The sequence below is a fragment of the Bartonella sp. MM73XJBT genome, assembly GCF_028618465.1.
In the GTDB taxonomy this organism is placed as follows: Bacteria; Pseudomonadota; Alphaproteobacteria; order Rhizobiales; family Rhizobiaceae; genus Bartonella.
The window spans coordinates 115,343-158,791 of record NZ_JAQISY010000002.1 but is presented as its reverse complement, the minus strand read 5'-3'; the positions used below and the strand labels follow the sequence as shown (position 1 = coordinate 158,791).

41 protein-coding genes, 1 tRNA gene and 2 pseudogenes (1 of these 44 running past the window's edge) are annotated in these 43,449 nt (G+C 35.8%); 20 read left to right on the top strand and 24 right to left on the bottom strand.

The window, feature by feature from the left end; all coding sequences use genetic code 11:
• From PVV69_RS01440 to PVV69_RS01430, 3 genes and pseudogenes are all read left to right on the top strand, one after another.
• Positions 1–212 (top strand): annotated as a pseudogene (locus PVV69_RS01440) (hypothetical protein); the annotation flags it as partial.
• Complete coding sequence (locus PVV69_RS01435; RefSeq protein ID WP_273756174.1) at positions 199–2,958, top strand: DEAD/DEAH box helicase; 2,760 nt, start codon at positions 199–201, stop codon at positions 2,956–2,958. The pseudogene PVV69_RS01440 and the gene PVV69_RS01435, both read left to right, overlap by 14 nt.
• Positions 2,959–3,210: 252 nt before the next feature.
• Entirely contained in the window at positions 3,211–4,143 is a 933-nt protein-coding gene (locus PVV69_RS01430; protein ID WP_273756173.1) for a COG2958 family protein, read from the top strand.
• A gap of 285 nt (positions 4,144–4,428) precedes the next feature.
• On the opposite strand, the gene sodC is transcribed toward PVV69_RS01430, so the two are convergent.
• From sodC to PVV69_RS01410, 4 genes are all read right to left on the bottom strand, one after another.
• Complete coding sequence (gene sodC / locus PVV69_RS01425; RefSeq protein ID WP_273756172.1) at positions 4,429–4,953, bottom strand: superoxide dismutase [Cu-Zn] SodC; 525 nt, start codon at positions 4,951–4,953, stop codon at positions 4,429–4,431.
• A 392-nt stretch (positions 4,954–5,345) separates the two neighbouring features.
• The gene (locus tag PVV69_RS01420; RefSeq protein WP_273756171.1) at positions 5,346–5,657 is read right to left on the bottom strand and encodes a hypothetical protein; all 312 of its coding nucleotides are present in this window, start codon (positions 5,655–5,657) and stop codon (positions 5,346–5,348) included.
• Positions 5,644–5,994, bottom strand: a complete 351-nt coding sequence (locus tag PVV69_RS01415; protein WP_273756170.1) for a hypothetical protein — start codon at positions 5,992–5,994, stop codon at positions 5,644–5,646. Before PVV69_RS01415 ends, PVV69_RS01420 begins: the two co-directional genes overlap by 14 nt.
• Before the next feature lie 408 nt (positions 5,995–6,402).
• On the bottom strand, positions 6,403–7,629 hold the full coding sequence (locus PVV69_RS01410) for a UbiH/UbiF family hydroxylase (protein WP_273756169.1): 1,227 nt from the start codon (positions 7,627–7,629) through the stop codon (positions 6,403–6,405).
• A gap of 179 nt (positions 7,630–7,808) precedes the next feature.
• Here PVV69_RS01410 and pcsA point away from each other — a divergent pair, with 179 nt between their 5' ends.
• Genes pcsA through PVV69_RS01395 form a run of 3 tightly spaced genes read left to right on the top strand, consistent with a single transcriptional unit; the run spans position 7,809 to position 10,098 of the window.
• Entirely contained in the window at positions 7,809–8,621 is an 813-nt protein-coding gene (pcsA, locus tag PVV69_RS01405; RefSeq protein ID WP_273756168.1) for a phosphatidylcholine synthase, read from the top strand.
• Positions 8,622–8,647: 26 nt separating this feature from the next.
• A complete protein-coding gene (locus PVV69_RS01400) occupies positions 8,648–9,694 on the top strand; it encodes an enoyl-CoA hydratase/isomerase family protein (RefSeq protein WP_273756167.1) in 1,047 nt (348 codons plus the stop codon).
• On the top strand, positions 9,691–10,098 hold the full coding sequence (locus PVV69_RS01395; RefSeq protein ID WP_273756166.1) for a DUF6163 family protein: 408 nt from the start codon (positions 9,691–9,693) through the stop codon (positions 10,096–10,098). The genes PVV69_RS01400 and PVV69_RS01395 overlap by 4 nt, the downstream gene beginning before the upstream one ends.
• Positions 10,099–10,558: 460 nt before the next feature.
• On the opposite strand, the gene PVV69_RS01390 is transcribed toward PVV69_RS01395, so the two are convergent.
• From PVV69_RS01390 to PVV69_RS01355, 8 genes are all read right to left on the bottom strand, one after another.
• Complete coding sequence (locus PVV69_RS01390) at positions 10,559–10,918, bottom strand: hypothetical protein (protein ID WP_273720442.1); 360 nt, start codon at positions 10,916–10,918, stop codon at positions 10,559–10,561.
• Between the two features lie 113 nt (positions 10,919–11,031).
• Positions 11,032–11,841 (bottom strand): MBL fold metallo-hydrolase, encoded by an 810-nt coding sequence (locus PVV69_RS01385; protein ID WP_273756165.1) that lies wholly within the window; start codon positions 11,839–11,841, stop codon positions 11,032–11,034.
• A gap of 10 nt (positions 11,842–11,851) precedes the next feature.
• Positions 11,852–12,625: a TatD family hydrolase gene (locus PVV69_RS01380; RefSeq protein WP_273720439.1), complete on the bottom strand. Its 774-nt coding sequence runs from the start codon at positions 12,623–12,625 to the stop codon at positions 11,852–11,854.
• On the bottom strand, positions 12,615–14,174 hold the full coding sequence (gene metG / locus PVV69_RS01375; protein ID WP_273756164.1) for a methionine--tRNA ligase: 1,560 nt from the start codon (positions 14,172–14,174) through the stop codon (positions 12,615–12,617). Before metG ends, PVV69_RS01380 begins: the two co-directional genes overlap by 11 nt.
• A gap of 63 nt (positions 14,175–14,237) precedes the next feature.
• Positions 14,238–15,293, bottom strand: a complete 1,056-nt coding sequence (locus PVV69_RS01370) for a DNA polymerase III subunit delta' (protein ID WP_273756163.1) — start codon at positions 15,291–15,293, stop codon at positions 14,238–14,240.
• The gene (gene tmk, locus PVV69_RS01365; RefSeq protein ID WP_273756162.1) at positions 15,290–15,934 is read right to left on the bottom strand and encodes a dTMP kinase; all 645 of its coding nucleotides are present in this window, start codon (positions 15,932–15,934) and stop codon (positions 15,290–15,292) included. Before tmk ends, PVV69_RS01370 begins: the two co-directional genes overlap by 4 nt.
• A 29-nt stretch (positions 15,935–15,963) precedes the next feature.
• Entirely contained in the window at positions 15,964–17,127 is a 1,164-nt protein-coding gene (locus PVV69_RS01360; protein ID WP_273756161.1) for a D-alanyl-D-alanine carboxypeptidase family protein, read from the bottom strand.
• A gap of 341 nt (positions 17,128–17,468) precedes the next feature.
• Positions 17,469–18,353 carry a septal ring lytic transglycosylase RlpA family protein gene (locus tag PVV69_RS01355; protein WP_273756160.1) on the bottom strand — a complete coding sequence of 295 codons (885 nt, stop codon included), beginning with the start codon at positions 18,351–18,353 and terminating at the stop codon, positions 17,469–17,471.
• A gap of 292 nt (positions 18,354–18,645) precedes the next feature.
• Here PVV69_RS01355 and PVV69_RS10020 point away from each other — a divergent pair.
• Positions 18,646–19,236: pseudogene (locus PVV69_RS10020) on the top strand (integrase); the annotation flags it as partial.
• 318 nt (positions 19,237–19,554) lie between these two features.
• Here the strand turns inward: PVV69_RS10020 and PVV69_RS01350 are convergent.
• Positions 19,555–19,630, bottom strand: a tRNA-Lys gene (locus PVV69_RS01350).
• A 783-nt stretch (positions 19,631–20,413) separates the two neighbouring features.
• Here PVV69_RS01350 and lexA point away from each other — a divergent pair.
• Positions 20,414–21,127, top strand: a complete 714-nt coding sequence (gene lexA, locus PVV69_RS01345; protein WP_273756159.1) for a transcriptional repressor LexA — start codon at positions 20,414–20,416, stop codon at positions 21,125–21,127.
• Positions 21,128–21,366: 239 nt separating this feature from the next.
• On the top strand, positions 21,367–22,680 hold the full coding sequence (rimO, locus tag PVV69_RS01340; RefSeq protein WP_273756158.1) for a 30S ribosomal protein S12 methylthiotransferase RimO: 1,314 nt from the start codon (positions 21,367–21,369) through the stop codon (positions 22,678–22,680).
• Between the two features lie 37 nt (positions 22,681–22,717).
• Here rimO and ttcA read toward each other — a convergent pair whose 3' ends face one another.
• From ttcA to PVV69_RS01320, 4 genes are all read right to left on the bottom strand, one after another.
• Entirely contained in the window at positions 22,718–23,611 is an 894-nt protein-coding gene (gene ttcA, locus PVV69_RS01335) for a tRNA 2-thiocytidine(32) synthetase TtcA (protein WP_273756157.1), read from the bottom strand.
• A 258-nt stretch (positions 23,612–23,869) separates the two neighbouring features.
• The gene (gene rpsD / locus PVV69_RS01330; protein ID WP_273756156.1) at positions 23,870–24,487 is read right to left on the bottom strand and encodes a 30S ribosomal protein S4; all 618 of its coding nucleotides are present in this window, start codon (positions 24,485–24,487) and stop codon (positions 23,870–23,872) included.
• Positions 24,488–24,670: 183 nt separating this feature from the next.
• Positions 24,671–25,483: a glutamate racemase gene (murI, locus tag PVV69_RS01325; RefSeq protein ID WP_273756155.1), complete on the bottom strand. Its 813-nt coding sequence runs from the start codon at positions 25,481–25,483 to the stop codon at positions 24,671–24,673.
• Positions 25,476–26,312 (bottom strand): RNA methyltransferase, encoded by an 837-nt coding sequence (locus PVV69_RS01320; RefSeq protein ID WP_273720426.1) that lies wholly within the window; start codon positions 26,310–26,312, stop codon positions 25,476–25,478. Before PVV69_RS01320 ends, murI begins: the two co-directional genes overlap by 8 nt.
• 316 nt (positions 26,313–26,628) lie before the next feature.
• Between PVV69_RS01320 and sfsA the strand changes: the two genes are divergently transcribed.
• Genes sfsA through radC form a run of 3 tightly spaced genes read left to right on the top strand, consistent with a single transcriptional unit; the run spans position 26,629 to position 28,980 of the window.
• The gene (gene sfsA / locus PVV69_RS01315) at positions 26,629–27,345 is read left to right on the top strand and encodes a DNA/RNA nuclease SfsA (protein ID WP_273756154.1); all 717 of its coding nucleotides are present in this window, start codon (positions 26,629–26,631) and stop codon (positions 27,343–27,345) included.
• Positions 27,338–28,168 (top strand): type I methionyl aminopeptidase, encoded by an 831-nt coding sequence (map, locus tag PVV69_RS01310; protein WP_273756153.1) that lies wholly within the window; start codon positions 27,338–27,340, stop codon positions 28,166–28,168. Before sfsA ends, map begins: the two co-directional genes overlap by 8 nt.
• Positions 28,169–28,185: 17 nt before the next feature.
• Positions 28,186–28,980 carry a DNA repair protein RadC gene (gene radC / locus PVV69_RS01305; protein WP_273756152.1) on the top strand — a complete coding sequence of 265 codons (795 nt, stop codon included), beginning with the start codon at positions 28,186–28,188 and terminating at the stop codon, positions 28,978–28,980.
• A 46-nt stretch (positions 28,981–29,026) separates the two neighbouring features.
• On the opposite strand, the gene PVV69_RS01300 is transcribed toward radC, so the two are convergent.
• The 4 genes from PVV69_RS01300 to PVV69_RS01285 all read right to left on the bottom strand — a co-directional run bounded on the left by PVV69_RS01300 (position 29,027) and on the right by PVV69_RS01285 (position 31,958).
• Positions 29,027–29,239, bottom strand: coding sequence for a DUF3126 family protein (locus PVV69_RS01300; RefSeq protein ID WP_208440958.1), 213 nt, complete (start codon positions 29,237–29,239; stop codon positions 29,027–29,029).
• Positions 29,240–29,834: 595 nt separating this feature from the next.
• On the bottom strand, positions 29,835–30,620 hold the full coding sequence (locus PVV69_RS01295; RefSeq protein WP_273720421.1) for an alpha/beta fold hydrolase: 786 nt from the start codon (positions 30,618–30,620) through the stop codon (positions 29,835–29,837).
• Positions 30,617–31,129: a DUF192 domain-containing protein gene (locus tag PVV69_RS01290; RefSeq protein ID WP_273756151.1), complete on the bottom strand. Its 513-nt coding sequence runs from the start codon at positions 31,127–31,129 to the stop codon at positions 30,617–30,619. Before PVV69_RS01290 ends, PVV69_RS01295 begins: the two co-directional genes overlap by 4 nt.
• Positions 31,130–31,382: 253 nt before the next feature.
• Entirely contained in the window at positions 31,383–31,958 is a 576-nt protein-coding gene (locus tag PVV69_RS01285) for a cold-shock protein (protein ID WP_273720417.1), read from the bottom strand.
• Between the two features lie 304 nt (positions 31,959–32,262).
• Between PVV69_RS01285 and PVV69_RS01280 the strand changes: the two genes are divergently transcribed.
• From PVV69_RS01280 to PVV69_RS01260, 5 genes are all read left to right on the top strand, one after another.
• Positions 32,263–33,390, top strand: a complete 1,128-nt coding sequence (locus PVV69_RS01280) for an ABC transporter substrate-binding protein (RefSeq protein WP_273720415.1) — start codon at positions 32,263–32,265, stop codon at positions 33,388–33,390.
• Positions 33,391–33,509: 119 nt separating this feature from the next.
• Positions 33,510–34,586 (top strand): branched-chain amino acid ABC transporter permease, encoded by a 1,077-nt coding sequence (locus PVV69_RS01275; protein WP_273756150.1) that lies wholly within the window; start codon positions 33,510–33,512, stop codon positions 34,584–34,586.
• On the top strand, positions 34,586–35,644 hold the full coding sequence (locus tag PVV69_RS01270) for a branched-chain amino acid ABC transporter permease (protein WP_273756149.1): 1,059 nt from the start codon (positions 34,586–34,588) through the stop codon (positions 35,642–35,644). Before PVV69_RS01275 ends, PVV69_RS01270 begins: the two co-directional genes overlap by 1 nt.
• Complete coding sequence (locus PVV69_RS01265; protein WP_273756148.1) at positions 35,641–36,423, top strand: ABC transporter ATP-binding protein; 783 nt, start codon at positions 35,641–35,643, stop codon at positions 36,421–36,423. The genes PVV69_RS01270 and PVV69_RS01265 overlap by 4 nt, the downstream gene beginning before the upstream one ends.
• Complete coding sequence (locus PVV69_RS01260; RefSeq protein WP_273720410.1) at positions 36,410–37,120, top strand: ABC transporter ATP-binding protein; 711 nt, start codon at positions 36,410–36,412, stop codon at positions 37,118–37,120. Before PVV69_RS01265 ends, PVV69_RS01260 begins: the two co-directional genes overlap by 14 nt.
• A 75-nt stretch (positions 37,121–37,195) precedes the next feature.
• On the opposite strand, the gene gatA is transcribed toward PVV69_RS01260, so the two are convergent.
• On the bottom strand, positions 37,196–38,680 hold the full coding sequence (gene gatA / locus PVV69_RS01255) for an Asp-tRNA(Asn)/Glu-tRNA(Gln) amidotransferase subunit GatA (RefSeq protein WP_273756147.1): 1,485 nt from the start codon (positions 38,678–38,680) through the stop codon (positions 37,196–37,198).
• Between the two features lie 31 nt (positions 38,681–38,711).
• Complete coding sequence (gene gatC / locus PVV69_RS01250) at positions 38,712–38,999, bottom strand: Asp-tRNA(Asn)/Glu-tRNA(Gln) amidotransferase subunit GatC (protein WP_273720407.1); 288 nt, start codon at positions 38,997–38,999, stop codon at positions 38,712–38,714.
• A gap of 134 nt (positions 39,000–39,133) precedes the next feature.
• On the opposite strand from gatC, the gene ruvX reads away from it, so the two are divergent.
• Positions 39,134–39,613: a Holliday junction resolvase RuvX gene (gene ruvX, locus PVV69_RS01245; protein WP_273756146.1), complete on the top strand. Its 480-nt coding sequence runs from the start codon at positions 39,134–39,136 to the stop codon at positions 39,611–39,613.
• Here ruvX and PVV69_RS01240 read toward each other — a convergent pair.
• Positions 39,598–41,226, bottom strand: a complete 1,629-nt coding sequence (locus PVV69_RS01240) for an acyl-CoA dehydrogenase family protein (protein WP_273756145.1) — start codon at positions 41,224–41,226, stop codon at positions 39,598–39,600. The two genes, ruvX and PVV69_RS01240, sit on opposite strands and share 16 nt — an antisense overlap.
• 136 nt (positions 41,227–41,362) lie before the next feature.
• Between PVV69_RS01240 and PVV69_RS01235 the strand changes: the two genes are divergently transcribed.
• Positions 41,363–42,328, top strand: a complete 966-nt coding sequence (locus tag PVV69_RS01235; RefSeq protein ID WP_273720402.1) for an aspartate carbamoyltransferase catalytic subunit — start codon at positions 41,363–41,365, stop codon at positions 42,326–42,328.
• Positions 42,325–43,449, top strand: partial view of a dihydroorotase gene (locus PVV69_RS01230; protein ID WP_273756144.1) — the 5' portion only. The gene runs 177 nt beyond the window's last position; the window shows 1,125 of its 1,302 coding nt (coding positions 1–1,125); it begins with the start codon at positions 42,325–42,327; its stop codon lies beyond the right edge, outside the window. Before PVV69_RS01235 ends, PVV69_RS01230 begins: the two co-directional genes overlap by 4 nt.

Here is a 43,449-nt window from a genome sequence, read left to right as displayed (position 1 = left end):
CAGAATCTTTTGACAATCTAACACTTGTTAAAATTCCTCGTGCTGTATTAGAAAAATGTGAATGGGGGAGGGATGATTACAGTTTAAATGTAGCAAATCTTGAACCAATGGCTGTAGTAAACGAATTTCCGAAAGATAAAGATATTGCGCAAAAAGAATTAAATTTATTTAGAAAAAATATAAAAAGCGGAGTTTCTCATGAACGCTATTGAAAAAAGGGTTTCTGCTCGCTTATCATTGCGTTATCCTCAACATGAAGCCTTAAATATTTTGGTGCGAATTTTAGAAAATATCAAACTTTCTAAAAATACTGATTTAGTTGCAGATCTAGAAGTGATCAAAAATCTTTATCCTTCTGTACAAGATTTTGAACGCGATTTTCCTTCTTTCTGTTTTGCCTTAGCTACGGGAGTTGGAAAAACACGACTAATGGGTGCTTTTATCAGCTATCTTTATTTAACAAAACGCAGCCGCCACTTTCTTATCTTAGCACCAAATCTAACTATTTATGAAAAATTAAAACAGGATTTCTATCCCCAAAATCCGAAATATGTCTTCAATGGAATTAATGAATTCGTTGTAAATAGACCTGTCATTATTACAGGTGAGGATTACGAAAATTGTAAAGGAATCCGTTCTGATGCAGAGAAGTTTTACGGACAAAAGCGTTTATTTGAACATGATGATACAATTTTCATCAATATTTTTAATATTTCTAAAATTAATGCAGTTGACAGCAAAAAAGGCGCTACAAAATCTAGTATTCCACGCATTAAACGTTTACAAGAAACGATTGGCGAAAGTTATTTTGATTATCTTGCAAATCTTCCTGATTTAGTTTTGTTGATGGATGAGGCACATCGTTATCGTGCCTCTGCGGGGGCAGCGGCAATTAATGAGTTAAAACCTGTTTTAGGAATAGAACTGACAGCAACACCGAAAACAATAGGTACAAAACCTGTGGATTTTAAAAATGTTGTTTATGGCTATTCACTCGCAGAAGCTATGAGAGATGGATTTGTGAAAGAGCCAGCTGTTGCTACACGTAAAGATTTTCAAGCAAAAAATTACACGCCTGAACAACTAGAGTATATTAAACTACAAGATGCAATTCACGCACACGAAAACGTGAAGGCAGATTTAATTATTTATGCTAACGATTATAACAAGAAATTTGTTAAGCCTTTCGTCTTAGTTGTAGCCCAAGATACAGAACATGCGCGGAAATTACGTAATTTATTAGAATCAGATGATTTTTTTTCGGGTGCCTATAAAGGAAAAGTTATAGAGATTCATTCCAAACAGTCAAATACAGAAGAAGATAAAAATATTCGAAATTTGATTGCAATTGAAGAACCCCATGAACCAACAGAAATTGTTATTCACGTTAACAAATTGAAGGAGGGATGGGATGTGACCAATCTTTATACTATTGTGCCATTGCGTGCATCTGCTTCAGAAATTTTAACTGAACAAACAATAGGTCGAGGATTGCGTTTACCTTATGGAACTAGAACAGGCGTAGAAGCTATTGATCGTTTAACAATTATTGCGCATGATCATTTTCAAGATATCATTGATCGTGCAAACGATCCAAACTCAATTATTAAAAAGCATATTGAGATCGGAACAGGTGGTGATATACCTTTTGAAAAATCCGATATACTGATCGTGCCAAGCCGAGCAGCAACAGAAACTTTAAAAACGACAGTAATACGTAATTCCAGTATGAAGGGTATATCTGATTTAAACGATACAACGTTACAGAATATATCTCAGCCCATTTTCTCTACTGAAGAGCAAAAGATTGCTACTATCGCTTGGAACATTATCAAAGATTATAATACGTTACCAAATTCTCAGTTGCTGTGCTCGGTAGCAATACAAGAAAAAATCAGCAATGAAGTTATGGAGACTATTCAGTTATCAAAAGAGACTTTTGCTTTAGATACTCAAAGTACACAAGCTTTTGTACAAGAAGTAATCGTAAATATAACAAAAAATTTAGCAGAATTAACAATAGATATTCCTAATATTGTGCTTATCCCTTCTCGTGAGGTTACGTATGGTTTTTCTGATTTTGATTTAGAAAATCTGGAAAGTTTAAACTTGCAACCTGTTAGTAAAGAGCTTTTAATTCGAGAGTTGCGTACACATAAAAGCATTTTCCTTACCTCTAAGAATGAGTATATTAAAGAGCCACATCTTGAAAATTATATCATTCGCGGTTTAATTGATAATGACTTTATCGATTATGAGAACAATACGCCATTATTACGAAAATTGGCAAATCAGATGGTACGCCATTTTCAATCTTATCTGCCGGATGATGCGGCCGTTGAGAATGTATTGATTCATTATCAGCACAAATTAAACACTTTCATAGTTGCTCAATTAAGAGCACACCAATGGGAAACGCAAAAGAATTATGAAGTTAAAATTACGCGAGGTTTTAAAACTTTAACGCCTATCCACTATACACTACCGCAAGGCACATCTCCTGTTGATTTTCGTTGTATTCCTTCCATTAAAAGCGATATTAAAGCCCTTGTATTCAAGGGCTTTACAAAAAGCTGTTATCCTTTACAAAAATTTGATTCAGTAGAGGGAGAATTACGGTTTGCTCAAATATTAGAAGATGATGCACACGTATTAAAATGGTTGAAACCTGCACGAGGTTTTTTCAAAATAGAATATAACAAAGGATCGACTTATGAACCAGACTTTGTTGTAGAAACAAAAGATGCAAAATATCTTTGTGAGCCTAAAAGAGCATCTGAAATGCAAAATTCTATTGTTTTGAAAAAAAGAAAAGCAGCAGTTCAATGGTGTCGTCATGCAACGCATTATTCTGTCACGCATGACGGAAAACCATGGTATTATGTTCTTATTCCGCATGACTCTATTAAGGCAAACAGCAGTTTTGAAGGTTTGTGTGCAGAGTTCACTATCTCATAAGTTTTTTTTATTTATGAATGATAAGCTGAATTAAGTATCTGAATCCTATTTTTACTTCTTATGCTATTGCTTTTTAAACACTATAAAATTCTTAAATCAAAAAATTATTCATTCTTTCTGAACTTCATTTGATAACTTAATAGATACAAATAAAATATTTTAAAAAACTGAACTATTTATTACTCTTTCTCTTGTAAAATTGAAGCGCAATGAAATAAAATATAACAGCAGATAAAATGGATGATTTGATGTATGGCTTTAGACTTAACAAACATTACTTTTAATTTTTTAAAACAAAACCCAACAAAAAAGTTTACCGCTCGCGAAATCGCTCAATGGATATTCGAAAATTACCGAGATGCTTGTCGTAAAAAACAAAAGCGTTCAACTGCAACAGTTATGCCTCTTAATAGTGATACGGCTCTTATTCAGCAAGTTGTTGCTGAAATAGGGTCTAAGCGTCCGCACTTACAAAAGCGTCATCCCGAAATTAAAACCACTGAAGGACGTCCGCGGCAGTATTATTTCACCCAATCAACAGATAGTGCTGAAATTGATGAAATAGAGAGCATTACGACGTCTAAGACAGATGATAGCGTTAAAGAACATGATCTTTATCCATTGTTATCTAAATTTTTATGGTCAGAGCTTGAAGTTTATAGCAAACGGATTAATGAAAAACATTCTCGTAATAAACACGGCTCTGGTGGGAATAAATGGCTTTATCCAGATCTTGTAGGAATACAAGATTTAAGTAAAGAATGGCATCGTGAAATTAAAGATTGTGTTCTACAATATTTTGATAAAAAAACAAAACTTTGGTCTTTTGAAGTAAAAATTCTCATCAATCGCTCAAATGTACGACAAGTATTTTTTCAAACGGTTAGCAATTCTTCATGGGCTAATTTTAGTTATCTAGTCGCTAGTGAGATAGCAGGCGTTGATACGTTAAAAGAACTTCGGATGCTTGCGTGTTTACATGGAATTGGATTTATAAGACTTGATAGAGAAAACTTTTCTGAAAGCCAAATTATGATACCTGCGAAAGAGCGTAATGAAATTAATTGGGATACTGCTAATAGATTGCTAGAGGAAAACAAAGACTTTTCTCATTATATTAAACTTATTCGTCAATTTTATCAAACTGGTGAGATTCGCCAGTCTGATTGGGATCATTTCCCATAAGAATATCCTGCTAGTTTTTATCATTCTCAAAAAAAATTGCTCATTACATTTTGAAAATGTATTTATTAGCTCCTTAAAAATAACTCTTTCATTAGCTGTATATTGTTTTTGAGAGCAACAAAAAGTAGCATTCAAAGGGGAAAAGCTTTTGGTTTCACTACCAAAAATATTTTGTTTAGATTGGCAGATTAATTAAAAATTTTAGATTACGAATATATCAGAAATAGACATAAATTCCTCCATCTTTTACAAAAAATTACAGACTTTAAATAGCTTATAAGAGGCTTATTCTTCAATAATACCGCATGCTAAACGCGCGCCACCCCCACCAAGCGGTAATGGTTTATCTGATTGGTTATCTCCTCCTAAATGAATTATTAGAGAATGTTTTTTTATTTCAGAGATTTTTTTAATTCGTGGAGCAAGAACGCTCATTGTTGATTGCCCTTTATCATCAACATAAAGTGCTGGTAAATCACCCAAATGGCCATGAGTATTATAGGGGCCAAGATGTTTATTGGTATGTTCAGGGTCGTAGTGTCCACCTGCAGCAGCACCAACGACACCGTCTTTCATATCACATGAAGGGTTTTCGTGCATATGAAAACCGTGCAAACCTTCTGGTAAGCTAGACAAATTAGGTGTGAAAATTAAACCACGACTATTTTCTTCAATTTCAATTATACCAATAGCTTTTTTTATGTCGTTCTTTTCTAGCTCATAAATCTTTACTTGCATAGAATTTGCTAATGCAGCAGAATGATAAGTAAAAATCACAAGTGAGGATAAGAGAAGGCATTTTTTATTCATATAACACCTTTTATACTTTTGTTTTACATATTAAATATAAAATCGCATCTATACTTTATAAATATAATATATTTCTTCTTAAACTATATTAATTATACTTTTTTTTGAAAATTATAATTAATAGAAAAACGCTCTAAGTTCAAAACGGCTTTCTTTATACGCTAGTATATTTCAAAGGATTAATCCTATTTATCAAAATAATGCAGCTTTTATAGAGTTATAACTATATTTCACCTCCATTTCTTCAAGAGGTGTTTTTAAAAAACAGATTTTTTAAGATATTGTGCAAAATCAAATAAGGAACTTTTGAGATAATTTCGCTCGTACGATATTCATAATATATGGTACAGATGTTCATAACAATATGCTTATGAAAGTCGTAAGAGAAATAACTATCGTAGTCTATATAAATATTCCATAAAAGAATAAAATGCACCGACGAAAATACCTATTATTGATCCTATCATTGCACCGATTATTATTCCGATGAAAAATGCTAAACCTATCCCCATTGTAATAATTGGACCAAATCCTGGCAGAGCAATATAACCATAAGTTGCGAGAATTGCAGCAACTGCTCCTGATAAACTACCATTTAAACTTCCTATAAAAGCGGGCTCTTTGAGGAAATCCAAAAAATTTTTTAAAAAAAATCTCTTACAGTTATGGGAATCAATATTGCTATAAGTTTTAAAATGAATCATATTTTTTTCTTTTATTTTGAATACTAACTGTTCCAGAATAATCAATTGATATGAGAAAAAGCCCCCTTTTAAACTCTACCAAAGCGCGCCAAATACCTTTATCATCAAGACGCAATCGTTTAATATTTGTAAAACCATTTTGTATGAGACAATTTTTAATTTGCAAAGCAGTAAATGAATTTTGTCCTGGTTTAGTAATATCTTTCGTAAAGCTATATGCAGAAGCTTTACAATAGGGAGCATAAAAAACCTTACTTATTGAAGCAGTGACTATAGATGAGAGGCATAGAATTATTATAAAAAGAATACTTGATTTTAAAATTTTACTTAATCTCATCTTATTACCATCTGTTGAAACAATACTTCATTAACCTTTGTATTGCCAACAAGTTCCCAAAGCTATTTTATTTTCAATGGTGTACTTAATGAAGAAAGTTTTTTAAAATTTACGTTAATTAGCAAAAAACGTTTTTTCTTTATTTTATTATGAGAGGGGAGGCGATTTATCAAATTCTGCTATTATTTTTTAATAAAAAAGTCTGATTTTTGATATTTTTATAAACGCGGGTAGGATATATCTTCTGAACATCTCATAATTTGGATTGTACAAAAGCTTTTCACGCACGCTATTTATGAAAATAGTATATTCTTATGCATGACAATACATATAAATACATCAAATAATTCTTCCCAAGGGAATGAGGAATTAACACTTGTTTTTTCTGTTATGTTCCATCGTTTTATTTCAATGGAGTTGTTTAGGTGATTTGATTGGGAAGATTTGCATAATTTCTTTAAAGCCGTATCCAGGGTACATTCCTTCTCGCATAAATAAATTACGTAACGGTGAGCAATTGCGTAATAATCCAAGTCCAATACTTCGTATAATGTGGATAGGCAGCCTATTAGAAAGTAAAGAAGAGTTGAGCATATGAACAGATCCACTTCGGATCAATATATCAGGTCGGCGGTATTTATTATAATGGGCAACAATTATTTTAGAATGAAAATCAGATATTTGGTTAGGTAAAACATCAATCAAAGTTTCAACATCACGAAATCCTAAATTCAATCCTTGGGCTCCAATGGGAGGAAAAACATGGGCTGCTTCACCCACTAAAACCGTTTGGTTGGCTGCAAAACGATGAGAGATAAGTCCTGAAAGAGGCCATGCTTGAATTGGTGTTTCTAATGTGAGTGTTCCAAGCATTGATTGCATCTGCTCTTCGATTATTTTTGCAATTTCTGTTTCTTCCATATTTAACAATTCTTCCGCACGAGAAGAACTAACAACCCATACAAGACTGGATTTTTTTCCTGGTAGTGGAACCTGCGTCAATGGACCATGTTCTGTATGAAATTCAGTTGATGTATTTTGATGAGAAAAATCATGAGAAAAATTGAGAACAAGAGCTTTTTGTGGATAGTTCCACTGTCTGGTAGCAATACCCGCAGCTGCTCGTGCTAGAGAGTGCCGCCCATCAGCAGCAACAACAAGTGATGTTTGGATAATTTTATCATCTGCAAGCGTAATGTGTACATGACCGTCTTTCTGTTGAAAAGATTTTGCCAAAGAAACAAATCTTATAATATTGGGCATATGCTCAACAGCAGTAATTAAAGCGTTGTTTAACTCTACATTAGGGATATTATAACCAAAAGCCTCTTCACCAATTTCAGCAGAAGAAAAACTGACGCTAGGAGCGTGCACAATCCTAGAAGTGATATCTATAATTCTAATAAAAGATAAAGCCGCTGCATGTTCTTTAAGAACATTCCAAATATTAAGTTTTTGTAGCATACGCACTGCTGGCATCATAAGAGCAGTTGTCCGTAATTCACCTGCATGAGCGGGTGGTCCAATAAGATAAACAGAATAGCTTTTATGTGCAAGAAGAAGTGCTGCTAACATACCGACTGGGCCAGCACCAATAACAGCGATGTTTTTATATTCGTTTTTTTCAAATGTCACAACGACTTGAGCCTTTTTTCATTTACTAAATATTTTAACTTTTCTAAATCAACAATCTCTTTTTATTGTATGAAATCCTTCTATTATATTATGTAATAAGTAATGCGATATAAAAAAGTAACCTTTTTATGATTTTTTTACGATAAATTATACAATGGGTAAAAATGGTGTGTTGGTAGATGAATGAAAATTTAAAAGACGAGGATAAGAAAATTTTGAAACGTAAGCTAACAAAAAAAATCAAAAAAAATGCTGATCGTCTGCGTCACAAAAAAGTAACGATGCCACAAGCAAAAGCTTTTTCTGTTCATTTACTAACAGCGTCAGGATCATTTTTAGCATTTCTTTCCCTTATCTCTGCATCTCAAAAAGAATGGAATGCTATGTTTTGTTGGCTTGGGCTTGCGCTCCTCGTTGATGGTATAGATGGTCCAATTGCACGCAAACTTGACGTTAAATACGTACTCCCAACATGGTCTGGGGAACTTTTAGATAATATCATTGATTATGTCACCTATGTTTTAATTCCAGCTTTTGCGCTTTATCAAAGCGGTTTAATAGGTTCAGGATTATCATTTTTATTGAGTGCAATTATTGTCATTTCATCAGCTATTTATTACGCAGATACTGGAATGAAAACTAAAGAAAATTTTTTCAAAGGATTTCCTGTGGTTTGGAATATGATGGTTTTTACACTTTTTGTCTTAAGACCAGGAGAATGGATCACTTTTACCATTATTGCTTTATCGGCGATCATATCTTTTTTACCAATTTATTTTATCCATCCAGTGAGAGTTATTCGCTTGCGTAAGCTTAATTTTCCTATTTTTCTTTTATGGTGTTCCTTTGCGGGTGCAGCATTTTTTTACCAATTAGATGCTCCATCATGGGTTAAGATAGGTATTTCAATTACAGGAATTTATATATATTGTATTGGTGCCATCATGCAATTATTTCCCAAATTAGGAGAAAAAAGTATAATAAAACAATAAAATAGATATTTTAGAACGGGGATAAGATGCAAATTGATTTTGGAGCAGGTGATGACATTTCTTTTACAAAAGAGGGCCATGCTGGTATCATAAGGCTTACACGTCCTTCAGCATTAAATGCTCTTAATGGGCGAATGGTTTTGGCTTTTAAAAAAGCTCTTAGCACATGGGAAACAGATGATGAAGTTTCTTGCATTTTAGTTGAAGGAGAGGGGCGTGCTTTTTGTGCTGGTGGGGATGTTGTAGAAATTTACCATATGGGAAAAAAAACCTCTTCTTACCAATATTTTAGCGATGAATATCGCTTAAATGCTTATATTAAACGTTTCCCCAAACCTTATATTTCTTTTTTGAATGGTATTTGGATGGGAGGAGGGGTAGGTATTTCTCTATACGGTTCTCATCGAATTGTTACAGAAAATACACTCTTTGCTATGCCTGAAGGTGCTATTGGATTTTTTCCAGATGTTGGTGCAAGCTTCTTTTTACCGTCTCTTCCAGATCATTTTGGTATTTATCTTGCATTGACCGGCGCAGGCATAAAATGGGGAGATTGTTTAAATTTAAAATTAGCAACACATGCTGTTCCTGAAATTGAATTAAAATATATTAGAAAGGCGATTATTGAACAAGGAGATCCGAAATTAGTTTTAGGCGAGCGAGCAATTACAAAAGACTATGAAACAAGTCATGAAACACGTTGTATTATCAGGACGTGTTTTAGTGCTCATACGTTGGAGGAATGTCTTGAATTGCTTCAAAAAAAAAGCGATGAAGGTATTTTATTTGCTAAAGAATGTTACGATATTTTACAGGTACGTTCTCCAACAAGTTTAAAAGTTATTTGGAAACAAATGAAACAAAATCCACCTCAAACTTTGGAAGATTGTATAAGAATTGAAAATCGTATTGCGCATCATATGATTAATTCTCATGACTTCTATGAAGGAATACGTGCAATGTTGATTGATAAGGATAAAACACCGAAATGGCAACCAGATAAACTTTCACATGTAACAGATGAAATGATAGATGCTTACTTCAAACCTATTGAAAAAGAATTATTATTTTGAAAACGCATCCTCAAAAACAGATTTCAAGAATCCATTTAATTTACAAATGTTATTTGCGATTTTTAGCACTCATTTGCTTAAGCTTAAGTATTTTTTATTGGATATGTCTTGTTGGTGTATTTCCAAACTCTTTATGGCGTTTTGACCTTATGCCATGGCACTGGCAGTTCGCATCTGCCACATTAGCTATTGTTTATCCTATCGCCTTAATTGGACTTTGGATGTATTCGCTGTGGGGAATTGTTTTATGGTGCATTGCAGCACTAACCGAAATATTAACGATGTATTATGCCAATTCTATTGATCAATCTTTTGTACTGCTATTTTATGGAATATTATTTCTCATTTTTATGATACTACAAATGATAATCTTTTTAAAAAGAAATCGTACAAAAGACGATTAGATAAAAAACATTGCGACTTAAGTTTTCGGACCAGTTATTTCTGGTCCGATTTAAAATCTTAAAGGTCAAAAGTTTTTTCTTAAGAAAAAGGTACCCACCATAAATCCCAAGGACTAGTGGCTTTTGTTGAAAATATCCATAGTAATGATGCTATCGTTCCCCAAAGTGCTGCTGCTGCCATTAAAATATATCCTTTCTATTAAAAGTTCCATAATATATATTATGCGATAATATGATTACGATAAGAAGAAGATCGTTGCCAAATAAAAAACAATATGAATCCTACTTTAGACACATAATCATATTTATGTCGCATATTTTCACTTTTTAAACAAAAATATGTCAATAATAAGGCATTGTTTAATTTATTTATTAAATTGGCATAGTTAAAAAAATAGCTTTAAGTAAAAAACAAAATTACTTAAAGCTAAAAAACAATATGTATAATAAAATAAAAGAATTACTGTGCTAATTTACAACGTTTTATATGTGCAAGATCACTCAAAACAGCATTTCGGTTATTTAAAGCCGAAATCTCATTGCTTTCACTTGATTTTGCATCTATAAAAAACAGAGCAGGTAAAAATATAACACCCGTTGCAGCTAAAGCTGCATTTTTACCTCTTGCTTTAGAACGCTCTATAATAGTGTCATTAATCTGACGTTTATTAGCATAAAATTCTCGTTGAATATCAGCACAACTCATTGCACCATCATGTATTGTTGTAACTGAAATATTTTTTTCTAGACGCCCCCCACATGCGGATAAGGAAATCGCTGAAATGATAATACATATTGCCCGCGTAAACCATCTATACATAAGAAACCTCACTTTTAACATAAAAATAACACAAATAAGACAAAAATGAAGTAAAGGAAAGATAAGACTATTCAAGAAGATTTTAGTTAACAAGAAATATGTGTTTTCTAGATTTATGCATCTGTTTCAAAAATAAGTCCTTGATATGCAGGTTTAACATGCGGTGGAACAGAGTTTACCACCTTATTGTAATCAAGCGATCTGTCCATATGTGTGAGGATGGCTTGTTTGGGCTGTAAATATTTTATCCATTGTAATGCTTGATCAACGGAAAGATGACTTGGATGCGCTTCAAATTGAAGAGCCTCAATAATGAGAACATCTAAGTTCATGAGTTTAGGTAATGTTTTTTCAGGAAATTTGCTAACGTCTGTACAGTAAGCAACATTACCAATACGAAAACCTAAAGAATGAATATTACCATGACATTGTAAATGCGTATTGACAGTTATCGTCCCACCCTGCCCGTGAATTCTAAGTTGACTATCTTCATTGATAAGATGTTCTTTTAAAATAGGTGAATAAGATGAATCTTTGGGAGCTTGGAAACAATATCCAAAAGCATTTTTTAAATGTTTGAGTGTAAAATTATCTGCGTAAATATCGATTAAACATTTTTGTGCGAGTGCATAACTGCGTAAATCATCAATACCATGAATATGATCTGCATGAAAATGCGTATAAAGTGCAGCGTCAAGATGATTTACACGGGCGTTGATCATTTGTGATCTAAAGTCTGGACCAGTGTCAATAACAATTGTTGTTTTTTTTCCTGATGGTTTAATGCGATCCACTAACAAAGCACTTCTGTAGCGTTTATTTTTAGGGTTATGAGGATCACAAGCTCCCCAATCACCATTGGGGCGTGGCACTCCCGGAGAGGGACCACAGCCTAATATTGTGAAACGGTATCGATCAAACATAGCTTTTGCCTTATTTCATTTTGCTAAATAAACGAAAAGCATTTTGCGTTGTAATCTGAGCTATTTCTTCAAGACTTAAACCAATTGTTTCAGCTAAAATAGCCGCTGTATAGCGTACAAAAGAGGGTTCATTTGTTTTTCCTCGATGAGGAACAGGGGCTAAAAATGGTGCATCTGTTTCCACCAATAAATAGTCATGAGGTATAGTTTTTGCTATCTCACGGATCTCAAGCGCATTTTTAAAAGTCAGAATACCTGAAAAAGAAAGATAACCACCAAGTTCAATGCCTGCACGAGCCAATTGCATTCCAGAGGAATAACAATGAAGTACAAATGGAAAAGTACCTTCTTTTATTTGTTCGCGTAATATTTTTTCCATATCTGAATCAGCATTGCGTGAATGTATAACAAGAGGCAGCTGTGTTTCTCGAGAAGCGATGATATGTTCCTGAAAAACTTTCTTTTGCTCTTCTGGCGAAGAATAATCATAATAATAATCAAGTCCTACCTCCCCAAATGCAACAATTTTAGGATGCTTTGAGAGGTGAATAAGCTCTTCAGCTGTAATATTTTGTTCTTCATGGGCACTATTGGGATGTGTCCCAACGGAACAAAACACTTGATCATAAGTCTGCGCAATTGCTAAAAGCTTATCCAATTTACGAACATGTGTTGAAATCGTTATCATACGTTCAACATCAACATCTAAAGCCCGTTGGATAACCCCATCCAAATCTTGTGAAAAATCTTCAAAATCAAGATGGCAATGTGTATCAATGAGCATGATGATTCTCATCTTTCTTCAAAATATAACGGGGAAAGATTGGTTCTGGTGGTGGAAGATCAAGACCTTCTTGAATTTTTGCATGACTTATATGATATAATGACCGATTATTTTCAGGAATAGCAAGGCTGTCGAGAAGTTTGGCTGCTGAGTGTGGTATGAAAGGCAAAAGCATAATTCCTATTCGCCGCAATGTTTCTGCAGTTATGTAAAGAACTGTAGAAAATCTTTCTGGGTTATTTTTCCGTAAACTCCAAGGTTGTTCACTAGCAAAATAGCGATTAGCATCTGCTACGACTGAAAAGATAGCGGAAAGTGCTAAATGCATCTCGTGAGAAGACATGGCTTCACGCACAAGCTCAAGCGCTTGAAGAGATTGTTCTAAAAGCTGTTCATCTTGGCTTAAAAAAGCCGCTGCTATAGGAACTTTTGCATGGCAATTTTTGGCAATCATAGATAAGGAACGCTGTGCTAAATTCCCAAGATCATTAGCAAGGTCTGCATTAATGCGATTTACAAAACTCTCATGGCTATAACTGCCATCTTGTCCAAATGGTACCTCACGAAGCAGAAAATAACGAAACTGATCAAGACCATAGTGATCAACGAGTTCAAAAGGATCAACGACATTTCCAATGGACTTTGACATTTTTGCACCACGATTGAGCAAAAAACCATGAGCAAAAATATGCTTAGGCAATTCAATTCCAGCGGACATTAAAAATGCTGGCCAATAGATGGCATGAAAACGAAGAATATCTTTTCCAATGATATGCGTATTTGCAGGCCAAAAATGACGTTTTGTCGCATTTTCATCAAAAAAACCAATTGCTGAGAGATAATTGGTAAGCGCATCGACCCAAACATACATCACATGCTTTCGATTATTTGGAACAGCAACGCCCCAATTAAAGCTTGTCCGTGAAATAGAAATATCTTTTAAACCCGATTTGATAAAACTGATAACTTCGTTACGCCGTTCAACTGGAGCAACAAAATCAGGGTGTTTTTCATAATATTCAAGAAGGATCGTTTCATAACGGGAAAGTCTAAAAAAATAACTTTCCTCTTCGTTCCACTCAACCGGAGAGCCTAACTCCTTTTCGCGACGGATGTTGTCTTCTCCAACTTCAGTATCTTTCTCTTCATAATATGCTTCCTGACGAACGGAATACCAACCACTATAACGACCAAGATAAATGTCGCCATTTTCCTCCATTTTTTTCCAAATTTCTTGACAAGCTTTATAATGGCGCTCTTCTGTTGTACGGATGAAATCATCATGAGAACAATTTAAGACTGTAAGCATTTTTTGAAACATAGCACTATTACGATCTGCGAGTTGCTGAGGTGTCATGTTTAATGTTGCTGCTGTTTGTTGCATTTTTAAGCCGTGCTCATCCGTACCAGAGAGAAAAAATACATTTTTCCCATCTAACCGTTGAAAACGGGCGAAGACATCACTTGCAATTGCACTATAGGCGTGCCCAATATGTGGAGTGCCATTAGGATAAAAAATGGGAGTTGTTATGTAATACGTGTCATGCATGTCATACTCGTTTTGTAAAACGCTATAAAAGATATCTTGACATAACGCCTGTTAATTACATTGTCACGGAAAAAGCTCATCTTCATGCATGATCTTATGCACTTTAAAAAGCAAGTTAATAATGAACTGCTTCTTATCAAGATTAAATGATTGTATTTCTCCTATTTCTTGATGAATCTCCTGCCACAGTTGCGCGCATTTTTTTGAGAGATTTAACTCTCCCTTTTCAACAAGTATGATAGCTTTTTTTTGAATTTTATCAAGAATTTCACCACAGAATTGTTGAAATTGAATCATAGAAGAAAGAGAGGAAAGTGTTTGTGCAAGAATATGTACAACAGCTGGATTACAAACAGATTGCTCCAAAAGAGTATCCAGAGTTTTAACAATTTCAAAACCGCCATGGCAAAGAAGTAAAGCAGCTTTTCTAGGATTTCCTTTGGCTCTTTGAATAATCATTTGAAGAGTTTCTTCATCAGGTAAATCTTGATTTAAAAAAATATGTGTAATGACTTTTTTCATCTCATCATCATACAATGGTCGCAAAGAAAACTGCTGGCATCGTGAACGAATTGTTGGGAGCAATCTTCCTGAAGAATGTGTGATGATAATGAATAAAGTTTTCGCAGGAGGTTCCTCAAGTGTTTTAAGAATTGCATTCGCCGCACTTCTATTCATATCTTCTGCGGGATCAATAATAACAATACGCCATCCATTGTCTTGTGATGTTTGGTTTAAAAAATGCATAACATCACGAATGTCATCAATGAGTATCCCTGTTTTAAACTTTTGTGTTTTTAAATCGAAGCGACGTGAAATGTATAAAAGCCCAGGATGACATCCTTGCGTCATTTTATGCCATGTAATGGAATTATGCTCTGGTTGTAAAAAGTTCCCCTTCTGAGAGCTTAAAATATTCCAAGCAAGGTGAAATGCTAATGTGGCTTTTCCAATACCACGCTCTCCTTCAAATAATAAAGCATGATGTAAACGCCCCTCCTCACGCATTTGTGCCAAAAAATGACGAGCAGCCTCATGACCAAAAATCACATTATTCTGTGAAAAGGATAAAACTGAATCGATATCGTCATATTGGCGCAAAATATTTACATCACTCATAAAAGTTGATCCAACAATAGCTGATGACAAATATTTTTTATTTTCTGTGCGATAGTTTCCACAGCATCGGTGGCATCAATCACACGAAATCTATGAGGCTCCTGCTTTGCTAATTGCAAGAAAGCTTGGCGCCTTTGTTCTTGAATTTCTAAATTATCTTTTTCAAAATAATCAATCGTTTCAGTTTCCTTTCTTCGCACTTTTGCACGTTTCATACCATATGTTGCTGATATATCTAATAAAAACGTTAGATGAGGCCTTATTCCATTAAGCGCTATACATTCTAAAACAGAAAGAATGGAAGAGTTTACCTTATCATTCTGTCCTTGATAAACTCGTGTAGAATCAATAAAACGATCGCATAAGATCACTTTGCCTTTTTGTAAAGAAGGCGCGATCACTTCACTAACATGGTCTGCGCGTGCAGCTGTAAACAAAACAGCTTCCATGAAAGGACCGTATTGTTGTGCCTTCCCTGACAACAAAGCATATCGAATTGCTTCAGCACCTGCTGTTCCGCCAGGTTCTCGTGTTGTAATAACATCATAACCTTGGCTCGAGAGAAACTCAGAAAGCAAAGAAATTTGCGTTGTTTTTCCTGCGCCCTCCCCCCCTTCAAATGTAATAAAATAACCTGACACCTATAAACCTTAATCCTTAAAAGCCTGTACTATAAATATTTCCGTAACCATCCAATTGTTATTTCATAGAATGCATTTCTAACTTTTGCAAAAAAGCTTCCTTCCTGAACATTGTTTCCAGCAAAAACAGTTTTTTCGAGAAGAATCCTTTTATCTTCTAAAATTTGCAGAACACCGACCGGTTGTCCTAAAAGGATAGGAGCTTTTAATGGACCATGATATTTAATTTTTGCTTTAACATTCCTCTTTTTTTCATTCGAAAGCATAAAACTTACCGGCTCTTTAACAATAAGAGAAACAGAATTTTGCGTCCCACCATAAACAGAAGCATAGCCAACGGTTTCTCCTTCGCTAAAAATTGTTTTAAGATCAAAGGCTGTCATTCCCCATTGAAGAATGTGTTCTACTTCTTTTGTATGCCCTTTACCCTCTTGCAAACCATTTATTGCTAAAAAAAGACGTCGATGATTGTTATAAACAGAAACAATCATTGAAAAACCTTCATCTTTACTATAGCCAAAACCAAATCCTTCTACACCAATTTCTTTGGAAATAAGAGGATTTTTATTACGTTGAAAAATATTATTCCACGTAAAATGAGGTTCGCGGTAAAGTGTATAATAATCGGGATATTCATGAACAATATGACGTGCTAATATCATCATATCGCGCAATGTCACAAATTGTCCCTCCTCCGGAAGCCCTGTTGCATTAACAAAATGACTATGTGATAACCCGATCATTTTGGCTCTCTGATTCATCAGTTTTGCGAAATTAGCCTCATTTCCGGCTATGCCCTCAGCAAGGATAATGGCAGCATCATTTCCATTGACAATAATGAGACCACGCAAAAGATCAGAAACACTAATTTCTGTCTTTACTTTTGCAAACATAGTGGTTGTACCAGAAGGAGCTCCACCTTTGTGCCACGCATTTTCACTCACCTTAAATTTTTGTGTACTGCTTAATAAACCTTCTTTTAATTGATAAAATATGACTTCAGCTGTCATCAATTTTGTTAACGAAGCTGGAAAAAAAGCAATATCACTTTGTTTTTCAGAAAGTATTGTATCTGTGTCATTATCTATTAACAGTAACTGTGATGCAGAATTTTGAAAATCCTGTGCTCTCCCCCACCCATCCAATATCAATATCCCCAATAAGGTGAACAAAACCCTTAATGTCGTATGCATAACCGCTTCTCCCATCTTTAAGAAGCAGCATAAAGAATCTTCTTATACAAGAAAAGATTTGTTTGACTGCAAATGGATAATCCCATCACAAGAATGAAAACAAGTCTCTACTTTTGCACAGCATTATCAAAATGAATCGATATACTATACTTTCATGTTCGTTTCTCAAGTAAGATTTATTTTGAATTTTATGCATTAAAAGTGCTCTCTTTGTTTCATACAATAAAAAGCACACTTCTTCATTTAAACTAAAAAGTTTATTATAATGAATAAATTTTGATCATCTATAACCTGAAAACATATCAAAAACAAACATCACTCTTTCTTATAAAGAGCCGTAATCAGTTAACTCTTATTTTCTTGATTGGTTTGTTTATAAAAGCCACTTTCTCAAAGAGCATTGGCTTACTAATCAAAACTGGACCACTTTCCGGTAATTTTACTGAAAAAGTTTTATTGGACTGTTTTTGTTTACTTATAGCTTTTTCCAATCGCCTTTGCAGATCAGCATCAAGTCTTTCGAGTACGATCTTTTCTTTTTCTTTTGAAAGATCCGCTAATGTTAATGAGGATGAAACATCACTTCCTGATGTGTAAGAAGCCATTAAATAAGCGCCATCATAATGACCAATAGGCGCTTCAGAAATATATTCCACTTTAACATTTGCTACACCTACATTTGCATAACCAAGTATCTCTGCAGCTTGCTTTGATAAATCAATGATTCTATCTTTCATAAAAGGACCACGATCATTCACTCTAACGATGATGGAAGATCCATTTTTGAGATTCGTAACACGAGCATAACTGGGTAACGGCATTGTGGGATGAGCAGCAGTCAAGAGATTCATATCATAGACCTCACCATTTGCGGTTAAACGCCCATGAAAATCTGAACCATACCATGACGCTTCTCCAACACGTTTGTAGGTTGGGTCATTTTGCGGATAATACCATTTTCCTTTTATTTGGTAAGGTTTACCGACAACAGCTCGCCCCCTTTTCTTTTCTTTTGACTGGTTTTGCCCACTGGAATTTTTGTTAGGATTAGGAAGAACGGTAGTTTTTACCTCAGTAGCTCTATTATTGTAAAAACTTCTTATTACAAAATGTGCTGTTTCGCTTGCGCAGCAAGATACCAATAACTGGGATACAATAACGACAGCAAGAAATTGAAATGTTGAATTAAGAATGAAAGTAAACTTTTCTTTGCTATTTAAAAGCATTTGTCAGCCCGCTTATTTCTAATTGAGTATTTACTACCAAAAATCACACCGCACTTTCTTTATGCGATAGAAAAATTCATATTTTCAGATGATTCCCCTCGCGGGTTCACTATATCCTAAAGATTTACCATTTATCAAGAAATTAATACATTGTTAATATTTCTGTGCTTTGCAAAAAAGAAATGCAATGTTATCAAAATAGATAATAATGAATAAAAAACAAAGAAATCAATATTTTAATAAAAAACATGATATCATCATATAAATTATGAATAAGTAAGATGATTCTTATACGGTTTTAAAGGGGCTTTGTAATTTAGCGGTTGATAATGCTCTTTTAAACAAAAATTCTACTTTTAACTTAAAACCACCAAAATTCTTTAATGTAGAAGGTTTTCTACTATGGACCGAAGAAGATACTGAAAATATGTGATCAATATTGGTCTTACCCATCAGTGTGTATAGATTGATATTCTTCTTTACACAGGTTTGCGCCGTAGTAACATCGTTCGTATCGGCTGGAAAAATGTCAAAGATAATATCATTCATCCCAAGACAGAAAAGAGCCAATTTAAAGCAGATGTTTTTCTGCTTATTTTACCGAAATGAGAAAAAATCCTTTTAATTGCTCTCATAGGTGATAAAATATTTATTTGCGAAAAGAAGGTAGATATAAGCTTGTTAAAGAAAGTTTTGAAGCCTGTTTCATGAAGCATGTAACCAAGCAGCTATGAAAAATCAGCGCACGATTTGATAAAATGAGCAATAACACATGCAGCCAATGCAGGAGCTACCGTATCACAAACTTAAAGCACTTTTTGTTTGGACGCTGCAATCATTATATTTGTTAGCCTCTACTATTGCTACAACCTTTGGCACCTGAGACTCTTCATAAGAGACATTTTAGTTCTTTCTTAATAGTTTTTATCCACATGCTGCTCACGCTTTTGATCTGCAAGAAATGATTTTGTTTTATTGAATATAAACAGCTTTGGAATAAGAGAATGGTATGAGTCTCTCTCATTTAGCATAAAAATGAACTATCTTTATAATTCAGTGTGATGCCTCTAAGTAGAAGAGTCAGCACAGAATCTTTTCATACCAAAACAACGGATAGAAAATAATAAACAATACATTAACAAAAAACTTCAAACTATAAAAAGAAAGCAAAGTTTTTGAACTTTTATATAAGCTATTAATTTGGTGAGCGCGCAGGGATTCGAACCCTGGACCTACTGATTAAAAGTCAGTTGCTCTACCAGCTGAGCTACGCGCTCCCACACAAGCCATTTTGCTTGTCGAAAGTGAGTGAAACATACGGTTGACTTTTCATTTGGTCAACACCTTTCGAAAAAAAATATTATTATTCGGTTCAGTTATCAATACTTTTCTGTCTTTTCTCTTCACTGTGAATACAATTTTTCCCCTGTTTTAAATTTGAATAAAAGAAAAAATGATCAAGATAAAATGCATCATGACTTTTACAGCATGAAAAAGTTGCATATTTCGAAATAATAAAAAGAACAGGAAATGTACAAAAACAGTCAACTTGAGTTAATAAAGAATCAAAAAAGTAACAAATAGATCAATGCTATGATTCGTTTTATAATTTAATGTATAGATCAAAAGAAAGTATAGCTTTACCGTAAGAGAGGTATTATACTCTCTTCATGAGAAATTTAACTTTCGTGAAATATTGGCAAATAAGTTATCGTCTCTATTAAATGAATGTAATACTATTTATTTTAATTCTTTATGATAGAAATTACAATATAATTAAAATTATTTTTGAAAGAGATATAACTATTTTTATTAAATTGATTATAGGATTTATTTTACGATAATATTTTTTATTTAAAATCTTAAAAGATATTTTGAAATATTTTTCATTCTATGAATAGTAGTAAATTTATTATTATCTATTATAATAGAGAAAATATATTAAATTTAATTAAAGTAAATTAAAACATAATATTTAAATTTTATCTCAAAAAATATGTATAATATTTGCAAATATATTTATTTTTTCTTATTTGGGATGCTTATGATTGGAATATTGAATGCTAACATGTAAACAATATGAGCTACTGTTGTTCATTCATAATCATATGAAAGAAACTGGCATTCCTCCCTCCTTTGATGAAATGAAAATTGCCTTGGAGCTTTCTTCAAAGTCTGGCATTCATAAACTTATGATAGCTTTAGAACAACGAGGTTTTATACGTCGTTTGCCAAATCGAGCCCGCGCAGTTGAGGTGATACGACTTCCCGATAAAATAACATTTAATCTTTCTTTAGCGCGTAAACTTTCTCCCACTATGATAGAGAAAAATAAAAGAAAAATATCAAAAAACTTTACTGATTTTAGTAACTTCGAGGCAGAAGAAAAAAAGAATGTTACTATTCCCATTATGGGCCGCATTTCTGCAAGTATACCGGTCTCTGCTTTATTACAACAAATAGATACGCTTTCTTTACCACAAGATATGATTAACTCAGGTGAGCACTATGCTTTAGAAGTCAGAGATGATTCTATGATTGAGGCTGGTATTCTTGATAAAGATACTATAATTGTTAAATGCCAAAGTACAGCAACATCAGGTGAAATTGTTGTGGCGTTCATTGATAAAGAAGAAGCAACTTTAAAACGTTATCGACGTAAAGGAGCCTTTATTGAGCTAGAATCGGCAAATCCTCACTACGAAACACGCATATATGGATCTGAGCGTGTGCAGATACAAGGTAAACTTATCGGACTTATTCGCAAATATTAAAAGATAAAAAACTACTGAGCACGTTCATACATTGATCAAAAAATGATTTGATAATTTTGTTATTGTGCCATAATCAGTAATAATACATATTCACTCAATAAAATTTTTGAGCAAGAAAATGAATAATTTTCTAATAAATTCTATTGCATATGTATTAAAGATAAAGAGCCTTTTTATTCTTTATAGATAGTAAAAACAGCAGATAAAATGTAATCGTTATAAAATTACAGGATTGATTAATGGCAGCACCTCGTATTAGCTTTGTCTCCCTCGGATGTCCAAAAGCATTAGTAGATTCTGAGCGAATTATTACCAGACTCCGGTCTGAAGGTTATGAAATTTCACGGAAGCATCAAGGAGCCGATGTCGTTATTGTAAATACCTGTGGGTTTCTTGATTCTGCCCGAAATGAATCATTAGCTAATATTGATGAAGCTCTCAAAGAAAATGGAAAAGTTATTGTAACGGGGTGTCTTGGTGCTGATCCTGATGTTATTCGTCAAGCACATCCTCATGTATTAGCCATTACAGGGCCACAAGCCTATGAAAGTGTTATAGAAGCTGTTCATACAGCAATTCCCCCAGTTCATGATCCCTTTATTGATTTAGTTCCCCCGCAAGGTATTCGCTTAACACCTCGCCACTATGCTTACTTAAAAATTTCTGAAGGATGTTCTAATCGATGTAGTTTTTGTATCATCCCTACTCTGCGCGGTAATCTTACTTCACGCCCCATCAATGAAGTTCTTCGTGAAGCCGAAAAACTTGTACAGGCAGGTGTAAAAGAGCTCTTGGTTATCTCTCAAGATACCAGTGCTTATGGCATTGATCTTAAATATCTCGAAAGTCCTTGGAAAGATCGTATCGTAAAAACCAAATTTTTTGATCTTTGTCGCGAACTGGGTGATATGGGAATTTGGATACGCATGCACTATGTCTATCCTTATCCTCATGTGGATGAAGTTATTGAGCTTATGGCTGCTAAAAAAATTCTTCCGTATTTAGATATTCCTTTTCAACATGCATCACAAACTGTTTTACGTAATATGAAACGCCCTGCTGTTATGGAAAAAACAAATCGTAGAATTGAAAACTGGAGAAAAATTTGTCCAGATCTCACCTTACGATCAACATTTATTGTTGGTTTTCCAGGCGAAACAAATGAAGATTTTAATATACTCCTCGAATGGCTAGAAGAAGTAAAAATTGAACGTGCTGGATGCTTTAAATATGAAGAAGTAAAAGGCGCTGTTGCAAATGATTTGGGATTAGAAAGTCTTTCTGAAGAAGTGAAAGAAAAACGCTGGCATCGCTTTATGGCAAAACAACAACAAATTTCCACCCATCTTTTAAAGAAAAAAATCGGAAAAAGGCTTCAAATTCTCATTGATGAAAGTCAAGGAAAAATTGCTAAAGGTCGTAGCCAATATGATGCTCCAGAAATAGATGGTGTTGTACATATATCATCACGACGCCCCCTCCGTGTTGGTGAATTTGTCACTGTCAAAATCGAAAAGTCAGATGCTTATGATCTCTATGGTATTGCAGTTTAAAGAGAAAGCTAGAGTTATTGTGCTAAAAAATTCAGCTTTATAATAAGCTTTTGAAATCAAAAATATTTTTATCGAGCAAATGACTTGGACGAACATTTGTGAGAGCACGAATCATAGTGTCTTTACGTCCTGGCATTCTTCTTTCGATATCCTTTAACATTTCTTTCATTGCATTGCGTTGTAAACCATCTTGGCTACCACAAAGATTGCAGGGAATAATAGGAAATTGCATTGCTTGTGAAAATTTCTCCATATCTTCTTCAGCTGCGTAAACAAGAGGACGCAAAACAAAAAGATCCCCTTCATCATTCATAAGTTTTCCAGGCATAGCTGCTAATCGGCCTCCATGAAATAAATTCATAAAAAACGTTTCTAAAACATCATCACGATGATGTCCAAGAACTAATGCAGAACATCCCTCTTCACGTGCAATACGGTATAAGTTACCACGCCGTAACCGCGAGCAAAGCGAACAATATGTTTGTGTCTCTGCTAGTTTATCTGTAACAATGGAATAAGTATCTTGGTATTCAATACGATATGGAATTTGATAAGAGGTCAAAAAATCTGGAAGAACATGTTTTGGAAAGCCTGGTTGTCCTTGATCAAGATTACAAGCTAGAATTTCAATAGGTAAAAAACCACGCCACTTTAAATCCAAAAGAAGCGCGAGTAAACCGTAAGAATCTTTTCCACCTGATAAAGCGATAAGCCATTTTTTTCCTGAAGAAAGCATGGAAAAATCATCTAATGCTTGCCGTATGTGACGTAAAAGTCGTTTACGCAGCTTATTAAACTCTACAGTTGAAGGAGCTTTCCTAAATATCGGATGACAATCATCGGCAGCTGGTGATGTGATTTCTCTGGCTAAAAAATCAGTTTTCTCTACATTCTTTTGCATTGTTTGATATTCGACTGAACTATTATCCATAATATCATATCCTGCACAATAAAGAGCTTGTTCTATAAGAATGATAGAGAGAAGGACAGAGAGGTTACACAGTATAAACCGATACGCTGTGGAGCCGTAAGATGAAAATAAATGGCGCTATAGAAGCCAATTGTTATAAAATATAACAATAAACTTAATATAGCACCATCCATAAGAATTATTCATTAGCTTTAAGGACTATAAAGCAAATTCCGAGCATATAATCAAAAGCAAAAGAGCAATACTCCCATAAAGAATTTAACGAGAATAAAACTCAACAACCAAATTGGGTTCCATTTGCACAGCATAAGGAACATCTGCAAAAGCAGGAACACGTGTAAAGATTGCTTTCATCTGTTTATGATCGGCTTCAATATATTCAGGCACATCGCGCTCTGCTAACTGCACAGATTCCAACACCAAAACAAGCTGTTTTGACTTCTCACGAACTTCAATAACATCACCTGGTTTACAACGATATGATTGAATATTTGTACGTCGACCATTAACATTGACATGACCGTGATTGATAAATTGGCGAGAAGCGAAGATGGTTGGCACAAATTTTGCACGGTAGACGACAGCATCTAAACGCGATTCCAACAGTCCGATAAGATTTTCACCAGTATCACCACGTCGACGAGCAGCTTCTGCATAAGTTTTACGAAATTGCTTTTCTGAGATATCACCGTAAAAACCTTTTAATTTCTGCTTAGCACGCAACTGTACACCATAATCAGAAAGCTTACCTTTTCGGCGTTGTCCGTGCTGCCCTGGACCATAATCACGACGATTTACAGGAGATTTCGGACGTCCCCAAATGTTTTCTCCCATCCGACGGTCAATTTTATACTTGGTTGTTTCGCGTTTACTCATCGCATTTCCTTTTAAAATAGAAAACAAGATCTCATATAAGATCTCAAGGAAACGCGCCCTCCTCTGCCTTCAAATAAAAGACTGACAGGACATCTTTAACATTAAATATGCAAAGTTACCCACGGGACACGTCAATTCACGCTATTTTCTCAAGAGAAAAAGCTAAAAGAACTTCTATTAATCTTACACCCCAAAGTCAACTCCTTTCATGATATTTAAGCAAAATCTTTGTAATAAGCGCTCTGTTGAAGATGTTATATTTTGCGATGTAAATAAAGCAAAGTCTTTATGTTTCTTTATATTTTGGGGATCTACTCTTTTCGGTAGTAATGATCTTGTGTGTTTGGCGATAGCTTTTGCGGGATCAATCCATTTAACTGGCCATAATGCTTGTTCACGAAAAAAATTAATCAAAAAAGGATAATGCGTACAAGCTAAAACAATAATATCAGTATATTTGCCATTTTTCTCAACAAAGCACGGAAGGATTTCATGGCGTAATTCTTTCAAATCTATAGGCTTTCCACGTAAATAATCTTCGGCAAATCCAGCAAGTTTTTCACTTCCAACAAGCTGAACATGACATTGAGCAGCAAAAGAATTGATTAATTCATGTGTATAAGCACGTTTAACTGTTCCAGGAGTAGCTAATACTGAAATAAAACCAGATTTTGTTTGTTCCGCTGCTGATTTAATTGCAGGAACCGTTCCTACAAAAAGAATATGGGGAAATTTTTCACGTAAATCTGTCAGCATGAGTGTAGAAACAGTATTGCAAGCAATGACACATAGAACAGGATTGTAGAGTACTAAAAGATTTGTAAAAAACTTTAAAATTCGACTTTTCAAAACATTTTCTTCCCAATTTCCATAAGGAAATCCAGCATCATCAGCAACATAAATAAATTGCATTTCAGGAACAAGGACACGCACTTCCCTCAACACTGTTAAACCGCCAATGCCACTATCAAAGAAAAGAACAGGTCGCTTATCCATCCGTTTTCACACCTGTTTTTAATTTTGTACGTTGACGCTCTAAGGGTGCACCGCTTCCTCGTGGAAATTGAGGAGAAAAATGATCCAATGAAGAGATAATTCCTCGTAGCAAGCGAACCTCAGATTCACTAAAATGAGCACGTGTAAAAACAGAACGCAGATTCGCAAGCATAACCTCTTTACGTTCTCGAGGTCTAAAATATCCACGAACATCCAAAGCTTCTTCTAATTGAGATAAAAAACCATGAAACGTTGCTTTATTTGCTGGCTCCATCTTTGCGGCACGAAAAGCCGTATCGCTCACATTTTCTAAACCTGATTTCATCCATTCATAAGACATAAGTAAAACTGCTTGGGCAATATTGAGGGATGCAAAAGCAGGATTAACCGGAAAAGTAATAATTTCATCAACAAGACTGATTTCATCATTTTCTAATCCCCACCTCTCTCTTCCAAATAAAATACCCGTTTTATGCCCAAGACTCTCGCTATGACGTAACAAATACGCTGCTTCAACGGCACTTTTTACCGGTTTAAAACCACATCTTTCACGTGCTGTTGTAGCAAAAACATAGTGCAAGTCTGCAATCGCATCAGACAATCTATCAAAAACAACTGTATCATTAATAACATGATCGGCTTTACTTGCTGCCGATCTGGCTTTTTCATTTGGAAATGTTTCTCGAGGTTTGACTAACCGAAGTTTAGAGAGCCCAAAATTTGCCATTGCCCTTGCCACCATACCAATATTCTCAGGCAGCTGGGGTTCAACTAAAATAATCATTGGCCCATTTGTTAAATTCTCACGATTTTTATTGGTTCCAGCCATCAATCTTACCTAATTCTATGCATTATCTTCCTAGAGTCGACTTTTTTCAATGCAACCTTTTAGAAGGAATATTCCAAGAGATAACCTTATCTCATAACAAATTGCGGTCAATATTATCTTTTCACGCAGAGTTTATGATGAAAAGGATTAATAATGAATTGTGCAAATAAAAACAAACTTTGTTTTTTAGATCTTAAACTAGTTATGTAAGCTGCTGTAAGGCTAGAGGTACACTATTTAATGCATTTAACGCGCTATAACATTTCTAAATCATAATTTAAGTTGAATTATAAAATTATGCATTCTAAAAAAAAATATGCTCTTTATTCCCAAACTTTTTCCTGCAAAACTTATCCATCGTTATAAGCGTTTTCTTGCTGATGTTAAATGGGATGATCAACAGATTTTCACGGTATCTGTCCCTAATACAGGATCAATGCTTGGGTTAACAACGCAAAACTCTAATATTTGGCTTTCATATCATAGTAATTCCAAACGAAAATACGCATATCGATTAGAAATTGTTGAGGCAAATAATACTCTCGTTGGTATCAATACAACTTTACCCAACAAACTTGCATTAGAAGCAATTCAAAAAGGATTACTACCCGAAGTAAGCGCATACAAAACAATTTTGAAGGAACAATGTTATGGGACGCACTCACGGATTGATTTTCTGTTGCGTGATGGCATCCTTCCTGACTGTTATCTAGAAGTTAAAAATGTCCATTTTATCCGCCAAAAAGGATTAACAGAATTTCCTGATACCGTAACAAAACGTGGTACACGTCATCTTGAAGAACTCATAAAAGTTGTGCAACAAGGAAAACGAGCCGCTATGCTTTATGTAATTCAACGGGAAGATTGCTCAGCTTTTGCAATTTGCCATGACCTTGATCCAACCTATGGACGTAAATTTGAGTTAGCATTAAAATCAGGGGTAGAATTTTATGCCGTAAAATGCCACGTAAGTGTAGAAGGTATTTTTCCGATTCATCGAGTGAAAATAGAAAACAGAAAAAACAATGACTGATTATATTGAATATAATAAAATGCCCTTAAAATTTAACGGGCAAATCCGCATTTTTGATGAGCATGCTTTTACGAAAATGCGTGAAGTTGGTCGTATTGCTGCAGAATGCCTCGATGCACTCACGGATATTATTAAACCAGGTGTCACCACGCAAGAAATTGATGATTTTGTATTTATTTTTGGTGCCAAACGTGGTGCTCTTCCTGCTGATCTAAATTATCATGGATATGGTCATTCATGCTGTACATCCATCAATCACGTTGTATGCCATGGTATTCCCAATAAAAGACCTTTGCAAGAAGGTGATATCGTTAATGTTGATGTGACTTTTATTCTCGACGGTTGGCATGGAGATTCAAGCCGTATGTATCCTGTTGGAAAAATCAGACGTGCTGCGGAACGCCTACTCAAAATAACCCATGAAAGTCTTATGAGGGGAATTTCAGTAGTCAAACCTGGTGCAACAACAGGTGATATTGGCGCGGCCATTCAACACTTTGCAGAATCGGAACGGTGCTCAGTTGTAAGAGATTTCTGCGGACATGGAATCGGTCAGCTTTTTCATGATGCACCTAATATTCTCCATTATGGAAATCCTGGTGAAGGAATAGAACTAAAACAAGGTATGATGTTTACGATTGAGCCAATGATTAATCTTGGAAAGCCCCAAGTTAAGATTCTCTCTGATGGCTGGACTGCTGTTACACGTGATAGATCTCTTAGTGCACAGTACGAACATACAATTGGTGTAACACATGAAGGGTGCGAAATTTTTACACAATCTCCTAAAAATATTTTTTATATTCCAAGCTCAAGTAGTTAAATAAATGTAGAAATATCATGGCTAGAAAAATCACGAAAAAGGGAGACAACCAAGGTGACCACTTTGCACTGACATCAAATTCCCCACTTAGTCCAATAGCAGAAATAAAAAGTAAAAAGCTTCAGAAAAACTCACAGATACATAAACATTATCAAGGACATCGTGAACGTCTTCGCAAACGCTATTTAAAATCAAAAGGAAATGCAATTGAAGATTATGAATATCTTGAATTACTCCTTTTCCGTACGATACCTCGAGCAAATACAAAGCCAATAGCTAAAAACTTAATAGCGCGGTTTGGCTCATTAGCAGACGTATTTGGGGCTGATATTCACCGACTTCAAGAGATTCCAGGCTGTGGTCCAGCAACTGCAATTGACTTAAAAATTATTTCAGATGTTGCTGGACGCCTTGCTCGTGCAGAATTGTTTAAACGTGATATTTTTTCATCATGGGATAAAGTACTAGCTTATTGTAAAGCTGTTATGGCTCACGAAACACGCGAACAATTTCGTATCTTATTTCTTGATAAAAAAAACGGTCTACTTGCTGATGAAGTGCAACAAACTGGAACTATTGATCACACGCCCGTTTATCCACGTGAAGTTATCTCTCGCGCTTTAGAATTGTCCGCATCAAGTCTTATTCTCGTACATAATCATCCTTCTGGCGATGCAACCCCCTCTAAAGCAGATATAACAATGACATATATGTTAAAAGATGCAGCAAATGCACTAGGCATTACTATTCATGACCATCTTATTATAGCACGAAACGAATACACAAGCTTTAAAGCGTTAAAAATCATATGAAGCATATTAAATTGAAGAGAAATTCCCTCCAATTATTCATGAGGAATTAATTTCCTAAATCAATATCTAATATAGCCATTGAGAAATTGTAGGATAGTTCATCCTCATCTTCATCTCGATAGATAATACCTAAAAACTCATTTCCAATATAAACCTCACAAGAATCATCCTTTTTAGGCCGTGCTTTCACTTGCAATGCTGAATTTTGGAATATATTTTTAAAATAACTATCAAGTTTTTTTATTTCATCAGCATTCACTATGCTCTCCTGTCTTTTGAGACTCTTAAATTAAATCCTGAAGGGCAAATAAGGCACTCCTAAGATTCTGTAAAGATAGTAAATCTCAGTTTCCATTTTTATTTATATTACCTATAGTCACAATAGCACTATCTTAACACATTGACGAAAGCACCTTTACTAAAAGGTGTTTTGCACTGTTAAATATAACCGTATAGATTGAAAAGTAAAAAAATAGTTAGAAATTCATAAATTTAAAATATTTTTTATCTTATCCCCAATTTCAACACCTGTGTTTACAAGCATATTTGGTCAAAACATGAATTGGGAACGTATAATTTTTTCCTATTAAAAAGAGATCTTCTAAAACAAAAACACTTTCCTCCTTATTATAATAATTAAACAAATTCTCCTTAACTACTTTCTAGATAAAAATCAGTTAATCCCTAAAAGGAAGCCTTATTTCTTTATAGAGATATAAAATACATTCATAAAATTTAATTGTTATTCTTACAGTTTTTCATAAAAATTCACACCACAAATAGCCAAACTTTCAGACAAGCTTTTTGCCTCATCCAAGATAAAAAACATGAGACATTTTTACGAACTCTAAAGCTTATGAATAATTTTCAACTATAGGATAGCGAGAAAGAAAATCGATAACGCCTTTTTTATAGACTTTATCTCCCACAGCAAGCATATGGTCTCGATGAGGAATTGATAGAGCTTCACCACAGGGTAATAAAGCTGCTAATGGCTCCGCTTCACCACTAATTTCATCGAGTGAACCAACGGCAACAAGGGCAGGTTGTTTAATTTTGTAAATCTCAGATGCTGTTAATTCTTGTTTTGATGTGATAATGCAAGCAGCCAAAGCACGTCTATCGCTCTTGGTGTGATCTGCAAATTTGCGAAACATCAAACCACGCGGATTGGTAATGGTAGAAGTATCTTCTGCTAAAAGGGCCTCAGCAACGGGTTCCCAATTTCCTGCTCCCGTCACCATACCAATACCTAAACCGCCAAAAATAACGCTATGCACATATGTTGGATACAAAAGAGCCATAAATGCGCTAATGCGCGCCCCCATAGAATATCCCATAACATGCGCTTTAGATAATCCCAAATGCTGCAACAATCTCATCGCATCGCTAGCCATAGCTTGAGGTGTATAAAAGTTAGAATCATAACTTTTAACTGAATCCCCATGTCCACGGTTATCAAGAGCAATAACACGATATCCTGCTTCAGTAAGGGTACGAAACCAACCCGTTGCATACCAATTTACCCGTGCAGAAGAGCCAAAACCATGTATCAACAAAACAGGTGTCCCCTGTCCATCTTCTCGATAAGAAAAACGCAAACCATCATATTCAAAAAAACGAATATCTTCTGCTGTCATTTTGTATCGCTTTCGCATTTTCCACAAAGTGTAGGATGAAGAACCCGTTGTCCTTTCTTTATCTGTTTTTCAGAAACTTCACCAGCATTAACCTCAAGTGCGAAAGCTGCAGGTACCTCTGATGAAATAGTATTCGTTGAAAATGGGGTGGTTTTTTCTACAATTGATACGATAATTCCCTCAGCGTTTAAAAAAATCATATCTAAAGGCAAAGGCGTATTTGCCATCCACATAAAAATTTTTTGCTTATCTTTTTCACTTCCCTGCTGTTTAAAGAGCATTGCACGATTACGTGCAAAGTCAGTGCGATACATTAAACCAGCGCTCGCCTGAGATGGCGTAAAAGCAATCTCTACCTCGTAAGAGACCACACCTTGCTCTGTTTGTATTTTTAAAGGAATTGGATGAACAGGAATCTCTATGGGTTTCTTTGCTACAGCTATATTTGCTTTTACCATAAAAAACAGCATCAATACAATAATGCACCCTCTTCCAAAAGGCCGTAACATTTTTATCTCCACCAAAGATAACCTTTCAACTTTGTTGCATAAAATAAAGAGTAGCAAAACTTAAAAAATAAAAAAACTACCTTTTTATTACTCTCAATGCAATATCGGTAATCTACTTTATTTGACTGACGGCTTTATAGATAATTTCCCTCTTGGTGAGGCTGGCTTTACAGCTCTTTCTGCTTAATTTATACAATAACAGATCTCTCTAACAGATCTCTCTAAAAAAACAGCGTAACTTCAAAAGCATAATTTAATGTGTAGCAAATGGAATCCCTATGTCTGGATAAATTTCTGCTGTCATCAAACCTTTCTCGCCTTTACCAAAACGCACAAGAACAACTTGACCAGAACGAAGCTCTGCTAAACCAAAACGGCGCAACGTTTCCATATGAATAAAAATATCTTCAGTTCCTTGTCCACGGCTAAGAAAACCAAATCCCTTATCACGATTAAACCATTTGACAATTGCGCGCTCTAAACCACTTTCCGGAGTAACAACAACATGAGTACGGGCTGGAATTTCTGATGGATGCGTTGCTGAAGAACAATCTATCGATTTTACCTGAACACACTTTAACCCCCGTTCAGTTTTTTCCACAGCACAGATAACTTTAGCTCCCTCTAAAGCTGTTTGAAAACCATCTCGACGCATTACCGTAACATGCAACAATATGTCGGGAAAATGAGGCAAATCAGGTACAATAAACCCATAGCCCTTACTACCATCAAACCACTTAATGACACCACTAATTTCAATAATCTCACCACAAGCACCTACACTGTCTTCAGATAGGGAATAATCCTTTAATGTATCCTTACTCGTCATAATAAAACGTGATCCTGTAGCTGTAAATTGTACGATATTGATTCTCTACATTTTAGTAAACATTGCTCTTGTATCAACACGCAAGTCCCAAGATAAGATTTCCCCATATTGTCACACCTCTTAGAAGATCAACAGGAATATTTACACGACTGTTTGAGCCCATATCCGATAATATAATAAGCACGTGTGACAAGAAATATAAAAGTTTTTCACACAATGATATTTTCACACATGTGGAACTTGCATGATGAAGAAGTTCAAGATAAGGTGTAAAAATCACAATTAAAATCAAGGAAAGTGCGTAATGAAGAGAATCCTCACTACGCTCGTATTTTTTACGACATTTGTCGTAAGTGCCTATGCGAGTGAGCCTATAGAAATTGGTGTTTATCTTCCGTTAAGTGGTCAAAATGCATTTGGAGGACAACTTGAGATTAAAGGCATAGAATTGGCACATAAAAAAGTTCCAGAAATATTAGGGCGTAAGGTAAAACTTATTGTTGTTGATAATAAATCTGATAAAGTAGAGGCCGCTAATGCTGTTATGCGTTTGACTGCGAGTGAAGAAGTGAATGGAATCATTGGTAGTTATGGCTCTTCACTCTCGTTGTCTGGAGGTGAAATAGCGGAAAAAGCCAAGACCCCAACCATTGCAACATCTTCAACAAATCCGCTTGTTACACAGGGCAGAAAGTATTCTTTCCGTGCTTGCTTTATTGATTCTTATCAAGGCAAAGGTATCGCAACTTATGTGCATGAAACTTTACATGCAAAAAAAGCAGCTATTCTTAAAGATGTATCAAATGATTATGCAATTGGTCTTTCTAGTTATTTTGGACGTGCCTTCAAAAAATTAGGTGGTGAAGTGATCTCAAATTTGAACTATAACTCTGGAGATCAGGACTTTTCAGCGGTTCTTACACAGATTATAGCGCAGGAACCTGACATCTTATTTATTCCATCTTACTTCTCTGAAGGTGCTATCATCATAAAACAAGCTCGTGAGCTTGGTGCAAAATTTAGAATCATGGGTGGGGATGCTATGGATAATCCAGAAACTGTTGCAATTGCAGGAAAAGCTGCAGAAGGATTTTTACATACAACACTTCCCTACAGTGAAAATATGCCGGATATGTCCGCAGCTGCGCGGGAATTTACCAGGGAGTGGAGAAAGGCTTATCCTGATCAAGAACCAAATATCAATTCTGTTTTGGGATATACAAGTTATATGATGTTCATGAAAGCTATTGAAGATGCTGGCAGTGCTGATCGGGAAAAGATCACTACCGCACTTAGCCAATTAAAAGGTTTTAAAACGCCCTTTGGAGATATGTCCATGGATGAAAATCATAATCCTAAAATTCCTATTGGTATCATTGAAATAAAGGATGGGAAACGTGTCTATTTAGATGAAGTTAAACCCGCTTTTTAAAAAGTGAGAAATTTTTCTAACTAAAATATTAAGTATGAGTTGAGGATTCTGTTCTCAACTCAAATTTGGGATTTTCCTATTTTATCCTATATGAATTAACAAATGTGGAAGGATGAGAGATGAGCACTGAAATGTTCATCCAGTATTTTTTTAATGCACTGGCATTAGGATCTCTTTATGGACTTATCGCTATTGGTTACACCATGGTCTATGGTATACTGAGGCTTATTAATTTTGCTCACGGTGACATCTTTATGCTGGGAGCGTATTTTGTTTTCTTTTCCACCATTAGCTTTATGCCTGCTTGGGCTGCTGTCCTTCTTTTGTTACTCGCTGTTTTCATTTATTACTCGGTGTTCATAGGGTTCAAAAAACGCCCTCCAATTTATTGGATCGCTATTTTTTCAATTCTTACTTTAGGGGTTATTTATTACTTCAAAATTTCTCCGCAAGATTTTACACCGGTTTGGATTTTAGCCCTTTGTTTTGCAATTTTTATTACAAGTGCCGTGGGAATTACTGTTGATCAATTTGCCTATAAACCTTTACGCCATGCTCCGCGTATTTCAGCACTTATTGGAGCAATCGGCGTTTCATTTTTTATTGAAAATCTTGCTACTGTGCTCTTTAGTGGAGTTCCGAAGGGTGTGAAACAACCCGATTTTCTTGTAATACCGTTCCTATGGCATTTAGAATCAGGAGCAGGTAAAGTTATTAGAATTGCTCCTATGTCTCTCATCGTTCCTGTTGTGGCGTTTATTCTTATTATTTTATTGCTATGGATTATTCATAAAACAAAACCTGGTCTTGCTATGCGTGCGATCTCCCATGATATTGAAACAACGCGTTTGATGGGTGTTTCTGTCAATAAAGTCATTGCATTTACATTTGGGATAGGCTCTGCACTTGCTGCTATTGCAGGCATTATGTGGTCACTACGCTATCCTCAGATTCATCCTTATATGGGGGTGCTTCCTGGGCTTAAAGCATTTATCGCTGCTGTTATTGGAGGTATTGGCTCAATTCCAGGAGCAATGTTGGGAGGGCTATTACTTGGATTTATTGAAATTATGATTATCGCATTTTTCCCTGCATTATCTGGATATCGAGATGCCTTCGCTTTTATTTTATTAATTCTGATTTTATTGGTAATGCCCACAGGCTTAATGGGTAAAAAAAGTCAGGAGAAGATCTAATGGCAAAATCAGCGACAAATTTTCTATCATGTATCAGCATTTTAGTTCTTATTGGTTTTTTGTTTTATGCTGATAACCATTTTAATGATTACACACTTCGTATCATCAATCTTATTGCTATTAATGCGATATTAGCGATCTCACTTAATTTGATTTATGGCTTTACGGGTATGTTTTCTCTTGGACATGCTGGCTTTATGGCTGTTGGTGCTTATGTATGTGCAATTTTACTTCTTTCTCCTGAACAAAAAGAAATGATGTGGATTCTTGACCCCATAGCTGAGCCATTACATCATCTGCAGTTGCCTTTTTTTCTAGCCGTTGTTGTAAGTGGTGTGTGCGCCGCCGTTGTAGGTTTATTGATTGCTCTGCCTGTTTTGCGTCTTGGTGGTGATTATCTTGGAATTGCAACCTTGGGGTTCGCAGAAATTATCCGCATTGTTATTACAAATACCACCCCCTTAACAAATGGCTCTTTGGGAATAAAAGGAATACCTCAAAATGCCACATTATGGTGGAACTATGGTTGGTTAGCATTTACAGTAACTTTTATTATACTCTTATTGCGAAGCAATACAGGTAATGTGTTGCGTGCTATTCGTGATGATGAAATCGCAGCAAAAACAATGGGGATTAATTCCTTTTTTTACCGTAGTTTTTCCTTCACGGTTGGTGCATTTTTTGCAGGCATAGGAGGAGCATTGATGGCTGCTCTTATTTCAACAATTGATCCAAAAATGTTTAATTTCCTTCTTACCTTTAATATTTTGATGATTGTGGTTGCTGGTGGTCTTGGTTCAATTACAGGAAGCATTATTGGCAGCATTATTATTACAGTCATGCTTGAGTGGCTTCGTATTATTGAAAGCCCTTTTGACTTAGGTTTTATACATATTCCAGAGACACCAGGCCTTCGAATGGTTATTTTTTCTCTTTTATTGCTCGTCATTATCTTATTTTGGAGAAAAGGTTTGTTAGGGCAACGTGAATTCTCATGGAATGGGATTTATAGTTTCTTAACACGCAAGAAGCTCTCTAATAATGAAGGAAAGCTATGAACGACCTTATTCTTTCACTTAATGATATCGTGATGCGTTTTGGTGGATTGATTGCTGTAAATAATGTGAATATGGCAATCAAGCGGGGAACCATTACTGGATTAATTGGTCCCAATGGTGCTGGAAAAACCACCGTTTTTAATATGATTTCAGGATTTTATGCTCCCACAAGTGGGACTATTCTTTTTAATGAACAAAAAGTTTCTGGAGCTCCTCCTTATCTTATCTGTAGACGCCATATTGCACGAACATTTCAAAATATTCGTCTTTTTTCAGGATTAACAGTCTTGCAAAATGTTATGGTAGGAGCACATGTTCGACAAAAGCATCCATGGTTTTCCTCAGCTTTGTTTTTTCCAAATGCAATGAAAGAGAAAAGAGAAATCCATAAAAATTCCATGGAACTTCTTGAGCAGTTACAACTGGATCACCTTGCCAATCAATCTGCAACAACTCTGCCCTATGGTGTACAAAGACGTTTGGAAATTGCACGCGCGTTAGCAACAAAACCAAAATTACTTCTTCTTGATGAACCTGTTGCTGGTATGAACCCACAAGAGAGTGAAGATCTTAAAAAGTTCATAGAAAAAGTGCAAAAAGATTTTGATCTTACGATTCTGCTTATCGAACACGATATGAAAGTTGTTATGGGGCTTTGCCAATATATTTGGGTAATGGAACACGGCTGTGCCATTGCCAATGGCACTCCAGATGAAATTCGTAACAACCCTAAAGTTATTGAAGCTTATCTTGGCGGAGATGTTTATGGATATTCTTAAAATTAAAAATCTTCACGTTCATTATGGTGCCATTAAAGCTATTCAAAATCTTTCGATGTCTATAAAAAAAGGAAGTATAGTCACTTTAATAGGTGCTAATGGAGCAGGGAAAAGCAGCATTGTACGTTCTATTACAGGACTCAATCGATCTGTTCATGGAGAGATTACCTATAAAGGCGAATCAATTATTAAAAAGTCACCAGAAAAAATTTTAAGATTAGGGATTGCTCTTAGTCCTGAAGGGCGACGCATTATGCCCCATCTGACTGTTTTAGAAAATCTCCATTTAGGAGCTTATATTCGTCATGATAAGTCGGGTATTGCTCGCGATATCGAGTGGATATTTGAACTTTTCCCACGCTTGCGTGAAAGAGCAAAGCAATTGGGGGGGACGATGTCAGGTGGTGAACAACAAATGCTTGCTGTGGGCCGTGCGCTCATGAGCAACCCTGAGATGATAATATTAGATGAACCTTCTCTGGGATTAGCCCCACTTCTTGTAAAGGAACTTTTTTCTATTATCCGAAAAATCAATGATATGGGAAAAACAGTTCTTCTCATTGAACAAAATGCATTTGCAGCGCTTTCTATTGCGGATTACGCTTTTATTCTAGAGGTGGGGCATGTTTTATTTCACGGTGAAGGAAAAACCATGCTTTCTGACCCACGTGTCAAAGAGGCCTATCTTGGTGGATAAAACTATAAAATGCAAAAAAAGAGGTTATACTTTTCAAAAGCATTTCTCTGATGTGAGAGAAATGCTTTTTTATAGTTATCTCCACCATTTTTCAGCACTAAAGGTTCCAACCGCTTGTTCTATAATATGGGCTATTTGAAAAAGCACTTCTTCAGCAAAAGGTCTACCAATCAATTGTAACCCTAGTGGCAAACCATCTGATGAAAGCCCAGCAGGGACAGAGATACCTGGTAAACCAGCCATATTAACTGGTACAGTAAAAACATCATTGAGATACATTGCTATGCTATCATTTTTAATTGTTTCATCCCCGATGCCAAAAGCTGGTGTTGGGGTTGCAGGTGTGAGGATAGCATCAACACCAGAAGCAAAACATTGATCAAAATCACGTTTCACGAGTGTTCGTACTTTTTGAGCTTTAAGATAATAGGCATCATAATAACCCGATGAGAGGACATAAGTACCAACCAAAATACGCCGTTTAACTTCATCACCAAAACCTGCTGAACGGGTGTTTTCATACATTTCAATGATGTCTTTTCCCGGTATGCGCAAACCAAAACGAACACCATCATAGCGCGCTAAATTAGAAGACGCTTCTGCAGGAGCTATAATATAATAAGCAGGCAAGGCATATTTTGTATGAGGTAATGAAATATCATGTATTTCAGCACCTGCTTCTTTTAGCCAATTCATTCCTTTTTGCCAAAGCTTGGTAATTTCAGGAGACATTCCTTCCAAGTGGTATTCTTTTGGAATACCAATTTTCATTCCTTTGATTGATTGACCAAGGTAACTTTCATAATGAGGAACAGGTAAATTAACTGAAGTAGAATCTTTTTCATCAAAAGAAGCCATTGATTGAAGTAAAATAGCACAATCGCGGACATCTCGCCCAATAGGTCCCGCTTGATCAAGTGAGGAAGCAAAAGCGATGGTCCCCCACCGTGAACAACGTCCATAAGTTGGTTTAATCCCCACTGTTCCAGTGAATGCCGCAGGTTGGCGTATTGAACCACCTGTATCTGTTGCTGTTGCACCAGCACAAAGCCGCGCAGCAACAGCAGCAGCTGATCCCCCTGAAGAACCACCTGGCACAAGCTTTTCATGGGATCCCTTTTTTCTCCACGGACTCATAACTGGACCGTAATATGAAGTCTCATTGGAGGACCCCATAGCAAATTCATCCATATTAAGCTTTCCTAACATAACGGCTCCATCTTGCCACAAATTAGCGGTCACCGTTGATTCATAAGAGGGTTTAAAATTATCAAGAATATGGGAACAGGCTTGTGTATGAACACCGCGTGTGGCAAAAAGATCCTTAATTCCCAGTGGTATTCCTTCTAAGATCCCTCCCTGCTCTCTAGCCAAACGGCTATCTGACTCAGTAGCCATTTTTTTTGCTTGTTCTGCTGTTATTGCCACATAAGCATTCAAAGTTGGATTAGCCAATTCAATTTCTTTTAAATAAGCTTCTGTTAATTCAATTGCTTTGAACTCTTTTTTGATGAGAGCATCACGGGCTTGTGCAATTGTAAAAGTTGTTAAATCAGTCATATTAATGCTCGAGTTTTTAAAATAGAAAAATTTATTCGACGATTTTTGGGACAAGAAAAAAATTCTCTTCCGTAACAGGTGCATTTGCTACGATATCTGCTGCTTTATTCCCATCTGTGATAATATCTTCACGCGTTCGTAAAGTCATTGGTATCACGGATGTCAATGGTTCAACACTGCTGACATCAACTTCATTCAATTGTTCCACAAAACCTAAAATGACATTGAGTTCTTTTGTCATACGCTGCGCTTCATCGTCGTGGATAGCAATACGCGCTAAATGCGCTACCCGCTTGACTGTTTCTTGATCGACAGACATATTATGCCTTTCTGCTTTTTTATTTTAATATTTATTGGCTATACAAGGCTACGTTTGCAAGCGCAAGAATATTGATATGCAAAGAGAATATAACTATGAACCTGAAACACGAAAAGACCTAAATTATAAATCTCATGGCCATTATTAACATAAATGAAGCGATGCTCCATATTTTGCCTAGGCAAACAATAGCAGGCTTAGATTTGGGTACAAAAACGATTGGAATTGCGATTTCTGATATCGGATTAATTTTTGCAAATCCGCGTCCTGTGCTTCAACGAAAAAAATTCATGGAAGATGCACACAGACTTATAAAAATTTTTGATGGTGAAAATGTGGGAGCTATTGTCATGGGATTACCTCTTAATATGGATGGAAGCAGTGGTCCGCGTGCTCAAGCAACAAGAACCTTTGTAAGTAATATGAAAGCACATACAGAAATTCCATTTATTTTTTGGGATGAACGCTTATCAACGATTGCCGCAGAACGCTCTCTTCTAGAAATGGACGTATCGCGTGCTAAAAGAGCAAGACGCATTGATTCGGCTGCTGCTGCTTTTATATTGCAAGGTGCTCTCAACAGAATTCAAAGCCTTCATCATATGGAGGGATAAAGAACATTGAGCAAATGTCCCGCATTGTATCGTGCGATAAGCATCCCATAGGAAGATCTCCATTGCCCACCAAGGCGACTTTCCATATAGGCATTTGCAACATGCTCTATATCTGTCGAATGTAATGCTGCTGCTGCTGCTGCGTACGCTACTTGTTCGACAAAAAATCTTCCAGCACCCTCGTTTGCCGATGCCATCTCTACAGCAGATTTAATGATCTCAATCGCTCTTGGTCCAGCAGGACCAATATCAAGGGCAATTTTTTCTAACAATTTCTGAAACAATCCTGGTGCTTTTTCAGCTATGAGAATTGCATCCTTTACCAATTGATTAGCAGAAATATTTCTGACAATTCGTGCAGGCCCATTACACAACATTTGTGATAATGGGTTTCCTTCTACAAAACTTTCGATACCAAGCTGTGCAATAATTTCGCCAATAATAGGTATAACTAATTGGCTTACATGATAAGCAATAATAGGCGTCATGATTCGTGCAAAAGCTGCTTCAGAGCGATCATTTGCGGCATTATCAAAGGCTCGTGCTAAACGTAAAACCAATGCTTGTGCGGCAGCAATATCCAGTGCAATATCTGCAAAAATACGTTCTGTTAGTGGTGGTAAAGGCTGATCTGGTATTTTTTGCCGGAAAAAATCTATGCCAAATTGAAGTGCAGCGCGCAAAACACCTGCAGATACAACAGATTGATCAAAACGCATCATCGTTTCGATATCTTTAATGACTTTAAGCCCCTCTCCCATATTTCCCAATAGCCAACCATAACTTCCTTGAAAATCAACAACACCCTCTGGCGTTAAATTTTCTCCTGAACGCTGCAGCAAATGACGAATTTTAATGTTCCCATTTAATGCACCATTTTCTTGGATACGTGGCACTAAAAAGCAGCTTAAATGACCGTCTAACTCTGCACTCACAAGATACCCATCCACTATAGGATTAATAACATTGGTTTTTACAACATTTAAACGATACAGATCACGCCCCATTTTTTCATCAAAAGAAATTTTCTTAACACTGGGAAAATTGAAAGCGTATTTTTCTCCTTGTTCAACATCATCAAAAGCGCAGGTGAGTGAAGCCGATTTTTTACTATGAATAGGCTTTGAAGATAAATCATATTGTCGTGATAAGAGTAGATTTTGCCATTTTTTAAAAAGCTCAACATCACTAATTAAGACTGCAATAGTTGCACTTGTTATAATGACCTCATTCAAATGTCCTGTTTCCAAACTAGCAGATAAAGCCAAGCGAATAGCACGTGCTTGATAGCGTACTCCATTTTCTGCTGTAGAGTTTTCCCAAAGCGAGGTAACCAAACCAGCCTGTCTAGAATATTGTTGAAGAGCTTGATAAGAAGAGTGTATCTCTAATTTTTCCACCTGTTTCCCCCATTCATCGTTATAGCGCAAAACTGGAGGATAACGATTCGCCAAAGAAGAAAACTCCCATGCTTCACGACTTGCTACAAAATCTCCTATTTCTTCAAAACTTGCTAATAAAAATTTAGGCAAACTAGAAGCAATACGAAACATCAGCGTATCACTGAGAAACGCATTTTTTCGACGGGCATTTTGCACAAATACAGCATTCATAAGCATATTCCATTATTCAAATTATTCATATCATAGACTACTAATAGACTAATTGTCTTTTTGCAGTTAAAAAACATTTATCATATTCAAACAAATGCTTGTTTAATCTGTTTAGAGAGAGATAGAATAGAATGCTATGACTCAAAATATTTTTTTCCCCCTTTTTCCCCATCAACATCTTTTAGGTATTAAAGGTTTGAGTATACAAGACCTGTCTACATTGCTTAATCGTGCAGATACAAATGTTACTCTTTCTAAAAAAATTGATAAAACAAAATCTCTATTATATGGACGGACTCAAATTAACCTCTTCTTTGAAGCTTCCACACGAACACGATCCTCTTTCGAATTAGCCGGCAAACGATTGGGAGCAAATGTGATGAATATGGCTATCAGTAATTCATCTGTAAAAAAAGGGGAAACATTGATTGATACAGCCACAACTCTCAATGCAATGAAACCAGATATACTTGTTATTCGCCATAGTAGTGCTGGAGCAGCTGCTTTGTTAGCGCAAAAAGTTGATTGTTGTGTGATTAATGCAGGTGATGGTGCCCATGAACATCCAACCCAAGCTCTATTAGATGCCCTGACAATCAAAAGAACAAAAGGTCGTATTGAAGGATTAACGGTTGCAATTTGTGGAGATATCTTGCACTCACGTGTAGCGCGTTCCAATATCCTAAGTCTCAATGCTTTGGGAGCGCGAGTTCGTGTTGTTGCTCCTTCCACACTCTTACCCACAGGAATTGCTGATATGAGCGTTGAGGTTTTTAACACCATGAAAGAAGGCCTTAAAGATGCTGATGTTATCATGATGCTCCGCTTACAACATGAACGTATGACAGGTTCGTTTATTCCCTCTATTCGTGAGTATTTTCATTATTTCGGCTTGCATAAAGAAAATTTGGCTTATGCTAAAAACGATTGCATTATTCTCCATCCAGGTCCAATAAACCGTGGTATAGAAATCGCATCTGATATAGCAGATGGACCACAAAGCATGATTCATACACAAGTAGAAATGGGTATTGCTGTGCGTATGGCTGTGATGGAAGCCTTATTGGATTCACGTCTTCAGACCAGTGGAGAAAAAAAATGACAAAGCCAATTGTCTTTCAAAACGCTCGTATTATTGATCCTTCACGCACAGTTGATGAAATTGGTACAGTTATTGTTGAAAATGGACGGATTATAGCTGCTGGAAAGGAAGCTTTAAATCAAGGATTTCCTGATGGTGCGGAAATTATTAATGCACAAAACAAAGCAATTCTCCCTGGACTTGTTGATGCGCGTGTTTTCGTTGGGGAACCAGGAAATGAAGACCGTGAAACCATTGCCACAGCAAGTCAAGCAGCAGCAGCAGGTGGCATTACTTCTTTTCTTATGATGCCAGATACAAATCCAATTATTGATAATAGAGCACTTGTTGAATTCATTATGCGTACAGCACAGGAAATGTCATCAGTTAATATTTATCCCGTTGCTGCAATTACGCAAGGTTTCAATGGGCAAGAAATAACTGAATTTGGCTTGCTAAAAGATGCGGGAGCAATTGCTTTTAGTGAAGGAAAAAAGACACTGCAAAGCTCATCTGTTATGCGACGTGCAATGACTTATGCTCGCGACTTCGATGTTCTCTTGATGCATGAAACACAAGATAAGGAGCTTACAGGAAAAGGTGTTATGAATGAAGGATTGCTCGCCAGTTGGCTAGGACTCTCTGGTATCCCTCGCGAAGCAGAAGTTATTCCTCTCGAAAGAGATTTACGACTAGCAGCATTAACACAAACACGCTATCATGCTACCCAAATATCGACAGCACTCTCTGCCGATGCACTTCGCTTAGGTAAACAACGCAGTGAAAAGATTACAGCCGGTGTATCCATTCATCATTTATCTCTTAATGAAAATGACATTGGTGAATATCATACTTCTTTCCGTTTTATGCCTCCATTGCGTACAGAAGAAGATCGTATAGCAATGATTGAAGCAATAAAAGATAGGACAGTAGATATTATTGTCTCTTCTCATGATCCTCAACATGTTGATACAAAAAATTTACCATTTAATGAAGCATCTTCAGGTGCCATTGGTATGGAAACTTTATTGAGTGCGGCTTTACGCCTTTATCATGATCAGACGATATCTCTTCTACGACTCACTGAACTTTTATCAACAGCACCAGCTAAACTCTTTGGCCTTCATGCAGGAACACTTAAA

Excerpts from the sequence above, each read along its gene's own strand:
- PVV69_RS01260 (WP_273720410.1), top strand. The coding sequence starts at position 36,410 with ATGGATATTCTTAAAATTAAAAATCTTCACGTTCATTATGGTGCCATT.
- PVV69_RS01235 (WP_273720402.1), top strand. The coding sequence starts at position 41,363 with ATGACTCAAAATATTTTTTTCCCCCTTTTTCCCCATCAACATCTTTTA.
- PVV69_RS01430 (WP_273756173.1), top strand. The coding sequence starts at position 3,211 with ATGGCTTTAGACTTAACAAACATTACTTTTAATTTTTTAAAACAAAAC.
- PVV69_RS01275 (WP_273756150.1), top strand. The coding sequence starts at position 33,510 with ATGAGCACTGAAATGTTCATCCAGTATTTTTTTAATGCACTGGCATTA.
- PVV69_RS01285 (WP_273720417.1), bottom strand. The coding sequence starts at position 31,958 with ATGACGAGTAAGGATACATTAAAGGATTATTCCCTATCTGAAGACAGT.
- murI (WP_273756155.1), bottom strand. The coding sequence starts at position 25,483 with ATGGATAAGCGACCTGTTCTTTTCTTTGATAGTGGCATTGGCGGTTTA.
- gatC (WP_273720407.1), bottom strand. The coding sequence starts at position 38,999 with ATGTCTGTCGATCAAGAAACAGTCAAGCGGGTAGCGCATTTAGCGCGT.
- radC (WP_273756152.1), top strand. The coding sequence starts at position 28,186 with ATGGCTAGAAAAATCACGAAAAAGGGAGACAACCAAGGTGACCACTTT.
- PVV69_RS01320 (WP_273720426.1), bottom strand. The coding sequence starts at position 26,312 with ATGGCTGGAACCAATAAAAATCGTGAGAATTTAACAAATGGGCCAATG.
- PVV69_RS01400 (WP_273756167.1), top strand. The coding sequence starts at position 8,648 with ATGCAAATTGATTTTGGAGCAGGTGATGACATTTCTTTTACAAAAGAG.
- PVV69_RS01295 (WP_273720421.1), bottom strand. The coding sequence starts at position 30,620 with ATGACAGCAGAAGATATTCGTTTTTTTGAATATGATGGTTTGCGTTTT.
- lexA (WP_273756159.1), top strand. The coding sequence starts at position 20,414 with ATGCTAACATGTAAACAATATGAGCTACTGTTGTTCATTCATAATCAT.
- rimO (WP_273756158.1), top strand. The coding sequence starts at position 21,367 with ATGGCAGCACCTCGTATTAGCTTTGTCTCCCTCGGATGTCCAAAAGCA.
- PVV69_RS01390 (WP_273720442.1), bottom strand. The coding sequence starts at position 10,918 with ATGTATAGATGGTTTACGCGGGCAATATGTATTATCATTTCAGCGATT.
- PVV69_RS01290 (WP_273756151.1), bottom strand. The coding sequence starts at position 31,129 with ATGTTACGGCCTTTTGGAAGAGGGTGCATTATTGTATTGATGCTGTTT.
- PVV69_RS01435 (WP_273756174.1), top strand. The coding sequence starts at position 199 with ATGAACGCTATTGAAAAAAGGGTTTCTGCTCGCTTATCATTGCGTTAT.
- PVV69_RS01265 (WP_273756148.1), top strand. The coding sequence starts at position 35,641 with ATGAACGACCTTATTCTTTCACTTAATGATATCGTGATGCGTTTTGGT.
- ruvX (WP_273756146.1), top strand. The coding sequence starts at position 39,134 with ATGGCCATTATTAACATAAATGAAGCGATGCTCCATATTTTGCCTAGG.
- sfsA (WP_273756154.1), top strand. The coding sequence starts at position 26,629 with ATGCTCTTTATTCCCAAACTTTTTCCTGCAAAACTTATCCATCGTTAT.
- PVV69_RS01360 (WP_273756161.1), bottom strand. The coding sequence starts at position 17,127 with ATGCATACGACATTAAGGGTTTTGTTCACCTTATTGGGGATATTGATA.
- ttcA (WP_273756157.1), bottom strand. The coding sequence starts at position 23,611 with ATGGATAATAGTTCAGTCGAATATCAAACAATGCAAAAGAATGTAGAG.
- PVV69_RS01240 (WP_273756145.1), bottom strand. The coding sequence starts at position 41,226 with ATGAATGCTGTATTTGTGCAAAATGCCCGTCGAAAAAATGCGTTTCTC.
- gatA (WP_273756147.1), bottom strand. The coding sequence starts at position 38,680 with ATGACTGATTTAACAACTTTTACAATTGCACAAGCCCGTGATGCTCTC.
- sodC (WP_273756172.1), bottom strand. The coding sequence starts at position 4,953 with ATGAATAAAAAATGCCTTCTCTTATCCTCACTTGTGATTTTTACTTAT.
- pcsA (WP_273756168.1), top strand. The coding sequence starts at position 7,809 with ATGAATGAAAATTTAAAAGACGAGGATAAGAAAATTTTGAAACGTAAG.
- PVV69_RS01370 (WP_273756163.1), bottom strand. The coding sequence starts at position 15,293 with ATGAGTGATGTAAATATTTTGCGCCAATATGACGATATCGATTCAGTT.
- PVV69_RS01380 (WP_273720439.1), bottom strand. The coding sequence starts at position 12,625 with ATGCTCATTGATACACATTGCCATCTTGATTTTGAAGATTTTTCACAA.
- PVV69_RS01355 (WP_273756160.1), bottom strand. The coding sequence starts at position 18,353 with ATGCTTTTAAATAGCAAAGAAAAGTTTACTTTCATTCTTAATTCAACA.
- PVV69_RS01270 (WP_273756149.1), top strand. The coding sequence starts at position 34,586 with ATGGCAAAATCAGCGACAAATTTTCTATCATGTATCAGCATTTTAGTT.
- PVV69_RS01280 (WP_273720415.1), top strand. The coding sequence starts at position 32,263 with ATGAAGAGAATCCTCACTACGCTCGTATTTTTTACGACATTTGTCGTA.
- PVV69_RS01415 (WP_273756170.1), bottom strand. The coding sequence starts at position 5,994 with ATGAGATTAAGTAAAATTTTAAAATCAAGTATTCTTTTTATAATAATT.
- map (WP_273756153.1), top strand. The coding sequence starts at position 27,338 with ATGACTGATTATATTGAATATAATAAAATGCCCTTAAAATTTAACGGG.
- metG (WP_273756164.1), bottom strand. The coding sequence starts at position 14,174 with ATGCATGACACGTATTACATAACAACTCCCATTTTTTATCCTAATGGC.
- PVV69_RS01420 (WP_273756171.1), bottom strand. The coding sequence starts at position 5,657 with ATGATTCATTTTAAAACTTATAGCAATATTGATTCCCATAACTGTAAG.
- PVV69_RS01385 (WP_273756165.1), bottom strand. The coding sequence starts at position 11,841 with ATGTTTGATCGATACCGTTTCACAATATTAGGCTGTGGTCCCTCTCCG.
- rpsD (WP_273756156.1), bottom strand. The coding sequence starts at position 24,487 with ATGAGTAAACGCGAAACAACCAAGTATAAAATTGACCGTCGGATGGGA.